The organism is Lyngbya sp. CCAP 1446/10 (genome assembly GCF_026130175.1).
Lineage (GTDB): Bacteria > Cyanobacteriota > Cyanobacteriia > Cyanobacteriales > Microcoleaceae > Microcoleus.
Window position 1 is genome coordinate 1 of the sequence record NZ_JAIGNI010000005.1, and the last position, 57671, is coordinate 57671.

The following is a 57671-nucleotide window of genomic DNA, read 5'->3' on the forward strand; positions in this document are numbered from 1 at the left end:
GCTTTGCAGTAAGGTTTCTACTAATTTGTCACCAGATGTTTTTTGCGTCATGTTTTGTATTTTACCATGCTGTGGCTAGATTGTGAACCTTCTTTTTTGCTGTTACCCCGATTTATTGAGCGGATACAATTTAATTGTATTCTTTGTCACTCTTATTGCCTCCAGACATTACATAGGATAGCAGGTTGTTAATCTCGGAATCTCCGAATCATGCTCAATGACTTCAAATCTACATTCAAGCAAACAGCAAGTTTTCTGTTAAAGTTTTAGGTGCTGGGAGAGATTTACCATCTACCTGATATTCTTCAACTAAAAGCTCTAATACCTCCACTGCATTCTGCAAAGCTTCTTCGTAGGTATCTCCGTGAGTGTGGAACTGCTGAGATGGAAAATCAGGTAAGTGAACTAGGTAGCAATTATCTTCATCCGACCATTGAATAACAATTATATAAGGTAATTTCATGATTCAGACTCCTCTTCTTCAATTGCTTTCAATATTCCAATTTTTCGATTAACTTCTCTCTCTAAATACAGTTTCGCATCATCGCCATCTTTTCCAGCAATGGTAATTGGTTCATTAGGTAGTAAAGGATGAACCCATCTTGTATGACTGCCTTTTGCCGAACGATAAGTAAACCCAGCTTTTAGCAACAGGCTTTTGAGTTCTCTAATCTTTTTGGGCATAAGCAGACATTAAAAATATGACAAGGTGATGGGTACACTTTCATCATATCCCAAAAAATTTTGATCGACATTTCAAAAAAAAACGCACAAAAAAAATGTACCCACTCCTCAAAGAAGTGGGTGCAAAATAACCAACTGTATTTTGAGCTAAAAACTCAAAATTTTCTTAATAAGCGTCTTGCAATTCGTAAAAATCAGGGGAAATGTAATCTTTCCGCAGCGGCCAGCCTACCCAATCTTCGTTCATCAAAATCCGTTTCAGATTCGGATGTCCTTCGTAGACAATGCCGTACATATCGTAGGATTCCCGCTCTTGGAAATCTGCCGCTTTCCAAATCCAGTACACTGATGGTACTCTCGGATCTTCGCGGGGGATGAATACTTTGACGCGGACTTCTTCGGGATGGGAAGCATTATCTGTCAGCTTAGCCAAGTGGTAGACGCTGACTAAATCTTCTCCAGGGCCTTGGTCGTAGGCGCACTGGTACTGCATATAATTGAAACCGTAGGCATACAGTGCTGTTGACATCGGAATTAGGAATTCTCGATCGACCTTTAATATCTCCACACCCAAATTATCGGCCGCCAAAGCTTCGTGCTCAAAGCCATTCTGAGTCAACCACTGAGAAACCTTCCCAGCTTCAACAATCGAAGTTTCTGTCTCAGCCACGTTGTACCTCCTGTTTTTGTCCTGCAAGCAGGGCGGGCGGTACGGGCATTCCCATTGCTTCCGTCAATTCCTTCGGTGGGGCTATCCGGCCGGGAATTGACAAATATTTGCCGTCCAAAATGTCATCTACTACTTTCATTTTGTGGGGTCTGGTGTAGTAGCGGTGAGTCGGTAGCAAGTTTGCGCGTTCTTGCATCGAGTCGTTGGCAATTTTTTTCCGCAGTTTGATAATTGCGTCAATAATCGCTTCTGGACGGGGAGGACAACCGGGGATGTACACGTCTACGGGAATCAGTTTGTCAACGCCTCTGACTGCTGTGGGCGAGTCTACGCTGAACATTCCGCCGGTGATGGTGCAAGCGCCCATCGCGATCACGTATTTGGGTTCAGGCATTTGTTCGTACAGCCGCACCAAGATGGGGGCGTACTTCATGGTAATTGTACCGGCGGTGATTAACAAGTCGGCTTGCCGGGGGCTCGATCGCGGTACTAGACCAAATCTGTCGAAGTCGAAGCGCGATCCAATTAAAGCTGCAAATTCGATGAAGCAGCAAGCCGTGCCGTAAAGCAGTGGCCACAGACTCGAAAGTCTCGCCCAGTTATAGATGTCATCAACCGTAGTTAGGATGACGTTCTCGGATAATTCGGATGTGACTTGCGGACGCTCTGCCGGATTGACAATTAGCGATTTTTGTGATGTGTCAGAACTTAAGACCATTCTAAGGCTCCTTTGCGCCATGCATATACAAGAGCAATAACGAGGATCGTGATGAAAAACAAGGCTTCGATGAAAGCCAAGAGTCCTAGCTGGTTGAAAGCTACCGCCCAAGGATAGAGGAAGACGGTCTCTACGTCGAAGATGACGAAGACCAGGGCGAACATATAATATCGGATGTTGAACTGAATCCAGGCTCCGCCGATCGGCTCGACGCCAGATTCGTAGGTAGTACGTCGGTCGTAGGGACGACTTTTGGGCCGTAGTACCTTAGACGCCGTGAGGGCGAGGATAGGCACTAGGCTCGAAATTAACAGGAAGCCTAAGAAATACTCGTAGCCGCTAAGTGCAAACACGGTGAATGATTACTGCCTCTGTGAAAGGGTTTGTAACTCGATCTTTACATTATATAGATTTTGCGTAGCTAGAATTACGAATTGGTTGAGATTAATCGTCCATCTTCTGCAATATTTTTTAATCTTGATAGCATAACCCGGCTGGTCACGCTATAACCTTTGTTCACGCTATGCGTATGTTGTAATATTCCACAAAACCAGTAAGCTGTGATAGTAGGTTGCTAGGAGGTGAAAAGCTTACTACACCGTACCTTGACAAATAAATACTATGTACGCAAAAAACAGCAACAGCACCGCTGACACCGTGAAAGTACAGGCTGATAGAGAATCTCTCAGACTACAGTTCAGCACTCGGTACAACCCCATTTTTGGTGGGAAGCGCAAGTATCAACCGTTAGGGATGAAGGATACACCTGAGAATCGTCAACGGGCAGAAGCGATCGCCTTTCGGATCGAAAACGATTTGCTACACCCCGACTGGGATCAGTTGTTTGACCCTACGTTTGCCAAGTACGGACTAAAAGCACAGTACGCAGCTTTACAGTTAGCAGCGCCTATCCCAGAGGCGGAAGCCGAGTTGACGGTGGGTGCAATGTGGGAGGACTACTTAGAGTGGAAGCGCCCGCAATTGCAAGCAACTACCTTTCTAAAGCAACACGCAGGAATTTTTACCAACACAATTAAAGGTTTGGTTTGGGATTCAATCGAAAGAAAGCTTTTAGATACGGGTAAAGGGATAGCTGACAAGGTTCTATTGGATGTAAATGCCGATATGGTGACATCGCTCAACATCACTGATAATTACTCAAAACGAACGCTAGCCGCCTTATCAGAAGCCTTTACCAGACTACAGTATCAAGGCAAAACTCAGCTAACAAAAAACCCGTTTATTCTCGAAAACAAAGTTGAAAATACAACGGATATCTACCAACCAATTATCAATGCGGACGGTACAGAGCGAGAATGGTGGGATATACCCGACAATGAATCAGACGCCGAAGAGCGCGATCGACGTGCCTTTACAAAAGAGGAACGTGACACGATCATTGATGCTTTTTACAAGCATAAAAACGCATCACCACGTCAAATGGCTCCCTTAGTCGAATTCCGTTTTCTAACAGGTTGTCGTAGTGGTGAGGCGTTTGCTTTGCGTTGGCGTGATTGCTTCCGAGGTGAAGAGAAAAACAATATCGTTTTTAGTCGCAGTTATGACGGGCAATCTAAGGTAACAAAGAAGACGAAAACAGGTGATATACGCATCTTTAAAATGTACCCTAAACTAAGGGAACTTTTGTTAAGAATCAAGCCCGAAAACGCACAGCCTAACGATTTAGTATTTACTAAGTTAAATGGCAAGGGCTGGGATACTGGTAATGCTTACACCCTATGGACAGAAAGTGTAAACACCAGAGGGGATATTAGGTATAAATACCCCGGCATTGTATCTCAGTTAGTTAGTGATGGCTTAATCAGCGGGTATCTGCCTTTTTATAGCTGCCGTCATACGTTCATAAGCCTACAGGCACACGCAGGTACTGACTTATTCTTGCTGGCTACAGCGTGCGGCAATAGTGTAGAGGTTATCCAGAAACACTATTTAGGGGTTAACCCTGATGTAAGTTTTGCAGGCATCTAACCCTACCCAGTACAACCTACTTACTACCCGCCCTAGCCCGGCGGGGTTTTTTGTGCCTATTTTCTGATTTACTCACTACCCACCCTACCCTATTCCCTCTATTTTCACTCTCTCGTTACATTCTCATTTATTGTTTTTATTGACAAATAAGAACACTATATTTAGCTATATTTACCTATACGCTTTCTGCAACCCTATATGGTTTAGTCCTAAGAACTGCTACACTCTTTAATGTATATTTTAAGATTAGCTGACCTACTCTTTTGAGCTATGAGCGATCGAGCCACTGAGACTAAGACCCTCGATCGGCACGAGTGCCGCGCCTGCGGCTACGTCTACAATCCGAAAAAGGGCGATCCTAAAAATGACATTGCCCCTGGCACGGCTTTTGAAGATTTGCCCCTAACTTGGGTTTGTCCCGTTTGTGCGGGGCGCAAGTCAGTGTTTCAAAATCTCGGCCTGCTGGAAGGGGTGTCGGGGTTTAAGGCAAATCAGCGTTACGGTGTCGGTGTCAACGGCATGACCGAAGGTCAGAAAAGTTTGCTGATTTTTGGCGGCTTGGTCGTTGGTTTCTTGTTTTTACTTAGTATGTATGGTTTGCAGTAAAACGATTGTGAGATTTTGGCAACGAATTGTAATGTTATTGGCGGCTGCACTCATCTGTACGAGTTGCAGCACGATCGGTTCTGTGAGTTACAACCCTTGGCAGGTGATTTCCTTGCCTACGTCCGCTAATTTGCAGGATATTGCCTTTACGGGCAACGATCAGCACGGCTGGGTTGTTGGTTCGGAGGCGACTCTGTTTGAAACGATCGACGGCGGGACTAACTGGAAGCCGATCGCACTGGATATAGACGAGCCGAGATCGCGTTTCTCGTCGGTGAGTTTTTCCGGTTCCGAAGGCTGGATAGTCGGGCAGCCTTCGGTTTTGCTCCACACTACCGATGAGGGCAAGTCTTGGACGCGGATTGCTTTGAGTGCTCAGTTACCGGGTTCTCCCAGTACGATCGCAGCTATTGGCCCAAATACGGCTGACATGACGACGGATGTAGGCGCCATTTACCGCACTTCTGACGGCGGCAAAAATTGGAAAGCGATTGTCCAGGATTCCTTTGGGGTAGTTCGCAATATCAACCGTTCAGAAGACGGGCAGTATGTTGCGGTATCCTCAAAGGGCAATTTCTACTCCGTGTGGAAACCAGGACAAAATGCTTGGGAACCTCACAACCGTAACAGTTCTCGTCGCCTACAAAATATGGGCTTTACGAAGGACGGGCGTTTGTGGATGCTCGCCCGCGGCGGTCAAATTCAGTTTAGCGATCCCGAAAGTGCTGAAGGTTGGGGAAAACCGTTTTTTCCCGATCGCAAGGCGAGTTGGGGTTTGCTAGATATGGCTTACCGGACTGATAATGAAGTTTGGGTAGCCGGCGGCGGCGGCAATTTGCTGTGCAGTTTGGACGGCGGGAAAACTTGGCAAAAAGACCGCGAAGTTGAGGATGTTCCCGCTAATTTTTACAAAATTGTCTTCATGGGCCCCGATCGCGGATTTGTGATTGGCGCGAGCGGCACTCTACTTAAATATCAAGGTGCAGCGCAAGCTGCTTGATAGTAGAATAGTAATAGAGATTGTCTGTTGATTTGTTGTTGAAAGGAGGAATCTAAATGTCTGGTACAACTGGAGAACGTCCGTTTGGGGACATTATTACAAGCATCCGTTATTGGGTAATTCACAGCCTCACCATTCCAGCTTTGTTTATTGCTGGATGGCTGTTTGTGCAAACGGGTTTGGCTTACGATGCTTTCGGAACTCCTCGCCCTAACCAGTATTTCACAGAGCAGCGGGAAGAAGTGCCGATTATCTCGGATCGCTTTGAAGCTAAGAAACAAGTAGATCAGTTCATTGGCAAGTAATTTTACAAGGATTTGGAAAAATGACGAGCAGAACGCCAAACAATGAGCCAATTTCGTATCCGATTTTTACGGTACGCTGGTTGGCAGTTCATACTTTAGGTGTCCCAACAATTTTCTTTTTGGGCGCGATCGCAGCAATGCAATTTATTCAACGATAGGAGTTTACAATGCCTGAGCGCGTTCCTAATCCCAACGAGCAGCCCGTAGAGTTAAATCGGACTTCCCTTTATTTGGGTCTGTTGCTGATTTTTACTCTGGGTATTTTGTTCTCCAGTTATTTCTTTAATTAACTGGTTTTTGAGTTTTATCTCTGTGGTTCAATCCAATTTGTTTAGCTGTGAATTAGTGAGGTAATCGCTATGTTTAGTGAAAGTGGCAGAATTCCTTTGTGGCTGGTAGCTACCGTCGCAGGCCTCGGTGTTCTGAGCATTGTCAGCCTTTTCTTCTACGGTGCTTATGCCGGTTTGGGTTCTTCGATGTAAGGAGAATCTCGCGTATTTTACGCCTAAAACCCCCCTTGAAAAAGGGGGGTTTTAATTATAAAAGAAGGAAGAAGGAAGAAGGAAGAAGTCAGTAGTCAGTAGTCAGTAGTCAGTAGTCATTAGTCAGTAGTCATTAGTCATCACGAAGAAGGAAGAAGTCAGTAGTCAGTAGTCAATAGTCATTAGTCATTAGTCATCAGGAAGAAGGAAGATTTTGGCAATTTTATGATAATTTATATACAAGAAACCGGGTTTCTTTCGAGATATTTAGCCACCCAACCGAGATTTTATGAGAAACCCGGTTTCTGAGCCACTGGTGCAATTTTAGAGAAACCGGGTTTCTTTCAAGATATAGCGGTTCTCAAAAAAGTGAGGAGAGCCTCATGCCCTATGCCCTATGCCATATCCCCTATGCCCTATGCCGTTCGCGTACCTGATCTTTCTGAGAAAGGCTATATCTCCATAAAAACTCGATTTTTTCTTGATCGGGCCTGCTTTTGGAATTGGCCAAAAGTTGCGAGTAGAATGGTGCAAGAGCCGATCGCTCGATCGTAGTCCACAGCGAAATATGACCCCACCGCAGCCACCCCGCAAACCTCAAACCGTCTTGGGTGCGATCACCCAAGCAGTCCAGACTATTGCCAAGGTTAATTTTAACCAGCTAGCCCTCAAACCGAATGCCAAAGTACCCGAACTGTGGGTACAAGATGCCGGCGCTGCAAAGGCCGAGGTTTATCCGCTATTGGGCGATCGATATTTGTTAGGTCGATCGTCCAAAGCTTCTGATATTGTAGTTCGCAATCCCGTTGTCAGTCACGTGCACCTATCCCTGGCGCGAGATACTCGACGGCGAACACCGTTTGTGATCAAAGATGAAGACTCTACCAACGGCATTTACAGAGGTAAAAGACGAGTTAAAAGTATGTCCCTGCGTCACGGAGACGTGTTCACCTTAGGCCCACCGGAACTTGCCGCCGCCGTCAGAGTTCAGTACATAGATCCGCCACCTTGGTATTTTGAATTTTTGCGTTACAGCTTTTACGGTGTCAGCGGAATTACCACTTTGATCGCTATTTTGGTCGGCTTTGAATCGAGCAAGTTTCAAGTACGACCTCTGCCGAGAAGTATCAACGGGCCCGTGATAGTTTACGCCCGCGACGGACAAACTCCCCTGCGCCCTCCGCAGAATAACGCTCACGTAGAATTAAAGGGATTGCAGGATTTTTCGCCTTATTTATCCAAGGCGGTACTTGCTTCGGAAGACAGCCGCTACAATTGGCATTTGGGTGTAGATCCGATCGGGGTTTTGCGCGCGCTGTTGACCAACGTGCGCGGCGGAGGAATTCGCGAAGGCGGCAGCACAGTGACGCAGCAGTTAGCGAGGAGTTTGTTTCGAGATTATGTGGGAACTCAAGATTCCGCCGGACGCAAATTGCGGGAAGCCGTAGTTGCTTTGAAACTGGAGAGTTATTACAGCAAAGACGAGCTATTGCTGACTTATTTGAATCGCGTGTTTTTGGGAATTGACCTGTACGGTTTTGAGGATGCGTCTCTGTTTTATTTTGGCAAGTCGGCGAAGGATTTGAGTTTGTCGGAAGCAGCGACTTTGGCGGGCATTTTGCCAGCGCCAAACAGTTTTAATCCGATTCAAAATTATCAGTTGGCGGTGCAATATCGCGATCGGGTAATCGAACGAATGCGCGCAATGGGGACTGTTACTCAGGAAGAAGCCGATCGCGCGAGGCGATCGCGAATCGACATCAATCCCAAAGCCCGCCAATACCTGCAAAGTACGATCGCGCCTTATTTCTACAGTTATGTATTTGACGAATTAGAATTTTTGCTGGGGGCGCAATTAGCCAGAGAAGGCAATTTTATTGTAGAAACAGGCTTAAATCCCGGTCTGCAAAAAGTGGCTGAATCTTCCCTGAGAAATGCTGTAGAAAATGCCGGAGCGAGTGCAGGTTTTTCTCAAGGAGCTGTGGTAACTCTTAATACTAAAACTGGAGAAGTTTTAGCTTTAGTTGGCGGCGTAGATTATTTGCAAAGTCAATTTAATCGAGCCACCCAAGCATTGAGACAGCCCGGTTCTACATTTAAGATTTTCACCTATACAGCCGCCTTAGAAAGCGGAATATCACCAAATAAGACCTATTCTTGCGAGCCGCTTTCCTGGGGCGGACAAAGTTACAGCGGCTGTGCCAGAACTAGCGGTAGCGCTGATATGTATCGGGGTTTAGCACAGTCAGAAAATCCCATTGCTTTGAGAGTCGCACAAGATGTCGGCTTAGACAATGTAGTGGCGATGGCTAAACGTTTGGGGATTACATCTCCACTGCGTTCTACCCCTGGTTTGGTGTTAGGTGAAAGTGAAGTTAACGTATTACAATTAACGGGTGCATTCGGGGTTTTGGCGAACCGGGGTTTGGGCAATCGCCCCCATGTGATCAAGCGAATTATTGACAGCAGCGATTGCAAAGATCGAAATGATTTTAAAAGTTGTCGGGTGATTTATGACTATCAAAAAGATGGCGTTGCTAATCGGCAGTTAGTTTCTGAAGCCGTAGCGGATACGATGACTGATATGCTGCAAGGTGTTGTCCGGGGAGGTACGGGTAGTAGTGCTGCTTTGGGGTTGGGAGAAGCTGGAAAAACAGGCACGACTAATGATAATAAGGATTTGTGGTTTGTCGGTTATATTCCCAGTCAGGAACTGGTGACGGGAGTTTGGTTGGGAAATGATGATAATTCTCCGACTGCCGGAGGTAGTGCAAATGCTGCTCAGTTGTGGGGCGAATATATGCGGCAGGTGGCGCGTTAACAGTTGACAGTTGACAGTTGACAGCGAAGTTTTTAGGCTGGGGATTTAAGAAGAGACGACGGTTGAAACCGCGTCTACCCAGACAAAACCCGCCTCCGCGGGTTGAAGACAAAGACGGTTAAAATTACGTTATCTTCTTCAGTCCGCGGAGGCGGACATCGTTTGTGTAGATGTGGTTTCAACCGTACGTCTTCAGTCTGCGGAGGCGGACATGGTTTGTGTAGACGCGGTTTCAACCGCCGCCTGATATGGCCGACAGCCTGACAATATTGAGTGTAAATTGACGACATTTCCGATTACCGCGATCGCAGGTGCGGAAAATCCAGCCACCTCAACTTGCTCTACAATTGTACTCAAAGTGCCGATCAATTCTTCTTGTTCCGGCCGCGTTCCCCAGCGCACTAATGCTATGGGCGTTTCTGCACTCAATTCGGCTGTTGTTAACTGGCCGATGATATAAGGCAAATTGTGGATTCCCATGTATACTACAATGGTTTCGGAGCCACGGGCGATCGCCTGCCAATTTACCTCTGGCCGATATTTTCCCGCTGATTCGTGGCCGGTGACAAAGGTAACTGACGAACTGTACGATCGATGTGTGAGAGGAATTCCCGCATAAGCAGCGGCCGCAATCCCAGAAGTTACACCCGGAACGACTTCCACCGCAACTCTAGCTTTTACCAACTCTTCCATTTCTTCGCCACCGCGCCCGAAAATAAATGGATCACCGCCTTTGAGACGAACTACGATCGCATTATTTTGAGCTTTTTCGATCATTAACTGAGTTGTTTCGTCCTGCATTAACGAGTGACGGCCTTTGCGTTTGCCGGCATCAATTCGTTCTGCTTGCGGATTGATTACTGCCAAAATTTGAGGGCTGACTAAAGCATCGTAAATCACGACATCCGCACACTCTAACAGAGCTTTTCCCTTTAACGTCATCAAACCCGGGTCTCCGGGCCCTGCACCTACCAAATACACTTTACCTAAAGACATTTTGCTTGCTTCCTTGACCTCTTCTGTGTCTTTGCGATTCATTTTTGAATTAAATCCCGAATTAAGTCTGCTAATTCTACACTTGCGCCTAGAGGATTTGCGAGATGAAGCTCCGCCGCAGGGAATTGCTGCTTTAGCTGTGCGACATTTTTGGCGATCGCATCTGTAATTCCTCCATTAAATAAGAAGTATGGCACAATTCCTATTTGCTGCTGTCCACCACGAACTAAACTGTCAATTCGCTCTTCCAAACTCGGCTTTACCGACCAATAAGCTGTCTGTGCACCGAGTTCGCTGGCGATTTCCTCGACTGTCGAGTTACCTCCGGGGCGGCGGCTGCCGTGAGATAATACAATCCATTTTGGGGATAGCAAATTGGGGAGAAAAGCTACGTCTTGCATCTGAGTTTTCAGCAAGTTTGTTAAGCCCGCTTCCTGGGAACCTAAATGCGGGCGCACTTCTATTTTTAACCGGGAACCAAAAATTTTTTGGGCAATTTCCACCTCTGCGGGTATGTCTTCGGCGACGTGAACTCCCGGTAATAAAAATACGGGCAGGATTTGCAATTCTGTCAGTCCCAGCGACAGGGTATGTTCGCCAAAACTGCAAATTTGTTCGTGGAGTGGCGCGGGGCCGAGTTCTAGGGTGGCGGTGGCGACTGCGGGGAACGAGTCAGGCAATTTTTGAGACAGCAGTTGACTTAGGTTTTCCAAACCGATTTGGGGTCTGGGGTCGCGGCTGCCGTGGGAAACTAATAAATAGGTCGATCGCAATTTCAATAGGGATTTGATGTTAAGGGTCGATGATGTTGAATAATTCTAACATCTGGGAGCCTAAATTCCTAAAAAAACATAACAACGATATCCCCTACTTCTATAAGAAGTAGGGGATATAAGTTGCCGAATATTTTGATTAACCTTTGGGTTCAGGATCGGCGACGTACTTGAAAGTAGGTTCAGAATTCAAAGCATTGGGTTTGTCCTTCCCATCACTAGACAAGTTAAAGAACAAATCTACTGTTGAATCTGGCGCGATATTTCCGAACAGCGGATCGGTAAGTTTGCCCATTGATTGCAGAGCATTCATGAACATTTGAGTGTGGGAAATTTCCCGAGTTAGCAAGAAGTGCAGTGTCTTTTTGGTTCCGGCATCCGGCGCTAGTTTAATCAATTCTTCGTAGGTTTGGCGAGCTCCTGCTTCCGCAGCGATATCAGCGCGCAAATCGCGCACCACATCCCCGCCTTCGTTGATATAAGCTGCTGTCCAAGCTTGACCTTGGCTGTCCAACAAGTGCGGGCCTACACCACGTATCGCAAACAAAGTGCTTTTGTAAGCATCTGTTTGATCAACGTTTTTGGTGTGCATTTCGATGAGTTGGCCCACCATTTCTAAGTGGCTGAATTCTTCGATCGCAATATCTTGGAGCATATCCTTAATCTCTGCATTTTCACAGTGAAAAGACTGCACCCAGTATTGCAGAGCTGCTGTCAGTTCTCCGGTGGCTCCGCCAAACTGTTCTAGCAGCAATTGAGCAAAACGGGGGTTGGCTTCGTCTACAGTCACCGCAGCCATTAATTGTTTTTTGTGAAAAAACATCGATCGATACCTCTCTTTAGTTCGGTTGTTACAGTCGCCAGATTGCCGACTTGTATCTGTGTTTACCTTCAGCATCCATTGTGCGACAAGCGAGAACCTCGAACCTCGCTCGCTGGATACATCTAGCGGGAGCCATTTCTCTGCTTTCAGGTAGATTTAAAATATAAAATTTTACTTAGTTATTTGGTACACAAGGATTACGATTTAGCAGGCTCATTATTGTTGCACTCGGTTAATTTTGCTGACAGGGCATCGAGGTGTCGCACCCACTGAATGCCGCCCACCCAACTGCGAGACGGGAGGTGTCCGATTGGTGCTTTTTGAGTAAATTTAATTTGTCCTGAAGCGATAGTAGAGTTGTAAGTTGGCCAGTTTACCCGATCGCAAAATCGGATATAATCTCCCTTAACGCTTTCGTAGATTTGCTTTTGGACACTGAAACCAAACCGACCTTGACTATAATGTAGCCACAGGCGATCGACTGTTTGCAAATCTGGGCACGGTAACTTGTAAATTTGGCTGATTTCTAACGGAGTTCCCGGTTCTAGCGAGAGAGATTGACACATGACTGTCCAAGTTTCGCGATCGGCTTCTTTCCACTTTTTGCTTGACAAACAATCCCGTAGTTTGGTATAATCAACTGCCCGTGCAGAAGTCATAGTCGGAACGAAATTAGAAGTAACAGATAAATAAAAACTTTCTGGCGAATTAGCCGCAGTTTTGGTCGGTGAAATCGGAAAATTAGGAGTTGGTGGCGCGGTGAGATTATCTGAGTTAGGGCTATCAATGATCGTAGGGGCGATCCTCTGCGAGGGCTTTGCTAACGGCTGTTTCGGCAAAAGTAAATCTTGAGGGCGAACATCTAAAACTGCATTGATATCTTGCAAAACTTCCGACGCAAAACTGTAGCGTTGACAAAGATGAGTTTGCAGCAATTTATTTAAAATTTCACCTAACTCGTTGCTAATACTCGTGCCTTTCGGGAGAAAGTCGCGCCACCACCAGCGTTCAGTGTTGCAGTCATACATATCCAACGGCGGAACTTGCGTCATTAGGCGAACGCAAGTAACACCTAAACTGTAAAGATCACTAGCAGGAAATACTTTACCACGCATTTGTTCAGGAGCTATATAATCTTGACTGCCGATGAGCGTTGCTGGACGGAGTAGGGCTGAATCAGTCAGCAGTTTAGCAATGCCGAAATCAATTAATACAAGTTTATTGTTAGATTGGCGGCGGATAATATTTTCTGGTTTAATGTCGCGGTGAACGACGTGGCTATTGTGGATAAATTGCAGCACGGGTAATAGGTCTTGCAGCAGTTGCCAAATTTTATTTTCATCGTATACACTCTCCTCTAATTCTTGTTTGAGAGTCGGCCCGTCTATAAATTCTTGAACTAAATAAATCTGGCGTTCTTGTTCAAAGCAGGCTAATAATTTGGGAATTTGTGGGTGTTTGAGGTCGTCTAAACGGATGGCTTCTTGGTGGAATAATTCAAGGGCTTTGTTGAATATTTTTGGATCGCGATCGTGAAAATAAAATTGCTTTACTGCACAGCGGGGGTGCGATGGGATGTCTTCATCAATTGCTAGGAAAGTTTTGCCAAATCCACCTCTACCTATGAGTTGAATCGGGCGATATCGCTGTCTTAGCAATAGGTTAAAGCCGCAGTTTAAGCAATGTTCTGCGGTGTTGGGGTTTTCGGGTTTTTGACATTCTGGATTTAGGCAGTAACTCATATTGATTTTGGATTTTTTTTAAACGAACCGCGAAGGCGCAAAGGGCGCCAAGGAAGAAAGAAGGGAAGGATGAGGGAATTGATGTAGTCTGGGCTATGAGGCTATTTTAGTGTGCTGGGCTGAATCGGGACGCTGGGAAACCTGCTGATCCCAAGCTGCGTGATTACTCAGGAAGCGGGATTATTGCAGCTTTCCCAAAGGGAAAATTGTGCTAAACTCTTGCTGTGCCTGGAATGGGAGGCGCAATTGATCTGTCGGGTTCAGGGACGCTGAAAAATATTTTGAAATATTTTTGCTTTACCCCTAGACTTGTGCTGAGATATGATGCTATAGTTATAAACGTTATGGCGAGTGTAGCCAAGTGGTTAAGGCAGTGGTTTGTGGTACCACCATTCGTGGGTTCAATTCCCATCATTCGCCCTTTTGATTTTATTGTGCAGATTCAGACGCGCCTTGTGTGCGGTGATGCAGATCGGACGTACGGTTGAAACCGCGTCTACACAAACAATGTCCGCCTCCGCGGACTGAAGAAGGTAACGTGATTTTTATCGCCCGGTCTTCGTCTTTAACCCGCGGAGGCGGGTTTCGTCTGTGTAGACGCGGTTTCTAACCGCCGGATCTTCTTAACCGTTCTTCTTAACCGGTGCGGTGCACACACTACAAATTCAATTGGTGCGCGGTGCACACCCTACAAACTACGAACCTATGTGCTAATCTTAAATCCAATCTAAAATCTAACATCTAAAATCTAAAATCAAAATATGCCATCTTTAGTAGCAGAAGATTGGGGATATAAATTTAGTGGCGATCGCACGATTAATAAGTTTATTGGCCAAGTTGAAGGGGACGCGGCTTTAGCGAAATATTGCGATTGGGAATGCAGGGATCGTGCGGAACTTCTGATGTCGGAGATAGCCGGCAAATCCCACAGTCTTTTTTATGTGCGCCGCCAAAAGGTGAATGAGAGATTTTCTGAGGAAGAAATCTGGGAATTGATTCTTGCTACGGATGGAGATTATTTTGAATTGCCGGAATTGTTGCAAAAAGCCGATCGCACTTTGCGATTACTAGCAACTGTACGCATAGAAGACGGAATCGGTGGCTTAAAACTGCTGGATGCTGGTTTGGTGGCGGTTCCCAGAGGGAGAAAAGATGGCTATGTTTTGCCGGTACAGTTGCGACTTTTGCCGAAAAGTCGATCGCCAATTCCCGCAAAGTCGATCGCCCGCGTCCAACAAATGCCATTCTGGGACGATAGACATATACCGAGTACCGAACAATTAAAAGTTTGGCACACTTTCTTAAATGTCGAAAAACGCATCGCCGAGGCGCGTCAATTTTGTGTACCTTTCCGCGCGCACAACTACGGTTCCGGCTTCAAAATCGTTACTTTTGAAATCGATCGCAATTCTGCAACTCTTGACGGCTACGATGAGAATCCCTTACAAATCGGCGACTTTCGCGAAAGGCTAAAAAAAGCCAGAAATGAAGACATTATTTTATTTGATTCGCCACCGGGAAGCAGAAGTGGCCGCGATGGCGAGACTTTGGGTAGCATTGCGGAAATTGAGTTTGATCATGGTAAATTACGGATTAAGTTAGATGTTGATTTGGGCGATCGCCTGGCGGGCGGCAGATATCAACTACCAAAACAAGGATTCTTGTATTTCGAGGCGGCGGGCGATATCAGTCAGATCGATCGCAAGAAAAAAGCTTTAAAAATGCTCACGGATGGCCGCGCTCAAAATCCCTATTTAAGCGAGTTTTTATTCGACTCTTCCCAGGCGAGAATTCCCGATAAATTGGTTAAGTTGGATCGGGAAGACTTATTAAATCGCAATGCTAATGATGATCAACTCGCCGCCGTAGAAATGGTGCTTTCGGCGCGGGATTTAATTCTAATTCAAGGGCCGCCGGGAACCGGAAAAACGACGGTGATTGCGGAAATTTGCTATCAAATTGCCCGTAAAGGTGGGAAAACTCTCATTGCTTCGCAAGCTAATTTAGCGGTTGATAATGCTTTGAGTCGGTTGGTTCATAATCCGGCGATTCGGGCTTTGCGGAAGGGAAAAGCTCATAAGGTGCAGGAAGAAGGGCAGCCGTTTTTAGAAGAAAATGCGATCGGCACTTGGCTACAAAATACGGCGACTGATTGCGAACAAAAACTGTCGCAGCGTCAGATTAATGTCACATCTTTGCGGCAGTTGCTGGCAGATTTCGACAGATTTAATCCCTATTCTGCCGCCGAGAGAGCTTTTTTCAAGGGATTAAAACACCTACATGATAGTCAGGCAGATATTGAGGAAAGGTTGAGCGTGCAATCAGCAGCTTATCAACTAAGTTTAACTGCCAAAAGCGAGATTGCATCTTTAGTTGATGGGCTGGCCAATCTTCTATCTGCGCCGGATGTTAACTGGGAATCTTCAGAAATTGCCGAGTTTATGCCGAAACTAAAACCTTATTCTGAAGGCAATGTTTTAGTCGAAAACTTTATGGCAAATGTGCGGATTTGCGTCAATCATGCTATTCAAATAGGATTCGATCGCCCGATGTGCGGCGCGTTTGGAATTGCGGTTTGGTTGCGCGAAACTGTAGCACCGCAATTATCCGAATTTAAGACGGCGTGCGATCGCGCTGAGGATGTTTGTCACGCGATGTCAGGGGTTGCGGAGTCGTTGCGGGTGTCGCGCCAGTTGTCGGATGCGGTGAATCAGCTACAGTTGGGCGACAAGCAAAATCAGACACATCGCCACAATCTCGAACAAAAAATCCAGAATTTGGAACTCCGAAAAACCGAAATTGCGGCGGTTGTCGTCGCCGTTGCGGGATGGATTGAGACGGCGGATACGGGATTGTATGAAGTCGTGAAAGCTTGCTGGGAAACGGGCGCGATGCTGACGGATGATATGGTAGAATTGCCCGCAGGATTGCTGAAAATTGCTCGACAGCTCAAAATGCCGATCGTCCCGCCGAAGTGTAAAGTCAGTTTGCCCGATTTGGAGCGGTTGCGGCAGGCGCTATCCCACGAAGCCACCGCAGGTTTTAAGGACATTCAAGGGCAGCAGTTCCGATTTAGCGAGTTTTTACACCTAAATTTGAGTCAAACGCCGATCGTGCTCACTGCGGGCGATCGCACGCAATGGCAACAACTAGCCAAAGACTTCGCCAGCTATACCCAAGTCAGTCCCAGTCAACGCAAATTTATCATCGAAAAAGCTAGCACTTTCTTAGCTAACATCCAACAATTTTATAGTGAATCATTGCAGCCAAATCAAATCCAGGCAACCTTCGATCGCCTAGTCAAAGAATTGCTGCACAGCATTCTCGGAAACGCCCGTCAGTGCATAGTTCCCCTAAAAACCGAAACCGAACAACAACTGATCAAACAGCAACAGTTATTAGATAAAATCGGTCAAACCGTCAGTCAGCAGCAAATATCCGCCGCCCAAGTTCAGGTAGAAACAGCGCAGCAAGAAGCTAACTTAAAAATTAGCGAAGTTACGAATTTATTGCAAGCAATTGTAGAACTACCAAACGTACCGGAAAAATTGCGGATCTTAGCCTCTCAATATCTCGCGCAAAAGTCAAATATTTGGGAACAGCCGCAGCATTTTGTTAAGCAAATTGATGTTTGGAAAACCAGTCTGATTCAGCTTGAAAAATCCATTGCTGACTTAGATCCGTTCGCAATTTTGGAAGTCATCAAAACTACTCTTGACGAGCAATTATCACCGCTGGAAATTGCATCCACAGCTTTGCATGAGCAACTCGCGCAACTTCAAGCAGAATTGAGCGATATTACCGCTCAACTCCAACAACAGCAGCCAACAGCAGAGTTAATTGTAGAGAGAAATTGGTGGAAATCAGCATGGCAAACTATCCCGGATCAATATCAGCCGGAAGTCCCCAGTACCGGATTATTCAGCGTAGATTTTTTAAGCAAAATCAAGCGTTTATTCAAACATTGGCAGCGGGAATTAGAACAAGAAGAAATAGCCCTCAAGCGTTCTCAAAACTTTGTCACAGATTGGATTGAAAAACTCCGCAATCCATCGGAAAAAGACCGCAATGATTTAAAGCAAATTTATATTGACAACGCCAACGTGATCGGCATTACCTGCGTGCAAGCTGCGAGTTTCGATTTTAGCAAAAACTTTCCCAGCTTTGATGCAGTGATTATTGACGAAGTTAGTAAATGCACTCCACCAGAGTTATTAATTCCCGCTTTGAAGGGCAGAAAATTAGTATTGGTGGGCGATCACAGGCAATTGCCGCCGATGTTTAATCAAAGTACGATCGACGATATCGCCGAAGACATTGGTTGTACGGGAGATGAACTTAGTTTTATCAAAGAATCGCTGTTCAAAATATTGTTTGAAAGTGCTGGCGACGGTATCAAAAAAATGCTGACAACTCAATACCGAATGCACCCGCAAATTATGGGCGCAATCAATCAGTTTTACCAGCAAAAGCTCAATTGTGGGATTCTGGAAGCAGACACGAGACGCGCGCACCATCTCGCAGGTGACATCATTAAAGAACACAATCATATCCTATGGGTAAAAACGCCGGTGGGACAAGGGTTTGAAGAGGGAAAACAGGGCACTTCGCGGTTGAATGTGAAGGAGATTGATGCGATCGAGCTTTTATGCGAACAGATGGAAACCGCTTGGCGGCCTAAAATGGTAGAGGGTGAACCGCCGAAGGAAATCGGGATTATCACTTTTTACGGTGCTCAATTGAACGCAATTAAAGATAGAATCGCCGCCGAAAGATTCCCTTCTTTGAGTATCCGCACTGGTACGGTTGACATATTTCAAGGCATGGAAAGACCTGTGATTATTGTCAGCACAGTGTGCAATAATATTAGGGGCGATATTGGATTTGCTAAGGAACCGGAACGGGTGAATGTGGCTTTTTCCCGTGCTCAAGAATTGCTGATAGTTGTCGGCTGTCACGATTTATTTACCCAACAAACAGGTACTGTCGGAAAAATGTATCAGGAAGTTTCAAAAATGGTGCGTCACTGCGGAGGTTTTGTAGATGTTGCTAGCGTCATCGGCTAAACAAATTGACGCGAATTTAAGTTCGCTAGCCCAACAAATTGAGCAGGAAAACTCTGGTTTGTCAGTGTTGGCGGCGCGTCAATTCCGCTTTGCAATTCGCCAAACTCCGCTGGAAGTGGCGATTAGTGAACCGCGCGAGTTTAATGTGTTGGAAGAGTTTATTTTGCGGGCTGGTGTTGAGTTTGATCCTGCGCCGACTTTGCAGGAGTTGGCGGATTTGCTGGGGTTGGATCAGGTTTTTGTGAAAACTACGGCGACGAATTTGGTTAATTTGGAGATTTTGGAGGTGGCGGATAATGGTAAAATTGCGTTAGCGAAGCCCGCCCCTACGGGAGGCTCATCAACGAAGATGATCGCACCTTTAGGCAAAGATTTTTTCGATCAAGGTGCGGTTAGTCGATCGCACATTCAATCAATTTACGCGATTTCCGATCCGTTAAATCAAACTCTTACCTTCAAATTCGATGCTTTAGCCGCAGAATCGGTCAACTTACCAGATTTAGCAGATTTCGTATCGCTCGAACATAAAATTACCGACCTTGCCAATTTAAGTCTAGCAGAAATCCAGCCGCTGATCCAAGCTTCCGGCCTAGGGATTCACGTCCCAGAAAACGGCAAAATCGTGTCTCAGTGCGATGTCGTGGGCGATGATTTGGATATTTGGCAAATTGTATCAGTTTTTGTGTTGCTGGATGCGATCGAAAATCAAACTACCATCCAAGCCAGACAGGGAAAGCAAATATTAGAAACAGCATCAAATCGGCTGAATGAGCTCGAATCTCAGCAGAAATTGTTGAATGAATTGTGCAAATCAATCGCAGACATCGCACAGCCAGAATCAGAGACAATCCCGGTTCCGAAAACTCGCAAAAAGTCATCAACGAAGAAACGCAAGGAAATGGAGTCGGGAAACAAGTAATATTCGGACTAAAGTCCTCACTACGAAACTGTTTGTAGTGCGGACTGAAGTCCACATTGGCTAAAAAATATTGAGAAACTTAGTCTTTTACTGATTGACAATATACTGTGATTTTGCTATAATTTGTAGTTGTATGCGATCGTGCTGAGATTAAATTTGTGTCCGCCAAAGATACCTTCCACGAATCCGTAAAGAGATCTCTTGAAAAAGAACAGTGGGTGATTACTGCAGATCCACTAAGGTTTAAGTTTGGTAATATTAAATTTCAGGTCGATTTGGGAGCAGAAAGGTTAGTCGCAGCGGAGCGAGGAGGGGAGAAAATTGCAGTCGAAATCAAAAGCTTCCTCAATCCCTCTGTGATTACAGACTTTTATGCTGCATTGGGACAATTTCTAAGTTATCGGCTAGGTCTGGCATCTGTTGAACCTAATCGGAAATTATACTTAGCAGTACCAATTGACGTGTATAAAACATTTTTTCAGTCTGAATTTACTCAAGCTGCGGTACAACAGTATCAGGTATTTCTAATCGTATACGATTCAAAAAATGAGGTAATTGTGCAATGGACAAACTAGCTCAATATCGTCAATACGTTCAGACATTAATCACCCGTTATGCCGAAGATGATGTTTCTGATGATGAAGTCGAAGTGCAACTTATCTGCGACACAGAACGAGATCATTATCAGTGGATGAATGTCGGCTGGGAACACTTAACCCGGATTTATCAAACCATCATTCACATTGATATAAAAGATGGAAAAATCTGGCTTCAACAAAATTTGACAGAGGAAAATCCAGCGGAGGAATTAGTTGAAATGGGAGTGCCAAGAGAGGATATCGTTTTGGGATTGCAACCGCCATACAAACGACCATATACTGATTACGGTGTAGCCTAAACAGTTGACAGTTGACAGTTGACAGATCTCCACTTAATATAGGGCGCGTCTCTTGGGAAAATCCCAATTATTTTGCATTCGCTTCTGTGACGCACCCTACAATAATCCTACTGAGCTTTAACGCATTTCAGCATCCGCAAAGTAGCCGCCGCCGCGTAATTCCGCTTTGCCGAATCATCGGGAGCAAAACGAGTTCCAACTTCATTGAGAGACGAAGCCACACCACAATAAGCAGACATTTGAGTAATAATAGCAGCAGCCCAATGATTCTGAGTATCCGCAAAAGTTTTTGGAGGCTGCTTACCAATTAAATTAGGCTGCAATCCCCGCGCCGACAAACCAAATTCTGAGGCTCTTCGTAGCACAGCCATCAATTCAGCGCGAGTCACCGGCTGCGTAGGTTTAAAAGTTCCATCTTTATAGCCGCTAACTATCTTATTATCCCGTGCAAATAGAATTTTTGCCGCGCTCCAGCGCGTGCTATCAACATCGCTGTAGGGACGGGTGGAAACATTGCTAGAAAATGTGATGTTAGCACCTTGTATTCCTTTCAATGATTCTAATACTAAAGATACCAATTGCTCTCTGGTAACAGCAAGTTGTGGCCGAAAGGTATTATCTTGAGCAAATCCAGCTACAAATCCTAGCGCCACAGCTTCTTTAATTTCGGAAGCGTAGATATCGCTAGCAATATCTCCGAATGTATTCCCGCCAGTATTCCCGCCAGTATTTCCTCCGGTATTTCCTCCGGTATTTCCTCCGGTATTTCCTCCGGTATTTCCTCCGGTATTTCCTCCGGTATTTCCTCCGGTATTTCCAGTTTCTCCCGGTGCGGGTTGACTGCTAGTAAAATAAAAGTGACCTAATATTTTGCCTTGGTAAGCTCTTTTACTGAAGCGCCAAGCGGGATCGAGGGTGATTTTCATGAAGCCGTTATTGTCGCCGTTTGTGCGGCCGATAATTATCGGTTGAGTGTCGTTAGGATCGATGGGAGTTCCCATTAGTAAAACGTTGCCGTCAACGACTTGCAAACTTAGGCTATATTTTAATGCTAAATCGGTGCCGGCCATGCGGATAGAAAAGCCGTTGCTGTCTGTGGCGCGGCCGCAAATGCCGGTGAAATCAAAAGTAGCTAATAACGGATTGACTACGACGGGATTAGAGCCGCTTTCGCTCCAGCACTTGCGTCTGTCTGTGACCTGTTCTACAATTAGTAATTGGTAGCCGGTCAGACCGCCCGGTTGGGCGATCGCAATTACTCGATCTTGGTTAATTTCGGTTTCGTCAAAAGTATATGCTTTCGCCGGAGCGATCGCGCCAAGTGTTAAAATTGCTGAACCGACAAGTGCGGCCGCTGTTCGTACCAGTGAATGTTTCATAGTTTTTCCCTATTTACCCCTTGTTTTGATGAGACCTATCTAGAATATGAAAAGGTCGCGCTGCTCAGACAACAAGATAGAATTTTACCATCTCTTGTTCCGGTGATGCTAAGTGCGATCGCGCAAATATCATAAAATTGAATACGGTGCAGTTAAGTCTGATCTCCCTGGCCTCCCCTTCTCAAGGGGGCGACAAGAGTATTTTCTTGCATCCCTATTTTCAAGGGGGATTTAGGGGAATATTCTTTAAAAAAATGGTGCGTTACACTTAGTTAACGCACCCTAAAATAAATATTGAAAAAATGCCTTTTATGCCTACCGGAACATACTGCTCACAGAACTATCTTCGTGAATCCGCCAAATAGTTTCCCCTAGCAAATTCGCTACCGAAAGCACAGTTAATTGCTCAAAACGGTGCTCTTCAGGTACAGGAATTGTATTCGTAACAATTACCTCTTCCAATAATCCGCTAGACAAACGCTCGATCGCCGGAGGTGAAAAAACCGCATGAGTAGCACAAGCATATACCTGTCTCGCACCCTCGCGGCGTAACAATCTTGCGCCTTCGGAAATCGTGCCCGCAGTATCGATCATATCGTCCACTAACACGGCTGTTTTGCCTCTGACATCCCCGATGACGTTCATCACTTCGGCGACGTTGTGAGCTTGACGGCGCTTGTCAATAATTGCCAAGGGAGCATCGCCAAGCTTTTTAGCAAACGCTCTCGCCCTAGCGACTCCGCCAACATCCGGCGAAACCACAACAATATCCGTCAATTTCTTGCTCGCCAGATAATCCAAAAGCACTGGCGAACCGTAAACGTGATCGAAGGGAATGTCAAAATAACCTTGAATCTGAGCCGAGTGCAAATCCATCCCTAAAATGCGATTGGCCCCAGCTTCAGTAATCAAATTCGCGACCAACTTCGCAGTAATTGACTCTCTGCCGGCTGTTTTGCGGTCTGCTCTAGCATAGCCGTAGTAGGGAATCACCGCAGTAACTTGTCTTGCCGAAGCGCGACGACAAGCGTCGATCATAATTAACAATTCCATGAGGCGATCGTTTACCGGACAGCAAGTAGGCTGAATTAAGTAAACATCGCAACCCCGAATCGATTCTTGAATTTGAACGTAGAGTTCCCCATCAGCAAACCGCTTGCGAACCATCGGCCCCAAATCGATCCCCAGATAGCGAGCCACCTCTTGGGCGAGGGGAACATTAGCAGAACCGGAGAACAGTCGCAGACGGTCGTGAGCAGAAACTGGCGACTGGGGAAGCGGAAGCGGTAAAGTAGCAGAACGGATCACAGCAGGCCTCTTGCAAGACGTTTATTTTACCGTCATCTTACCATCGGAAACTAAAAATGTTCAGCCAACATTAGGATAGATTTTATGTTTAGGGTAGCGTTCGATCGCTAAAAATTCTGCCGATAGTCTATTTGGGGCCCAGACTCGAAGTGCAGCCGCCCCAAATTAGGTCAAAACCCGAAGACATTTGGGATCAAGGTGATCAAAATGCCACCAACAGGCAATAAACTTGCCAAAAACTGCAAAAACAGTTAAGAATCGGAAGTATACTCCAGATTTTGGATATTAGGGAAAGCAAGGTAGAAATCGATGAGCTTAAGAGAACGGATTGACGCAGAAATCAAAGCAGCCATGAAGTCCAAGGACAAAGTTCGCTTGGAAACAGTTCGCGGCATCAAGAAAGTTATTCTCGAAAAAGAGGTCAGTCTGCGTCCTTCGGGGCAAGATACGCTGACAGAAGCTCAAGAATTGGAAATTTTGATGCAGATAGCGAAACAGCGCCGGGATTCGATCGATCAATACCGCAAAGGTGGCCGCGAAGATTTAGTTGCACAAGAAGTGGCGGAGTTGGCAATTCTGGAAGAGTATTTGCCGGCGCAGATGTCAGATGAAGAGGTGAGTCAAGTCGTTGACGAGGTGATTGCCTCGGTGGGCGCTACTTCTGCAAAAGATATGGGCAAGGTGATGGGTAAGGCAATGCAGCAGCTTAAGGGCAAGGCAGATGGTAACAGAATTCAAGACATGGTGAAAGCAAAGCTTAACAGTTGACAGTTGACAGTTGACAGTTGGCAGTTGGGAGTTGGGAGTTGGGAGTTGGGAGTTGGGAAGAATGTAGCAGCAAATCTCCTAATTTTTCGCTTTTGCGATCGCCCAAATAAACGAAATATCGGGGCAAACCCCCTGTGGTTGCCCATTCTTCTCGATCGCCCACAAAAACCCGATTTCTCAAAGTCGCTCAAAAAAATGTAAAATGCTAACTTTGGTCGGGACTGGGAACTACAAGCAGTGAAGTAGGATCTTGAGCATTAAAGATTTAGGGCGGTTGAAACCGCCGTCCGTCTAGCGATCGCCTATTTTTTAACTTAATTGGCGTAAGTCCCACGCTGTAATTGTACTCAATTCAGCGCTGGGATATAAGCCAAACAAAGTCAGTGAATTTCTCACAAAAAGATGGTATGATATAAGTGGTTGCGACCCACCCACTCGACTGCGAACAAGAGGCTACAGCAGCAGTAATATGCTTGGCCTCGGACAACTGCGAGAGAAAGGGGGAAAAGACAGACCGCTGGTTATTGCGATACGTCCCAATGTGAAATACAATCCAAGTTTGTCATACGAAATAGTTTTTTGCCTTGGGAAACAGGGCTTCTGCGTGGGTTCCCTACGAAGGGATAAAGGCTGTAAAGCCAGAGATGCTGTGTAAGACTTGGATCGTCTTTGGTGACGAATATTCAGCAATGGATATCCCCAACAGAGCAACGGCAAACGAGACACGAAGCCTACACGCTCACCGTAAGGTTAGTGTTAGGTATTTCACCAATTTCTACTTAAACTTATGCAGCCACCTATTGCTATTGGAACTCTCCTACAAAACCGCTACCGCTTGGTGAATATTTTAGGTCAAGGGGGATTTGGTCGGACTTATTTAGTAGAAGACGAGGGGCGGTTTAAAGAACGCTGCGCCCTAAAGGAATTGATTCCGATGCAAAGCGGGCCTTACGTTTTGGAAAAATCGAAGGAATTGTTTCAAAGAGAAGCGGCAATACTTTACCAAATTGCGCACCCGCAAATTCCCCAGTTTCGGGCAATATTTGAAGAGAATCAACGTTTGTTTTTAGTGCAGGATTACGTGGAAGGCATGACTTACCGCGAACTGTTACTCGATCCTGCTAGAGGCCGTACCTTTAGTGAAGCAGAAGTTTTGATATTTATCCGACAAATGCTGCCGGTACTGGCTCACATTCACGCCCGCGGCATCATCCACCGCGACATCTCGCCGGAAAATATCATCCGCCGGGAAAATGACCAGTTGCCGATACTGATTGACTTTGGAGTGGTGAAAGAACTCGCTACCAAGGTTCAGTCTCCCGAAGGAACAGCCCACGCGACAACAGTCGGTAAAATCGGCTACGCGCCGATGGAACAGTTGCAAAGCGGGCGCGCCACGGCCAGCAGTGACTTGTATGCTTTAGCTGTAACGGCGATCGTCCTGCTGACAGGCAAAGAACCGCAGGAATTGCTGGATCAAACAACGCTGCACTGGAATTGGCAGCAGCGAGTGCAGGTGAGCGCGGGTTTAGCTTTGGTACTGAATCGGATGTTAAATCGCTCTCCGGGCGATCGATATCAATCTGTCAGCGAAGTCGCCCAAGCACTCGACGGCCAAACGAATCCTTACTCTCAATCTAACGCGCCAACTGCACCACCAGCATCAGCAGTCGCGCCGTCAAATGCTTCGCTAATCGCAACGGTAGCCGTGGGTAGGCCGCCAGAATCCGAGCCGATGGTGCCCCTAAGTGCCGGCCCGCAAAACCAGCCAGATCCTCTAATTGAGCCTGCTGGTGGCTCTTTGTGGGACAATCCCGTGGCTGCGATCGGACTATTAACGGGCTTAGTCATCTTGACAGGCTTCGGTTCCTGGGCCTTGGTAGGCTCATTTCTCAACAAACCGACGCCCAAAGCAACTCCGACAGCGCCAGCATTCACAACTCCGACGCCGATACTAAATCCGATACCAAGCCCAGAACCATTGCCAACACCGACTCCGACACTCAAACCAACACCAACCCCAGAACCTTCGCCGGAACTAACTCCAGAACCTTCGCCGGAACTAACTCCAGAACCTTCGCCGGAAATAACTCCAGAACCTTTGCCGGAAATAACTCCAACGCTACCGCCAGAACCAACACCAGAACCAACTCCCGCGCCAACACCGGAACCAACTCCCGCGCCAACTCCCGCACCAACTCCCGCACCAACTCCCGCACCGAAACCGACGCCCAAACCAACTCCCGCGCCAACTCCGGCACCGAAACCGACGCCCGCACCAACTCCGGCACCGAAACCGACGCCCGCACCAACTCCCGCACCGTCACCGACTCCCGCACCGACTCCCGCACCAACTCCCGCGCCGTCACCGGAACCTGCGCCAACTCCCGCACCGTCACCAGAACCTGCGCCAACTCCCGCGCCGTCACCGGAACCTGCGCCAACTCCCGCACCCTCGCCTTCACCCTAGTTCTGGCAAAATTCCCCTAGACTAAAGTTGAAGCCAATTACTTATTAGCTATTTGCCGATGAACTCGCTGCTAATTACTGGAACTGATACTGACGCGGGCAAAACTGTTTTGACCAGCGCTCTGGCTGCTTATTGGCAAATGTATTTTCGCGATCGCAGTTTGGGAATTATGAAACTGCTGCAAACCGGAACGGGCGATCGCGAACTCTACACCCGTTTATTTACACTCGACCAATCCCCCGAAGAACTCAATCCGCTGCACTTTAGCGCGCCTCTAGCACCGCCGATTTCTGCCGAACGGGAGGGAAAAAATATTGAGTTAGAAAAGGTCTGGACGACGCTGCAAAGTCTCTGTGAGCGCAAGAATTTTGTGTTGGTGGAAGCTTTGGGAGGGCTGGGTTCGCCTGTAACGCGGGAATTGACGGTGGCTGATATTGCCAGGGATTGGCGGTTGAGGGGAGTTTTGGTGGTACCTGTGAGGTTAGGTGCGATCGGGCAAGCTGTAGCGAATGTTGCCCTCGCCAGACACACTGGTTTTAAGCTGAGAGGAATTGTGCTTAATTGCGTTCAAGCTTGTTCTGAACAAGAAATTGCCGACTGGACACCGATCGATTTAATCCAGTCGCTGACTCAAATTCCTGTGTTGGGTACTTTGCCATATTTAGATGATCCAAATGACCTGACTAAGTTAGCGGCATCAGCTTCAGAATTAGATTTAGAACGTTTATTGCCAGGAGTTAATTTAGTTTCTAAAATTGCTAAATAACCCTATTCTCAACACCTCTCTTGCTCATTATTCTCTTGCTCTGCGTACTCTGCGCCCTCTGCGGTTCATCCAAAAAAAATCTCCGGCACAACTCAAATAGGATTGACATAGCATTTATATTTGATTTTTGAATAAGATTTTTTTAACCGCAGAGAACACAGAGAGCGCAGAGGAAGAAAAGAGAGAGTTTTACAAGTTGTTCATAATTTAAAAAGGAGAAAAAACATGGTTTCTACTTTACCGAATTTAACTGATGTCGATTTATCTCAGTTGCGGCTGGAGATTAGAAATTTGCAGCCTCAGTTAGTCGAATGGCGGCGCCGCTTACACCAAAAACCGGAGTTGAGTTTTGACGAGAATTTAACGGCGCAGTTTGTCTCCCAAAAGTTGCAGGAATGGGGAATAGAACATCAAACTAATATTGCTAAAACTGGTGTTGTGGCAACGATAGACAGCGGCAAACCGGGGCGGGTTTTGGCAATTCGGGCTGATATGGATGCTTTGCCGATTCAAGAGGAAAATGAGGTGGATTATCGATCGCAGCATGATGGTATTATGCACGCTTGCGGCCATGACGGTCATATTGCGATCGCCCTTGGGACAGCCTATTATCTAGCAAAGCATAAACACAGTTTTTCGGGTCAAGTAAAATTCATCTTTCAGCCCGCCGAAGAAGGCCCAGGTGGCGCAAAACCGATGATTGAAGCGGGAGTTTTGCAGAATCCTGATGTTGATGCGATCGTCGGCTTGCATTTGTGGAACAATCTACCTTTAGGCACTGTAGGTGTCCGTAGTGGCGCGCTGATGGCGGCTGTAGAAGTTTTTGACTGCACGATTTTTGGTAAAGGTGGGCATGGTGGAATGCCACATCAGACTGTAGATGCGATCGTAGTTACAGCCCAAATTGTCAGCGCCCTACAGTCAATTGTCGCACGGAACATTAACCCGATCGACTCAGCGGTAGTCACAGTCGGCAAATTCCACGCAGGCCACACCCACAACGTCATCGCCGACACCGCCCAAATCGGCGGCACAGTGCGCTATTTCAATCCCACATATCGAGGTTATTTCTCTCAGCGCATCGAGCAAGTAATTGCCGGAATTTGTCAGAGTCACGGCGCAACTTACAAACTCGATTATTGCGCCCTTTACCCGCCAGTCATCAACGATTCGAGCATGGCTGACTTAGTACGCAGCGTAGCCGAATCGGTTGTAGAAACTCCTGCGGGAATCGTGCCGGAATGTCAAACAATGGGCGGCGAGGATATGTCGTTCTTTTTGCAAGAAGTCCCCGGTTGCTATTTCTTTTTGGGTTCTGCAAATCCAGAGAAAAACTTGGCTTACCCGCACCACCACCCGCGTTTTGATTTTGATGAAACTGCCTTGGGGATGGGTGTAGAAATGTTTGTACGATGCGTGGAAACTTTTTGCGGTTAGCCTTGATTTGTAGGTGCACAATGCGCACCAGTTCAGCTTGTAGGGTGCGCAATGCGCACCGGTTGACTCAGTTTCAGCGTTTTGATTTTGAGATCAAACTATGTATGGTTTGTTAGTTACAAACTCAACCGGTGCGCAGTGCACACCCTACAAACTATGGTTTGTTAGTTACAAACTCAACCGGTGCGCAGTGCACACCCTACTTCTTTGATGTGGTTGGTGAGGGCGAAGGTGGGCTATTTTTGATAGGTTGTTGTTGCTTATTTTTAGGATCTGGTTTGGGTGCTGGTGGCGGAGGGAAAGTAGCCGCACGTCTGGGCAATTGTAGCGCTGTACGGAATGCAGAATATGGGAAGAAAGCACTAAAATGAGAAAGTCTATCGCCAATTGATTCGGGCGCATCTTCCCACAAGCTTTCGTAGTAGAAGAAAGCCGCACCTAAGCCGTATTCTTGAACTGCCATCACCTGAGATTTGATTTGCTCAATCGCTACTGGGCGATTTCTTAATCCTGTCATAATCCCAACTCCGGTGGGAATTTTTAGCTGTGCTTCTTGCATTTCTGGACGGTTAATTTTGTCCACAAATGATTCTAAATTGGGACGATAAACTTGCACAATTAGTTCATCGGCAATATCCAAACGCACCCAAGCCAGCCAATCTTGGAGGTGATGTTTGTAAGCAAATTCGTAGTAATTGGGAGAAATCGAGAAAATTGCATTGGGTTTGACTGCTTTGACTGCTTGATTTAGTTGCGACATGAAAGCCGTAATTTTATTGGCTCGCCACTTCACCCAGGCTGCGTCTTGAAAATCTGTTGGAGGTGTTTTTTTGGTTTCTTTGGTATACAAAGCAACTGTGTATTCGTCATAGCCAAATTCTGACGGCAAACTCATGTGATCGTCGAATTGGATGCCATCAGCGTTGTATTGTGTGGTGATTTCTAGTACGAGTTCGGTAATAAATTTCTGCACTTCTGGATGAAACGGATTGAGCCAAACTACTTCGCCACCCGCACCGTTTGATGTTTGGCTACCGTCCTGTTTTTGGGTGAGCCAATCGGGATTGTTTAATGCTAATTCTGAGGTGGGAGGAGTCATGAAACCAAACTCAAACCAAGGAATTACTAGCAAGCCTTGGCGGTGAGCTTGACTGATTAAATCTGCAATCATATCTTGTCCGTCTAACCCTCTGTAAACAAAGGGTTGAATGTCTCTTTGCTGGGCGACTGGGCTGGGATACATTGCATAGCCAGAGTTCCAAACTACGGGATAAATTGTGTTGAAATTTAACCGCTTTAATTGAGTGATGGCATCTCCTAGTTTGCGCCTATCTCTGAGGATGTCTTTGTCGTTTGTCGTCATCCAAACTCCGCGAATTTCCTGGCGGGGTTGTTGGCCGATCGCCGGAATCACATTATTCACCAGCAATACTACAATGAATGAGAGGGCAAACAGTAGTGGTAACAGGCTTTTAATCGATCGCAGCCAACTGCGAGGAATAATCCGTAATGTCATAGTTGTGAATGGTGAGTTAGCTATCAAACGCACCCCGGCATAATTTGGTGATAAAATTTGCTCGCTCTACAGTCTACAGCTATTTGTGCTGAATGTGCGATCGCAACTCGACCAAGTATCATCCGTAATCCAGAGGGTAAGTGAGAGTATGATGTCAACGTGCTGGGGCAATTGTTAATTACGCGCTGCCAGCTCTCCTGACCGGACAGTCCTGCCCAATCCATGCGAGTGTTGTACAATATCGGGGGAAAGAACATCTCGATCGAACATCTGTAATTGTGAAAGATTTAGTCTTAATTGGCGGCGGTCACAGTCATGCTATTGTATTAAAAATGTTCGGCATGAAACCGCTGCCGGGAGTGCGTTTGACTCTGATCAGCGATGTCCTGTACGCGCCTTATTCGGGGATGCTGCCGGGGCACGTTGCTGGCTTTTACGATTATGATGAATGTCACATCGATTTGCGATCGCTCGCGGAGTTTGCTGGATGTCACATATTGGTCGATCGGGCGATCGCGATCGACTTTAGCAAAAATCAAGTTATTTGTCAAACTCGTCCTCCGGTTGATTTTGACTTGCTGTCTGTGGATATCGGCAGCACTCCCGCGACTTTATCTGTGCCAGGTGCCGCAGAATACGCAATTGCAGCTAAACCAGTACCGGAGTTTTTAGCTAGCTGGAATCAGTTAATTTCCGAAAGACAAAATCATCCCGAAAAACCTCTGCGGATTGCCATTGTCGGCGGCGGTGCGGGCGGCGTAGAATTAGCATTAAATATGCAATCTCGTATGGCGAAGGAAGAAGGAAGAAGGAAGTTCGGCAACGGATTTCGTAACGGATGTAACGGATGGATTTTAAAGGAGAGAGGAAAGTTTAAGCAGGAAGAGGGATTAGAAATTCACTTATTTCATAGCGGTGCTGAATTGATGCCGGGACATAACTATAGAGTACGTCATCGCCTCAAAGAAATTCTGATTAGTCGTGGCGTTAAAGTACATTTAATGGAAAAAGTCTGTGCCATAGAAAACCAAGAAATGATTGAAATAGCATCCAATGCCCAATGCCCAATGCCCAATGCCCAATGCCCAATGCCCAATGCCCAAATATATTGTGCATCTGGTTTGAGCGTTGAGTGCGATCGCATTTTTTGGGTGACACAAGCATCCGCCGCCTATTGGATCGGAGAATCGGGATTAGCGATCGACTCCAAGGGGTTTATGCAAGTCAACGATTACCTGCAATCCGTCTCTCACCCCAACGTATTTGGGGCAGGAGACATCGCTACGATGGTTAATTATCCCCGTCCCAAGGCAGGCGTGTTTGCGGTGCGTCAGGGCAAACCGCTGTTTGAAAATTTGCAGAATTTTTTATTGCAAAAACCGCTGAAACCGTTTGTACCGCAGGAAAAATATTTAGCTTTAATTGGTACTGGGAATAAAAGGGCGATCGCATCTCGCGGCAATTTCATGTGGGAATCCGCGCTGCTGTGGTACTGGAAAGATTGGATCGATCGCCAATTCATGCAAAAATTTAGCAATCTGCCCAAAACCAGCAACACTAAATAGCAATACATTCAAATATAATCTTCTCTCCTCTGCTCTTCCTCTGCGTACTCTGCGCCCTCTGCGGTTAATAAAAAAATTCAAAAGTTATTGAAAATTGCTATACTAATATCAAAAGTAAAAAAACTAACTATGTCGAGAAAAATTGGATTTGGGTTGCTTTGGATTGCCTTCAGCACCTACGCATTTATATTTGCACCACCCGACAGCCCAGAAACGATCGCACTAATTACCAATCTTTCTACAGGCAAAGTAGCAGACATCAACCCTTTAATTGTAGCCTTATTCAACATCATGGGAGTCTGGCCACTCATATACAGTTGCGTCTTATTTGCCGACGGCAGAGGGCAGAAAATACCTGCATGGTTATTTGCAACTTTATCCTTTGGCGTGGGCGCTTTTGCCTTGCTGCCTTATCTAGCCCTGCGCGAACCTAATCCAGAATTTTCCGGCACTAAAAATGTCTTCTTAAAAATATTAGATTCCCGTTTTACTGGGATTCTCCTCACATTAGGCGCTGCTGCGTTAGTTGCCTTTGGCTTGACAAAAGGCGATTGGTCTGATTTTGTTCAGCAGTGGCAAACTAGCCGCTTTATCCATGTCATGAGTTTAGATTTTTGTATGCTTTGCCTGGTATTTCCTGCTTTATTAGCCGACGATATGGCGCGCCGAGGAATGCATAACTCTACAGCATTTTGGGCAGTAACATTAGTACCACTATTCGGGCCATTGGCTTATCTGTGCACGCGCCAACCGCTGCCGGAAACTAATCCTAAAACTGTTACAAATTAGACAGAAATTCAGGAAATGCTTAGTTTAATCTAGGAATCAATCACAAGTAATTATACAAAAGACAGGCAAGATGCCTGTTCCACAATCAGTAAATTTTCTGGTAGCATGGGCTTCTAGCCCGTGCAATAAAAACTTATTGATAATACTAGAATATCCGAGAACCAATGTAAATAATTATCTCCCACTTTCAACGAAATGAAAAAACATCCCATCGTTGGCATTACAACTTACAACCGCAGCCCAGCAGGCGAATATTGCTTAAATGGAACTTATATTGATGCAGTGCAGGCGGCAGGTGGCATTCCGATTTTACTGCCGCCCAATCAATTAAATCCAGCTAGTATTTTTGATGCCGTAGATGGTTTGATTTTTTCAGGTGGTGGAGATATCAACCCAGAACATTATGGCGGTTTGCTCGATCGCACAGTTTACTCAATTAACGCAGAACGCGACAATTTTGAGTTAAACTTAGCTAAGCTAGCTTTGAAGGCGGACATACCTGTGTTGGGGATTTGCCGGGGAATGCAAATCCTGAATGTAGCCAGCGGTGGTAATTTGGTCGTTCACGTACCAGATGCTTACGGAGAGGATGTTAGTCACGGAACCGGAATTCCCCCACGTGCGATCGAGCATATCATTAAAATCGATCCAGACAGTCGGTTAGCAAAAATCATGGGAACAACAGCAACAACAGTTGTTTCTTGGCATCATCAAGCTGTGCAGAATGTGACACCTGATTGGCAAATTGTAGCGCGAGCACCCGACGGTTTAGTGGAAGCAATGGAGTATAAATATCATCCTTGGATCGTAGCACTTCAGTGGCATCCAGAACTATCGACAAAAAGTCTCGCCCACTGCGGAATCTTTCGGGCTTTCGTCGAAGCAGCCACTTCAAAGTTTATGAATTATACTAAATCAGCCTGAAAATTGTCAGCCATTGTTGGGATATTTTTCGCACTCTCTTTTTGTAACTTCATGGCGGTAGCGAAACATATCTGTTAACCGCATTTCCACCCACCAACCTAACAACAAATCGACAATTGGGCCGCCCGGTATCGAAAATGCGATCGCATCTGTCAATCGGGTCTGGCCATTTTCTGTGGTAAACTCGTGTCGGTGAGTCCAACGCGCCATAGGCCCCTCAGTTTGTTCATCAACAAATAAGCGATATTGTTCGCACTCAGTATGAGTCGCCACCCATTTTACCGGAATCGGCCCCAATAACAGCCGAAATTCTGATACAGCACCCACATCGAGTCCCCCCTCGCGGCGAATGATTTTCACAGGTTGCCAAGGTGCACTCAACATTTGCAGAATATCTGGCCTTTCGTGAAAGTTCCAGACTGTTTCAACGGTGGCATTAATCAGCGACGAATATTTAAAATTGGGCATTGTAGGAAGAAGGAAGAAGGAAGAAGGAAGAAGGAAGAAGGAAGAAGATATATACAGCAAGCTTTTTAGCTATCCGTATTTGACGTTTAATTAGCAGGTGGATTTACGGATCATTAGGCTAGACGGTTAATTGCGATCGCGCTTCAGCATTTGCAGTATTATCCTCTGTATCAGTACAAACAGCATCAGTACAAACAGCAACAGTTAGTTTCAATCCCAAAGCATTCAGCCAATTTCCCAGATTATAAATCGTATCGCTTCCTTGCTGCGAAAGCAATTCATCCAGTTTTTTTAAGTGCAATTCATATTCTTCTGGAGTCATTTTTGGTTGGCTTATAGCTTCTGCTACATCGGTAAGTGCCCGCTTCAGCAGTTCAGGTTCCGGATCTATTTCCTCTATAGTCGCGGTTATATAGGCTGCTGACAATGCCAGATTTTTTCTCAGAGATTCAATTAAAAACGGATGATCCGGGATACTTTTAACCATTGTTTTAACTCCTATTGTAATTAGTCCAGTATTCTATTGCTTGGCGGATATCTCGGTCTTGAGTGCTTTTATCTCCTCCGCACAGAAGAAGTACAATTGTTGTTCCTACTTGCCCAAAATAGATTCTGAAACCAGGGCCATAGTCTATTCTGAGTTCACAAACTCCTTCTCCAACTGAACGATAGTCTCCGAAATTGCCAGAAATAACTCGGTTTAGCCTAGATCTAATCTTGGCTTTAGTATTCGTATCTTTGAACGAATCAAACCACTCAGCGAAAGGTACTCTGCCCTCTGATGTGACATAACGCTGAATTTCCCTGGGGTGAACTTCGGGCATAATTATATTATAGTTGGGTTAGACAGTTAATTGCGATCGCGCTTCAACATTTATAGTATTATCCTCTGTCTAAGTACAAACAGCAACAGTTAATTTCAACCCCAAAGCATTCAGCCAATTTCCCAGATTATAGATTGTATCACTTCCTTGCTGCGAAAGCAATTCATCCAGTTTTTTTAAGTGCAGTTCATATTCTTCAGGAGTCATTTTGGGTTTACCCAAAGCTTCGGCTACATCGCCCAAAGCAAGTCTGATTAATGCTTGATCAGGTTCTTCGCCTTCATCTAATTCAAAATGAGTTTCGAGATATACTGCCGCAAAACTGTGGTCTTTTAGTCGCGCCATCAAAAAGTCATGATACGGTAAACTTTTAGGCATTTTTTAAATCCTATTGTAAGTCCAGAAGACCGGGCGGTTAAAAACCGCGTCTCTACAAACAAAACCCGGATGGTGCGCGGGTTGAATACCGCGCGGTTAATTAAAATTACGTTATTTTCTTCAGTCCGCGCACCATCCGGACATCGTTTGTGTAGACGCGGTTTAAACCGCCGTCTGTTCTTCGTTTGTGTAGACTTTCGCATCCTCTTTCCTAACTCGTCAACTGCAAATCCTCCGTCTTAAAATGAGTCATCGCCTCAGCCAAATGCTTCTTCAAAGTCGCCTCCGGTAGCGGCCCTTTCAAATGACTCCAAGGCAAAACCTGATTTAATTCCCACTCTTGAAAAACATAAAAATCCATCTCCGGTAACTGTCCCCGCAACTCCTTAAAAGCCCGCCGATAACTACCCAAAGTATCGCCGTAATGCCGCACCAATTCCAACAGCCGAGACAATCTGCGATCGCCCTTCGATAGCAAACCCTGAATCACCGACCAATTATAGCTTTCAGGTCTAAATTCTAACCCTAACTTCCGCATTTCTTTATCTAAAAACTTCAGCCTCTTCTCCGCATCTTTATCCACACCAAACCACTGAAAAGGAGTGTGAGATTTCGGCACAAAAGTGCTGCATCCCAGAGTCAATCGCAAACCAGGAACAGCTTTTCTAATCGCCTTCATCATCGCCACCGTCTCCTCCAAATCCTCCATCTCTTCACCAGGAATTCCCGCCATCCCGTAAAGTTTAATCCCCTTTAATCCCCCCGCCTTAGCATTGATAGCAGCTTGGATAATTTCATCATTAGTGAGTTTTTTATTGACAATCTTACGGAGGCGCTCGCTACCGCTTTCCACCGCAATAGTCACAGATTTACTATCTCTGTTTGTCAAAATTTGCGCCAATTTAACTGTCACCGTATTCGTCCGCACCGAAGAAAGACTAAGCCGCACACCGTCGTATTTCGGATGATTCAAATGCTCCAACAACTGTTCAAATTCCGGGTGTTGAGTCACAGAAGCACCCAACAAACCCAAACGATTAGTCACAGCTAAACCGCGATCGATCGCCGGAATTAGCGAATCCTCCAAACTCGCAGTTCTAAATGGTAAAGTTAGATAACTTGCTAAACAGAAACGGCACATTTCTGGACAACTGCGAACCACTTCCACCATGTAAATATTTTCCCAAGCCGCCTTTTCTGTCACCACAGTCGAAGCAGATAAAGTATTGCCGCGATAAGTCTGTTTTTCAACCATACTGGGAATTTCCGAATCCACAGGCTGAATCGATTTAATCCCCTGAGTCGCATCCAGATAAGTTACTTCGTACAAACTGGGAACGTACACTCCCGGAACTTGGGCTAAATGACGCAATTTAGTTTGTCTGTCGGCGCTACGAACTTCTTTACAAGCATCAATAAAATTGTCAATCAGATTTTCGCCATCTCCCAGCAAAATCACATCAAAGAAATCTGCAAAAGGTTCAGGATTAGCAGTAAATACCGGACCACCACCGAATACAATTGGATGATTATCAGTTCTTTTTGATGACCAAATCGGAATGTCTAAAGATTCCAATAAATTGAGAATATTTACATAGTCTAGTTCCCAAGAAAGCGAAAATCCCAATAATTCTGGATGTCGGGGAAGTTGTTCGCGGATATCAGTAAATAAACGGCTGACTTCAATATCCGATCGCACAGCCAAAGTAGCCCACACAATCTGATAGCCGAGACTGGTGATACCAACCGTGTACTCGTTGGGAAATGCAAAAATAGTCGGGATAGCATCAGCATCGGGGGTTGCTGGGGCAAATAGCAGGCGTTCTTGGGCAAATGGATTAGGAGTCACAGGCAAGCAAGTTTAGTGTTAACAATAAGTCTGTTCATGTATCATTTTAAGCCATTACCGAAGTTATTGTAGCGTGCTGCTTCGAGCAGAATGTTTGAATCGCAAACTAAAAATCTCCCTCTGATGAACCCTACGGCTAGTTAGCTAACACTTATTAAATCCGTTACATCCGCTACACAATCCGTTGCGGAACTTCCTGCTTCCAAGTTACTCTGAAATAGAATCGCGATCATCTCGGTTTTTCGATGGTGGCGGTGCACCGTGAAAAGTTGCAATCAGTAAACAGATAATCCCAGCATTAATAAACACATCGGCCAGATTAAATACCGGGAACCGAATTATCCTAAAATCGATAAAATCCACAACATGGCCCAACACAAATCGATCGATCCCGTTCCCCAGTGCGCCACCCAAAATCAAACCGTAGCCAGCTTGTTCCCAGCGATTAATTCGCGGGCCGAACCAAGCTAGAATCATCAATCCCACACTCACGCCCAAAGACAGCCACCGCAACCAAATCGCCCCATTGCTAAACAAACTAAAAGCTGCACCGGTATTAACAACATAGGTGAAGTGAAATATCCCAGGTAACAGTGGCTGAGTCTGCGGGGGAACTGTCAAGTCAAAATTTTGCACCACCCAAAACTTAGTCAAGTGGTCTAAAACTAAACTGATAATAGCAGCAACCCAGAATAAGGGATTTCTTTTAAAACGCATGGATTAGGTAGTAAAATATAGGACATCGGGCAGGAAAAAAGTTACGCAAATTTCTGAGTCGCAGTGAGATTGCTCACCAATCCGCAAACACAGTATAACCTAATATCATAACTGATGACTAATGACTAATGACTAATGACAACTGACCAATGACAACTGACAAATTAATAAAACATCAAGCGTCGCAAAGTAAATGACAGAAGTGCGATCGCACAAACCACCGCCAATTGCCCCGGCAGGGGATAAACCGAATATTTCAGAATCTCATCGAATAAAGGTGTTTTTTTACCCGGAATCAGCAAGTAACTAAAAATTAGATAAATTAAGCCGATCGCGTGAACGGTAAATAAACCGCACAAACAACTAAAAGCCATCGATTCCAGCCGCGAAGCCACCTTAAAAGCCACCCAGCCACACACCCAAGCACCAGGCACAAAACCCAGCAAATACCCAAAACTCGCTTCTTTGAGATAGCCGATGCCGCCGCCTTGAGCAAAAACTGGCCACAAAGTTAATCCTAATACCAAATAGGCAATTTGTGAGAGCGCCGCAGCATTTTTGCCACCCATGCAGCCTACTAGCAATACTGCTCCAATTTGATAAGTAACACCTAAAGAGTATGCCTGAAGTCCGCGATCGTCCCAAAACCCGATCGGCATTGTGACAGATGCAGGTAAAAAAGTGCCTCCTATCGTCAGGAGTAAACCAATAAAAGCCCAGATTAATTCAATAGGAGCAGGCATTATAGCAGATGTTGAAGTCATTGGTCATTAGTCATTAGTCATCAGTCATTAGTCATTGGTCATTGGTCATTGGTCATTGGTCATTGGTCATTGGTCATTGGTCATTGGTCATTGGTCATTGGTCATCAGGAAGAAGGCAGGAGGCAGAAGGCAAAGAGGAAGAACTCAAGAGGAAGTTGTAACCGACAGTTTATGTTTGTGCAATGCCAGAACGTCCTAACCGTCAGGGCGGTTGCTATATCATCAGCATTTGTCAGATGCAGCCTGGAATGCCCGCAACTTTTAAGTTCTCAATACTAGCACTACTGTCAAAACAACCATCATTGTAGGGTTTTCTGGTTCTCAAACCAGGATGTTGTGATACTTTGATCGTGGGAATTTTTCGCAGCCGGGCGATCGCACCCTTGTTTCCCCACAAATTGATCTTTCACCCATCTGATAAAATCACACTTGTCAAGCTCATCAATGAATTAAATTAATCTTGGTTAACATTAGATTAAGATAAAATGTAAATATTTTTAACCTAAGCTTTACTTTCGCGCGATATGCTATGGCGGGACACCCGTATAACGATCGCAGATTTTGTATACCTATGCTTTTTCGTCTGAACCTGATTAATCCGAATCGCGTAACAACAGCAATGTCCGCTGTGGCGATCGCCCTCAGCTTAGCAGCTTGCGGCAGCAGCACCACAACCACAGACAGCAGCCCCACCCCAGGCGCAACCCCCGTTGCAGCCACCGGTACAGCAGCAAACACCAAACTCGTCCTAGCCTCAGACGTAGCCATAACGGCAGCAGGCGCCTCATTCCCCGCGCCTCTATATCAGCGTTGGTTTCAAGACTTCAACAAAATCAACCCCAAAGTACAAATTAACTATCAATCAGTAGGCAGCGGCGCCGGAGTCGAACAATTTACCAAAGGCACAGTAGACTTTGGGGCCAGCGACACCGCCATGAAAGACGACGAAATCGCCAAAGTTCCAGCAGACAAAGGCGTGATTTTGCTACCCATGACAGCCGGCAGCATCGTCATCGGCTACAACCTGCCAGACGTACCCGAGCTCAAACTGCCCAGAGAGGTTTATTCAGAAATCTTCCAAGGTAAAATTACCAAGTGGAACGACGCCAAAATAGCAGCAGCCAATCCAGGCGCTAAATTGCCAGACGAAAACATCACCGTCGTCCACCGTTCCGACGGTAGCGGTACCACAGCCGTGTTCACCAAACACCTGAGTGCCATCAGCCCCGACTGGAAAACAGCAGTAGGCGAAGGCAAAACAGTACAGTGGCCCGTAGGCGTAGGCGCAAAAGGCAACGAAGGCGTCACCAGCCAACTCCTGCAAACAGCAGGCAGCATCGGCTACATCGAATACGGCTATGCCAAAAACAACAACGTCAAATTTGCATCTCTGCAAAACAAAGCAGGCACATTTGTCGCACCTACAGACGATTCAGCTTCTCAAGCTCTAGCGACTGTGCCCCTACCGGAAAATCTGCGAGCATTTATCGAAGACCCCGAAGGCGCTCAATCCTATCCAATTGTCACCTACACTTGGATGCTCGTTCCCAAAAAAGTTGCCGACCCCAACAAAGCCAAAGCTATTGAGGCAATGGTGGAATACGGCTTAACCGAAGGTCAAAAAGTTAGTGCCGAATTGGGCTACGTTCCTCTGCCCCAAAGCGTCAAAGAAAAAGTAGCTTTGGCAGCCGATGGCATCAGCCCCGACTACAAGATTGAGATTGGCAAATAGTAATTGAAGGAAGAAGGAAGAAGGAAGAAGGAAGAAGGAAAAGAGATATTTCTCTAGAGGTGGGTTTGAGCGGAAATATTTGTGGAAAAGTCAGGGAATTAATCAACCCGCCCTTGTTTTAGATAATAATCAGTGCATCACTTATCAACATCCTCTCTTCTCTTCTCTTCTTCCTTGTGGAACAGGCATCCCGCCTGTGTATTTTGATTCCTTCTAGCGCCTGTGCATTTCTCCAGTTGCTTCTAGCTTTTTGGCAAAAATGCAATTTTTCCTTAATATTTTTTTGGATTTTTGTATATGGTTTCAGATAGTAACATCGCTCAATCAGAGAAACGTTCCCGCTCTCGGATAGAAAAATCCTTAGACCAAGGCTTTATCTGGCTGACTCGGGTTTTGGGAATCGGAGTTGGCGTAATTTTGCTGGTAATCGCGCTCACCGTTGCTTTCAGAGCTTTACCAGCGATTCAACAGTACGGTTTGGGCTTTCTGTTTAGCAGTGATTGGAATCCCGTTAAAGAAGAGTACGGTGCGCTGCCGATGATTTATGGGACGATCGTCAGTTCTGCGATCGCGCTCCTAATTGCAGTACCATTAGGAGTAGGGACTGCCATCTTTTTGAGCGAAGACTTTTTGCCGCTGCCAGTGCGTACAGCTTTAGTTTTTTTAGTAGAACTTTTAGCCGCCATTCCCAGCGTAGTGTATGGTTTGTGGGGAATTGCTGTATTGATCCCCATTATTACCAACATCGGAAAGTTTCTCAACGGTAACTTCGGATGGCTGCCGATTTTTAGCACACCGCCAGTGGGGCCGGGAATGTTACCCGCCGGAGTAATTTTGGGGATTATGACTTTGCCCATTATTACTGCTATCTCCCGCGACTCTTTAGCAAGCCTCCCGCCCGAATTGCGACAAGCATCTCTGGGTTTGGGAGCAACTCGCTGGACAACAATCTTTAGAGTTCTCGTACCAGCCGCTTTTTCCGGCATTGTCGGCGGAATTATGCTAGGCCTCGGCCGCGCGATGGGAGAAACAATGGCCGCAACGCTGTTAATTGGCAATTCCAATCAGTTAAGTGCTTCTGTGCTAGCTCCTGCAAATACTATTGCTTCTCTGATGGCAAATCAATTTGCCGAAGCTTCAGGATTGCAAGTTGCGGCTCTGATGTACACCGGACTAATTCTGTTTATTATGACGCTGATTGTCAATATTTTGGCAGAGTGGATTGTTTCTCAAGTAAGAGCGAAGTACAACTAGAAGTTTGCCACAATTTCCTACAGAGTTTTAGTTTATGTCAAATAGCGTCTCCGATGAGAATCCTTTGGGATCGAAAACAGGCAGTTTGAAGAAGGTTAAAAACAGCCAGCAAGCGCTGTTTGGTCTGGCGATGACTGTACTGGCAGGAGCTGGTCTTGCCGTCACTCTTATGCCTTTGTTTGCAGTGCTTTCCTACGTAACTGTACAAGGCTTTAATCGCCTAAATTTAGATTTGTTTACCAAGCTGCCCCCCGCGCCCGGACTGTCGGGAGGCGGTATCGCCAATGCCATTCTCGGTACATTAATGACCGTAGGAATTGCTTCTCTAATTGCTGTTCCTTTTGGTGTACTGGCAGCCGTTTATTTGTCGGAGTTCAGCAGAGGCAACATTGCTCGCGGGGTGCGGTTTGCGACTAATGTGCTCAGCGGCGTTCCTTCGATTATTGCAGGTGTATTTGCCTACGGTTTGTTCGTGGTAAATATGGGAGGTTTTTCGGCAATTGCAGGGGGCGCGGCGCTTGCTGTGTTGATGTTGCCGACGATTGTACGGACTACTGACGAAGCACTACAAATTGTCCCGCAAGATATCAGATGGGCGTCCGTGGGCGTCGGTGCTTCTAATTATCAAACGGTGTTGCAGGTGGTTTTGCCTGCGGCAATTCCGGCTATTTTAACTGGTGTGACGCTGGCAATTGCTCGCGCTGCTGGAGAAACTGCTCCTTTGATTTTCACGGCGCTGAATTCGCCTTTTTGGCCGGCGGGATTTGATAAGCCAACTCCGAGTCTTTCGGTTTTGGTGTACAACTTTGCAACGGTTCCTTTTCAGGCACAGAAAGAGTTGGCTTGGGCTGCATCTTTGATTTTGGTGTTTATGGTTTTGCTGACGAGTATTCTTTCTCGCTGGGCTACTCGCCAAAAAGTTTATTAATCAGTTGACAATTGACAGTTGAGAGTTGACAGTTGTTATTGGTCAGTTGTCATTGGTCAGTTGTAATTGGTCATTTGTAAAACTCGATTGGAGTATTAACTGTATGATGGATTTGGATAAGCAAACGGAAACTGTTTTACGGACTGAAAATATCAATATCTTTTACGGCGGTTTTCACGCTGTTAAAAATGTTTGTATCGAGATTCCTAAAAATCGCATTACTGCTTTGATTGGGCCTTCTGGCTGCGGCAAAAGTACAATTTTGCGATGTTTTAACCGCCTCAATGATTTGGTTAATGGGTTTCGTTTAGAGGGCCGGATTGATTATCATGGTCAAAATCTTTATGATCCTGATATTGATGCTGTGGAGGTGCGCCGCAAGATTGGGATGGTGTTTCAAAAGCCGAATCCTTTCCCGAAGTCGATTTATGACAATATTGCTTACGGTGCGAGGGTGAATAATTACAAGGGGGATATGGATGAGTTGGTGGAAACATCCCTCCGCCAAGCTTATTTGTGGGATGAGGTGAAGGATAAGTTGAAGCAAAGCGGTTTTTCGCTTTCGGGCGGCCAGCAGCAGCGTTTGTGTATTGCTAGGGCGATCGCCATTAATCCTGATGTAGTATTAATGGATGAACCTTGCGCTTCCCTTGACCCGATTTCCACGATTAAGATTGAGGAGTTGATGCGGGAACTCAAGGAGAAGTATACCATCGTGATTGTGACTCACAATATGCAGCAGGCTTCTCGGGTTTCTGACTTGACTGCTTTTTTCAATGCGAAACTTTCTGATGATGGGAAGCGGTTTGGCTATCTTGTGGAGTGTGACAGGACTGAGGTGATTTTCCAAAATCCGAAGGAAGAGTCTACTATGGATTATGTCAGCGGCCGTTTTGGTTGATTTGCGGAATGTTGAAACAATCGCGCTACACAAACGAGGACAATCAAATTGGTTCGTAGTGAGGACTTTAGTCCGCATAAATCAGAGGACTAAAGTCCTCACTATCAATTATCTTTATCGCGAGTAATTGACTGGACTTAATATAACTCAAGAATCCCGATTTCTCAAAGAAACCGGGATTCTAGGTTTTATGTTTAATAGCTCGCTCGCACTTTTTGCACATACAAGCCGCTGATTTTGTGGAAGAAGTTCTCGAAGAGTTCACATTTTCTTCATCCAATACTTTAACAAGTTTTCTTTGACCATATTTTGCCGCATAACTTCTAGCAAGTATTCCTGAGCTTGGTCTTGGCTTAAGCTCTTAACTTGTTCGCGCAGCACTTGTAATTTAAACTGCTGTTCCATGCTGAGGCTGGTTGTAGGCATATCCATAATTCGCTCCTCCAGTTTGCTGAGATCGATGCGAGATAGATCGAAATGACGTTTCGCAGGATTTGTTGTGTCTCCTACATTGTAAACTATCATAACATTGTCTTGACAATATGTCCAAAGTAGACATTTTGAGACTAATTTGTGTCGCAAAAGTACATCTAAGTGGGGGGAGCTTTATCATAAAACAGGGTAAAAACCGGGAAGCCTAAGCCAAAGGAGTTATTTTGTATGGATGCAATGGAGTTTTTTCAGAGTAGTGCTGGAGAATGGCGATCGCAGCGCAGCACTCACCACCTCGCTTTCCGTCAAGCGGAGATTGGGGATTCAAATATTCAGGTAACGGCGCTAGGTGCGGATGACGCGAGAGTGGCCGAGATTTGCCAGATGCACGAGGTCGATCCGAGTCGGGCTGCTGGGGGAGCTTTTGTGACTTGGCACGGCACTATGGCGTGGGATAAGGATGATGAGAATCATAAGGGCTCTACTGTATTCGTGATCGTCCCAGATCCTGAGAATCCGCGGCAGGGTTTGATGTTGCGGGAAAGGGGCTATGCGGAAATTGTGCCGGTGGCCGGCCGTTTTGAGATGGATGATGAGGATGCGCTGCTGTTGATTACGGAATACGAGACGATGAGTTCGATCGAGCGTTTTTGGTTTGCCAATCCGAACGTGCGGATGCGGACGAGTGCGGTAAAGCGCTTTGGCGGTTTCAGCACTTCGACTTTTTGCACCGAAGTTCGCGTGGAACCAGACTCGGATGCAGCGGCCCCGGCTGCGGAGAAGGAGCCGGTTGCTAGCGAGTTTTACTCGGCCCTAGGCTGGTAATTTTTCAGCTTTCAGGCTAGCAAGCTCGTTCCCAGGCAGAGCCTGGGAATGCTCTTGTGGAGGCTCTGCCTCCCGTTTAACGAGGCATAGCATCGGTTATCGGCCCGTTCCCAGGCTCTGCCTGGGAACTAGCGTTATTGCTGCATCAGTGGCTTCTTCCTTCTTCGTTCTTCCCTCTTCCTGATGACGTTGGATGTTCGATCGGGGGGACAGCACTAATGACTGATGACTAATGACTAATGACTAATGACTTCTTGCCTCTTCCCTCTTCCTGATGACGTTGGACGTTCGATCGGGGGGACAGCACTAATGACTGATGACTAATGACTAATGACTAATGACTTCTTCCTTCTTCCCTCTTCCTTCAAAGTCAACAAATATTACAGATTGTTGCAAAAATTCAGGAAAATCAGATTTAGACTGCGAGAATCCCCTAATCTGTATGTTGGCTAGTTGTAGCATTACGCTGGCCGATAGCGGTGTCAGCTATTTCTGAAATTTGAGATAACGGAGATTATAACGTGGCGCTTCCTTTGTTAAACTACGCTCCTAAGAGCCAAAACCAGCGCGTCGCTGGTTATGAAGTAGGGGGCGATGAGCAGCCCAGAGTTTTCACAACCGAAAATGTGCTCTCGTCTGGAGACATGGAAAATTTGATTTGGGCTGCATATCGCCAGATTTACAGCGAACACCAAATCCTCAAGAGCAACCGCCAAAAGTCTTTGGAGTCGCAACTCAAGTTCGGCCAAATTACGGTGCGGGATTTTATTCGCGGTTTGGCGACTTCGGCTCCTTTCCTAGAGCGGAATTACCAAACTAACAGCAACTACCGATTTGTGGAAATGTGCGTGCAGCGCGTTTTGGGTCGGGATGTGTATAGCGATCGCGAAAAGATTGCTTGGTCGATCGTGGTAGCAAATAAGGGGCCTCAAGGCTTTATTGACGAGTTGGTCAATAGCGATGAGTACCTGGGCAAGTTCGGATACGATACAGTACCTTACCAACAGCGCCGGGTGTTGCCTCAGCGAGTTGGAGGAGAAACTCCTTTCAACTTGAAAACGCCTCGCTACGGTGAGTACCACCGCTCGCAGCTTGGCTTCCCGCAAATCATCTGGCAGACAAGCGTTCGCCGTTTTGTTCCTCAAGAGCAGCAAGCGAAGGCTGGCGATCCGTCGAACTATTTGGGTATGGCGCGCAATATGCCTCTGCCTGCTACTCCCCCGCAGCGCGTGCCTCTGGCTAATATCAATATTGCCACGATGGTTCCTCGCCGTTAATTGATACTGCTTGGTGCGATTATTTGTGTCGCGCTATGGATTTAATCGATCGGCTTTTAGGCTGAGAGAGTTTTGAGTCTTGAGTTTTGAGGTTTGAGTTTTTTTACTAAACTTGGAATCCAAAACTCAGGACTCTTGATTTTTTGTCAGTAGTCAGTAGTTAGTAGTTAGTAGTCAGTAGTCAGTAGTCAGTAGTTAGTAGTCAGTAGTCAGTAGTTAGTAGTTAGTAGTCAGTAGTCAGTAGTTATCAATTCCCAATTTTAATTCTTCATACCCAGTTACCAGAAAGAATTGGTTTAAAGCCTCTCCCTGATCGGGAGAAATTAAAAGCAGACGATTCATTAATCCAATCCTCTTACTTCCAGGTAGAGGTCGCTGTCAACAGTCAACTGTCAACAGTCAACTGTGAGCTCGCAGGCGCAATATTTTTAACAGAGTGTTGAATTGATCGGGCAAAGGTGCGATCGCCTCAATCAACTCTCCGGTTAAGGGATGCTGCAATTGTAGCCGCCATGCGTGGAGGGCTTGTCCGGTTAAATTTACGCCGATGGAACGGTTGCAACTGTACATCGGGTCGCCGATAATGGGATGTTTGATTTCGGCTGTGTGGACGCGAATTTGATGGGTGCGGCCTGTTTCTAATTGATAGTGGATTAGGCAATAGTTGCCGATTCTTTCTTTGATTGTCCAGTGAGTAACTGAGGGGCGGCCACCTTTCTCTTCTGATACTACTGCCATTTTTTTGCGGTCTGTGGGATGTCGGCCGATGGGTAGGTCTATGGTGCCTTTTTCGGCGTTAGGAACTCCGTAAACTACGCCTAAATATTCGCGGCGGGCGGTTTTAGTTTTGAGTTGGGCTTGCAGGTTTTGGTGGGCAATGTCGGTTTTGGCGATCGCGATCGCACCTGTTGTATCTTTGTCTAATCTGTGGACGATTCCGGGCCGTTGAACTCCGCCGATTTCTGCGAGGGGACAGTGGGCTAAGAGGGCGTTGACTAAAGTGCCGTCTTGATGTCCGGCGGCTGGGTGGACGACTAATCCGGCTGGTTTGTTGATGATAATTAGGCTGTCGTCTTCGTAGAGAATGTCGAGGGGAATTGCTTGGGCTTGTAATTTTGTGGGCTGGGCTTCGGGTAATGTGAGGTGAATGCGATCGCCCGTTTTGACTGATATTTTTTTCGAGGTGCAGGTTTGGTCGTTGACTTTGACGTTGCCTTGTGATATGAGGGTTTGCACGCGCGATCGGGATAAGTCTGGTATCTGGTTTGACAGCCAAATATCTAATCGTTGAGTGACATTACTCTGGTTAAATTCCTCTGTATTTTCTACTATGTACATTTGTTTGGTATCTATTTCTAGCATTTTTTTAGTTATGATGGTAAATTATTATATAATAATAACTTAATATATTATAGCCTTTCTCAGAAAGATGAGGTACTATCCGGCATAGGGCATGGGCCAAACAGGGCATAGGGCATACCTCACTTTTTTGATAACCGCTATAGTACGTTTAAATCATTTTTTTTTTCGATTTTTTGATGGCGACTTTAGCTGCGACGAGTGCCAAGAAACCGGGTTTTTGCCAAAACACTTCGTGACAGCGCAGAAACCCCGAAAAACCCGGTTTCTTTGAATATAATTATAACTTAAATCCAGTCGCACAAAACATGACAGAAAACTTCCTACGCATTAATCACGACGGCGATTCCATCCAACTATCCTGGCAGCGCGGCCGCGCAGCACCCCGAAACGCGCCTCCCGTCACCTTTGCACATCCCTTTGACAGCAAAGTATTAGCCGATTTTCGCTGGTATCTCGAAGAATATCTGCGCTTTCCCTACGGACTAGAACCGGAAAATGCTAAAAAAATTGAACAGCAGTTGCAAACTTGGGGGCAGCAGCTATTTGACTTAGTATTTCGCAGCAGCGACAAAGCGCGGGAGTTTTTTCAGGAAGCGACGCGAGACGGATTGGATAGGTGCGAAATTAGCATTGTTGCTGACGAACCCGCCGTACTCAATTTGCCCTGGGAATTGCTGTTTTCCCCAGATTATCAATTTCTCGCGCCCTTGCTGGCGGGGATGTATCGCAGTCTTAGCAACTATGCTGTTCGGGCAGAATTGGGTACAATGTCTGACGAACAATTAAATATTTTACTGGTAATTGCTCGACCCTACGGAGAGCGCGATATTAATTTTCAAACCATCGCCCGCCCGATGTTAGAGGCGCTTAAACCTATTCAAAGACAGGTGAATCTTACCGTATTGCGTCCGCCCAGTTTAAAGCAGTTTGAAGCAGAACTTAACGCCCGCAAAGGTTTTTATCATATCGTTCATTTTGACGGACACGGGGACTTTCAAGCTGATAGCAAAACCGTTCAAACTCAATATGGAAAATTGGGAGAAGGCGTTTTAGTTTTTGAAGATATTGATGGCAACCCGGAAATAGTTACTGCTAGGGAAATTGCCCAATATTTGACAGATTGCCGCGTGCCGATTTTTATTCTCAATGCTTGCAAGTCGGGACAAGCTGGGGAAGAAGCCTTTTCTTCGGTGGCGGGACAGTTGGTGAAATTGGGTGCAAAAGGCGTTGTCGCTATGGCTTATTCCGTCTACGCGGCAGGCGCGAAACACTTCATGGGACGGCTTTATGGGCAATTGGCGCGGGGAGAAGACATTGCCTCTGCGGTGGCTGCGGGGCGCAAATCTATGTCGATAGACAAACAGCGCCCCAGTCCCAAAGGGCTGTTACCGCTGCAAGATTGGCTGGTGCCGGTGCTGTATCAGCAGGAACCATACACGCCTTTTCGGCCCAAAACTACAACTCCTAGTTTTGACGATTTGATGGGGGAAGCTGATAATTCATCTGCGATTGATTCGGCGTTACTGGTAGATTTGCCAGATGTTAGTGCCTATGGTTTTATTGGGCGAGATTACGATATTTTGTGCTTGGAAAGAGCTTTTCGCCAAAATCATGTCGTGCTGTTGCAGGGAATGGGCGGCGTAGGTAAAACTGAGTTGGTAGGAGGGTTTGCGCGGTGGTTGGCTGATACTCAGGGGCGCACTGGAGGGGTTTTCTTCACTTCCTTTGAACGCGGTGCGGGGTTGAGTCAGGTAGTCAATCAAATTGGCAGGAAACTGGGCGGTGAAAAGTTCGCGTCACTGTCGCCGGAAAAACAGCAAGCGGTGGTGCGACAACATTTGCAAACTAATTCTTGTTTGTTGATTTGGGATAATTTTGAACCGGTGAATGGGTTTCCCCAGGGAAATCAGCCACTTTTATCGGCTGGGGAAAGAGCAAGCTTGCAGCAATTTCTCAAGGATTTGCGCGGGGGGAATTCTTGGGTGTTGATTACCAGTCGGCGCGAAGAAAATTGGTTGGATTGCGGTTACGCGCTACGGGAGTTAAAGGGATTGGTAAAGCCGGATGCGGAAGAGTTGGCGGCGGAGATTCTGCGGGAAGCGGGGGTTGACAGGGCGAAATTGCCTGCTGAATATCTGGAGTTGCTGAAACTGTTGGGCGGACATCCGCTGTCGCTGAGGGTGGTGTTGCGGCATTTGAAGACGCAAACTCCGGTGCAGTTGATTGAGGCGCTGCGGCGGGGATTGGATACTTTCAAGGGTGCTGAGGAGGAAGGGAGAGAGAAATCTCTAACGGTGTCGCTGGATTATTCGTTTGCCAATTTGTCGGAACGGGCGCGGCAGCATTTGCCGTTTTTAGGGCTATTTTCCGATCGAGTGGGTGCAGATTTGCTCCATGCTTTTTCTCGAAACCCTGATAGTGATTGGGGACAAGCATATCGGACGGTGTTTGGAGAAAACTTGCAGAAACCTGATTGGATGGTATTGCTCAACGAAGCCGCCGCCGCAGGAATTCTGGAAGATTTGGGGTCAAGTATCTACAAAATTCATCCGGCACTGCCTTGGTATTTGCGACAAAAATTAGACAAAATGGGTTCCTCAGAGGTAATCAGTAACCTGGAAAAAAAGCTGCGGGTTTTCTACGCAATGTTGGCGCATAAATACCGTAAGGAACTAATCAGCAATGCGGAATTGGCAACCTTTGTACTGCGAGTTGAAGAACCGAACCTATTGCAGCATTTACGACTGGCAGAAAAGCAGGAAGAATGGGCTCACGCTCAAGCAATTCTGCAAGCATTGGGCGAGGTATATAAGCGGTGGGGGCGCAAATCGGAATTTAAGTCGCTGCGAGAACGGGCGCTGAACCAAATTGGCTTCCACTTGGCACAAGCCAAGGCAAAGGGGCAAGATGTCTTTAATTTCTGGATGTATCTGCGGGGAGAAGATGCAAATGAAGCTCTTCAAAGTGCTGACTTGGAAGCAGCAAGAGCCATTAATCAAGAAATTATGGATGAATTGACAGCCTTAAATGACCCCTCCGTGAATGGCAGTATTGGTGTTGCTTATCACCAACTAGGAATCGTAGCCCAAGAGCAACGACGGTTTGAGGAGGCGATCGCTTTTTTCAACAAAGCTCTCCAAATTTTTGAAGACGCGGAGGATTTTTACAACGCTGCTAGAGGCTATCACAATCTAGGAAGGGTAGCCGAAGAGCAACGTCGGTTTGACGATGCGATCGCATTTTACAATAAAGCTCTCCAAATTTTTGAAGATGATGGGGATTGTTATAATGCTGCTAATCAATATCACCAACTGGGTAATATAGCTGATTTGCAACGGCGCTTTGAAGATGCGATCTTTTTTTACCGCAAAGCTCTCCAAATTAGAGAAGAGGCGGGGGATTTTTACTCCGCTGCTGGCGACTATCATAATCTAGGAATTATAGCCCAAAAGCAACGGCGCTTTGAAGATGCGATCTCTTTTTACCACCAAGCTCTCCAAATTAGAGAAGACGCGGGGGATTTCTACAAAGCTGCTGAGGACTATCACCAACTGGGAATGGTAGCCGAAGAGCAACGGCGTTTTGAGGAGGCAATCGCTTTTTATAACAAAGCTCTCCAAATTAGAGAAGATGTGGGAGATTTTTACATAGCGGCTACGGACTATCACCAACTGGGAATGGTAGCCGAAGAGCAACGGCGTTTTGAGGAGGCAATCGCTTTTTATAACAAAGCTCTCCAAATTTATAAAGATGTGGGGAATTTCTACAAAGCTGCTAATGAGTATCACCATCTAGGAAGAGTAGCCCAAGAGCAACGGCGATTTGACGATGCGATCGCCTTTTACAATAAAGCTCTCCAAATTAAAGAAGATGCGGGGAATTTCTACAGTGCTGCTAGCGACTATCACCATCTAGGAATTGTAGCCCAAGAGCAACGGCGGTTTGACGATGCGATCGCATTTTACAACAAAGCTCTCCAAATTTATGAAGATGTGGGGGATTTCTACAATGCTGCTAGTGAGTATCACCAACTAGGAATCGTAGCGGAACTGCAACGGCGGTTTGAGGAGGCGATCACTTTTTACAATAAAGCTCTCCAAATTAAAGAAGATGCGGGGGATTTCTACAATGCTGCTAGCGACTATCACCAACTAGGAATGGTCGCCGAAGAGCAACGGCGGTTTGATGAGGCCATTACTTTTTACCACAAAGCTCTCCAAATTAAAGAAGGCGCAGGGGATTTTCACATGGCTGCCAGCGACTATCACCATCTGGGAATAGTAGCCCAAAAGCAACGGCAATTTGACGATGCGATCTCTTATTACCGTAAAGCTCTGCAAATTTATCAAGATGCGGGGGATTTTTACAGGGCTGCTGACGACTATTACCAATTAGGAACAGTAGCCCAAGAGCAAGGAGAGTTTGAGACTGCTGTTGCCTATTTCCAAAAAGCATTTGAAGGGTTCAGTGCCACAAATGATGGGCGCAAAACATCCTCAACCATAACTGCATGGGGCAGAACCCTGGAAGCCCAATTAAATTGGAATGAAGCCGCGAAAATTTACATTCACGCCTTAGCCATTGATATCGAGCATAATAAAGAGTGGATTGGCTCGGATATCGCAGATTTAGGGCGGATGCTCAAGCAGTTGGGAGAAAGTCAGTTTAAGATAATTTGGCGAGAGTTTACGGGTGATGAGTGTTCGGAAGAGTGGTTTTCAGATATTCAGGAAGCCAGTTCGATCGACCCTAATTAAATACACATAATTCCTGTAGGGGCGGGTTCACCAACAATATTAGCCTAAGATCGATAATCTCATAAACCCGCCCCCACCCAACGGAAAATCCCCATCTACCTCTTTCAAAATACAAGGGGGGAGGATAACCAAGATCGATAATACAAATCCGAGATTCATTCAATCATTAATCGATCGAGATCGGAGGTACATTGAAATTGCAGGTTGGGAGGGGGCGGGTTTTTGAGATTCTCATTTATTGTCCGATATTGTTGGCAAACCCGCCCATACGGTCATTGCGAGCGATCGGATCGGAGCTAATATCAGGTGCGATCGAGTATTACAACTATGGTATCATTACCATCAAAATTGTTTAACTAACTTACCCGCGCAATCATATGGAACCAATACTAACTCACGCCGAAATGAATGAAAAGCGCATGATGTTGCAAGATTACGCTCCCGCCCAAGCAGCTTTGGCGATACTAGAAAAACATAATGGCAGACTTGACATGAGTTTTGATGAATTGTGGGCTGAAAACAACAATGATGAATCCTTTACACAGCCAAAAAATGGCAAATCTCTATGGCAAGTCACCCTAAAAACTCTCCGCGCCGAACTCTGCGGCAATGATGGTTTGCGGGCCCAATTCAAAGACTACACGAAAAACCCTGGGAGTACGCCTTTACTTACGGGATTAATTGTTGCTGTTGTCGGCTTGGGGGCTTCTTCTGGAATCCCGATCGATCCTAGTATTGCTACTATTGTGGTTCTGTATCTTCTCAAAATTGGTCTGAATATTTTTTGCGAGTACACTGAGCCGGTGAGTTAGAATTTAGGCGCGATTATCTCGTGGATGATTCGGCGATTGAAATCGCTTCTTGTCATTCTTAGTCCGCCGACGCGGACTAAGAATGACATACTTATGTATTTTTATACTCATCTACTTACAATTATCGCAGTGGCCGCACCGCATAGATTTAGATTCCTTGGTAAAACCAAAAGCTTGTAGCAAAAATTGCCACCTACACTGGCGATGTTTGAGATATTGTGCCATTTCTGCGGCGGCGGTAAAGTTTTGTTTGCCAACTTTTTGCTGTGCGGATTTGTCGATCGCATAATTGAAAGGATCTTGCCATGTCAACTGTCCGCTGCTGTGTAAGATGGAAAGGGCGATCGCGCTTTCGGGAAATTCCCGCGACACAGCATCTACATCGCCTTTAACTGGCAGTTGTTTGGCCAACTGCTGCGCTTCTCGGTATTGCGATCGTAATTTATCTTCAAAAAATTGTGCTCTTTGTTTGTCATCGGGATAAAGCAAACCCGTCGGTTCACTAATCAACGTCAGGGCGATCGCCGATTTGCCGTCGCGTCCGCCTCTCCCAATTTCCTGAATGTATTCCGATAATAGCAAAGGTGATTGAAAGTGAACAACCCACCGCACATCCGGCTTATTAATTCCCATCCCGAAAGCACAGGTACAAATCACAAATTTAAGCTCATTATTCAGCCAAGCTGTTTCTATTTTTCGGCGCGATTCTGGACTCAAACCTGCATGATAGGCTGCGGTTTTATAACCTGCATCTTCCAGCAAATTAGCCAAATTTTCGCTATCTTTTCTCGTGCGGACGTAGACTAAACCTGCTTGTTTTGGTCGAGATTTAATAAAATTTAATAACTGTTGTCTGCGTCCTCTCGGTGTCCAGACAGTCTGCACTTGCAGGTGCAGGTTAGAACGGTAGGGACTTAGCAGAAATGCTTCGGGCTTGTGCAGTTGCAAGACATTTTTGATTGTCTGCTGTGCTTCCGGGTTGGCGGTAGCGGTAAAAGCTGCGATCGCAATTTTAGTTCCTTCCGGCTTAGATTTCAACAAAGCCGATCGCACTGCACCCAAACGGCGGTAAGCTGGTCGAAAGGTATCGCCCCACTGGACTAAACAATGAGCTTCATCTAATATTAAACCATTGATTTGGATGTGTGGCTGACTGATAATTTCCCAAACAGGTTTGCTGAGTAATGTTTCGGGAGAAAGGTACAGCAATCTCAACTTATTTTGTTGCAGCAATTGCAAAGTTTGGCGGCGCTGCTGTGCGGGCATTTGACTGTGGAGGAGGGAAGCGGGCAAATTGCGATCGCGCAATTCTTGCACTTGATTTTCCATTAGTGCGACTAACGGCGAAACCACCAAAGTTAAGCCTGTTTGTAACAATGCTGGCAGTTGAAAGCAGATTGATTTGCCGCCACCAGTTGGCATAATTATGATTGTATCTTTTCCGGCCAACAAACTGCTAACGATTTCTCCTTGGGGGGCTCGGAAGTCGTCGTATCCCCAGATTTGTTTAAAGGTGGCGCGGGCTTGACTTAATGATGTTGGTTCTGGTTGATATTTCATTTGGTTTATTCCCAAATTAGACTCGAACTTTTGTAGTTTGTAGGGTGTGCACTGCGCACCAGTTGACTTAGACACCCAACGCGCCAACATTGGTTGACTAGCCCGTGCTTTTCGGCGCATCCTACAAGATCAGCCGGTGCGCAATGCGCACCCTACAAACTGATGTACTGATCTGTGTTTAGCAAAGATTTTATAACTGACGCACCCTACAATAACTTCAGAGTATGCAAATATCGAGCAGAATTAGTGTTAATTTAATAACAGTTAATAATTTTACTCGAATTTGAATTATGAACGCAAGCACGTTAAGCGAAGTTTTCAGCTATCAGCAAAAAACTTGCGATCTTTCCGATACAGCGGGCGCGGTAGCAGCGTTACATGAAGATGGTTTTGCGCTGATTCCCGGTGTGCTCGGCGAGTCGGAAATGGTGGCGGCGCGGGAAGCACTCGATCGCCTGCAACCCTTCGGACTCGATGGTAGCAGTTGGAGTGAATTGAACAAACATTTTAAATGCGTGTTTAATCGCGATCGCCTGTGGCTTTCATATATCGATCGACCTGGTATCATTGAATTGGCAGAAGCATTGATGGGCAGCGATTGCCACATTATCGGCATGACTGCATGGAAAAGTGGGCCCGGTTACGATGGTTGGCGCGTGCACGTCGATCAGGTGTTTGTACCCTTGCCCGAAAGCGTGTTTGCAGATCACACTTTTCAACTGCCAGTATGGATTTGTACAGCCCATTTCTATCTCAGCGACATCACAGAAGACCTCTGTCCTACCTATATTATTCCTGGTAGTCACAAATCGGGTAGAAAACCCGATCGCGGCGAAGAAACTTGGAATGGAAACTCGTTAGAACCAGTTGTCTGCAAAGCAGGAGATGTGCTGTTTTTCCGCAGTGAAATTTGGCACTCTGGCGGCAGAAATACCACCGTCGATGGTAGTCGCTATATGCTGCAAGTGCATTATTCCCACCGCAATATCGCGCAGAAATTTTCGCCTTGGCCGTGGCAATTCAACCCCGAAATTCTCGCTACCGCTACAGAACGGCAACTGCGGCTTTTAGGCAAGCATCCTGAGTCAAATTACGGTTGAAATATCTTATGAATTTTAGACTCCAAGTGTATTATTCATGCCCTCGCTATTCTTGAAACTACCTACGTTCTGAATCGTTAATCTGCCTAGGATCTGTGGTTGACCTATCAATCAAAGATTGAGGGAATGCAAGTCTATTTGAGATTTTGACTTTTGGATGTGAGACGATCGTCCATTCTAGAACTCTGCGAATCCCCGAATATCTCGATCCAAAATCCAAAATCCAAAATCTCAAATCGCCTAAGACTGAGCGTCTCGGCGGCCGAGCTCGTAGACGCCGCCGCCAATACAGGCGATCGTCCCCATAGATACCGCCCAACCAGTACCGAGAGAAAATTCTACGCCCCAATTGCACAATCCGCCCGCAATCAAAAAGGGCACAATGCTCAACAGCGAAGCATAAAAGGCATTTTGAGCTTCTCTGGCTTGGCGGGTTCTCTCAAACTCGGCTTCGGATGTGTAGAGGGATCTTTCGGCAAAATTCATCCAGCGGTTGAGTTGCAGGATTACCCATTCTGTGATGGGCGACAGGCCCCAGTACAGGGCTAAAGACCACAATGACGCACCGGCGATCGCAGTTGCGTCTATGGCAAAACTAAAAGGGAAAATTTCAGTAAGCATTGCTTATGTGTTTTATAAATTTGAGATTTCAGATTGCATCCAAAATCCCGTACTAAAGTATAGTGTCAAACAAAAGCTCGATCGAATTCAACCGCAGCAGGCATTCCGCTGGCAAATAATTTTCCGTTACCCGCAGCATTTAACCCGAAGCCTTGACACGAGTTGTGCATAGAGTAAAATACACGTTGGTTAACTGATTCGCTAGTGGGTAGAGCACGCGAGGCAATCTTGCAGCGAATTGGCACAACAGACAACGCAGATTCGCAAATACATTAAACTTTCAGGAGTTAAATAAATCGTGCAAGACTCTACGAGCCCTAGATCCGTAAAACGCTTTTTTCGCGCTAGACACATACTACTGTTAGTTCTTTCGATCGGTATCGTGGTGATCAGCCCTTATTTGCAGCAGCAGTTAGTCATGGCTCAGTCAGCTTTACCAAGCAGAGTCGCTACGGGTAATTTGTGGCAAGAAGCTTCTTTTCCCGTCGAAAGTTTTGAAGCCTACACTTCCCCCTTCGGCTCCCGCGGCGGGGATTTTCATTACGGTTTGGACATGGCAGCCCCGGAAGGTAGCTACATCCGCAATTGGTGGGGCGGGCAAATTGTGGAAGTTTGGGAAGATGGCCGCTGCGGTACTGGTATGGTAGTGCGATCGGGAGATTGGGAGCACATCTACTGTCACCTCAAAGGTAGGGTGCAAACAGCTAACGGCGGGCGTTATTATACCGATCGCGAAGGTGGTATGCAAATTTGGCAGGGTCAAACTGTGCCGGCTGGTGCGAGAATTGCCAGAGTGGGAATGACCGGCCGCACGACCGGCCCTCACCTGCATTGGGGATTGAAGTACGGCGGACGTTGGGTAGACCCGGCTTTGGTACTTCGCGAAATGTATTCCAATCAGTCTTAATTAGTCATTGGGCATTGGGCATTGGGCATTGGGCATTAGTAATTGGGCATTAGTCATTAGTTAGTAATCAGAGGGAAGAAGTATTACGCAATCCCCACCCTTACCAATGACTACTGACCAATGACTACTGACCAATGACTACTGACTACTGATGACTAATGACTACTGATGACTACTGACCAATGACTACTGACTACTGATGACTAATGACTACTGACTAATGACCAATGAATCTTTTTTTGTCAACTCGGCGTATCGATCGACAATTTTGCGGAATTCATCACCGTCGATCGTTTCTTCATCCAACAGCACTTCAACCAGCTTGTCTACCAAATGGCGGTTTTCGCGGATAATCCGGCGGGCTTCTTCGTAGCAGTGAATGGCGATTTCTCGGACTTGCCGATCGATCTTAATTGCCATTGCTTCAGAATAATCCGATCGCGAATTCCAGTCTCGGCCCAAAAACACCTCATTGTTCGGACTTTCCAAAGCCACAGGCCCCAAATCCGACATTCCGTAAAGCGTTACCATCTGCCTCGCTAGCTTGCTAACTTCTGTGATATCGCTGCTGGCACCGAGAGTTACTTCGGCATCGCCGTAAATTTCTGCCTCTGCCGCCCGTCCCCCCAAAGCTACTGTAATCCGGCTTAACAACCACGCCCGACTCCTCAAACCTTCGCTGTCGATCATTTCGTCATCGAGCACGTAGTTGGCAAAGCCTGCGATACCGCCGGAACGCGGAATGATCGTTACTTTTTCTAGCGTGTCGGTATTTTTGAGCATGATTGA

Annotated in this window: 56 protein-coding genes and 1 tRNA gene (1 of these 57 running past the window's edge); 31 read left to right on the plus strand and 26 right to left on the minus strand. The window is 46.2% G+C overall.

Translation table 11 applies throughout. The annotated features are described in order from the left end of the window. Positions 1-235: 235 nt before the first annotated feature. The 5 genes from K4039_RS03535 to ndhC all read right to left on the minus strand — a co-directional run bounded on the left by K4039_RS03535 (position 236) and on the right by ndhC (position 2425). Positions 236-463 (minus strand): type II toxin-antitoxin system HicB family antitoxin, encoded by a 228-nt coding sequence (locus tag K4039_RS03535; protein ID WP_265233754.1) that lies wholly within the window; start codon positions 461-463, stop codon positions 236-238. Beyond that, complete coding sequence (locus tag K4039_RS03540) at positions 460-684, minus strand: type II toxin-antitoxin system HicA family toxin (RefSeq protein WP_265233755.1); 225 nt, start codon at positions 682-684, stop codon at positions 460-462. Before K4039_RS03540 ends, K4039_RS03535 begins: the two co-directional genes overlap by 4 nt. Positions 685-850: 166 nt before the next feature. Then, the gene (locus tag K4039_RS03545) at positions 851-1354 is read right to left on the minus strand and encodes an NAD(P)H-quinone oxidoreductase subunit J (protein ID WP_265233756.1); all 504 of its coding nucleotides are present in this window, start codon (positions 1352-1354) and stop codon (positions 851-853) included. Continuing rightward, on the minus strand, positions 1347-2072 hold the full coding sequence (ndhK, locus tag K4039_RS03550; RefSeq protein WP_265233759.1) for a photosynthetic/respiratory NAD(P)H-quinone oxidoreductase subunit K: 726 nt from the start codon (positions 2070-2072) through the stop codon (positions 1347-1349). Before ndhK ends, K4039_RS03545 begins: the two co-directional genes overlap by 8 nt. Further along, positions 2063-2425: a photosynthetic/respiratory NAD(P)H-quinone oxidoreductase subunit C gene (gene ndhC / locus K4039_RS03555; RefSeq protein WP_006635500.1), complete on the minus strand. Its 363-nt coding sequence runs from the start codon at positions 2423-2425 to the stop codon at positions 2063-2065. Before ndhC ends, ndhK begins: the two co-directional genes overlap by 10 nt. Positions 2426-2693: 268 nt before the next feature. On the opposite strand from ndhC, the gene K4039_RS03560 reads away from it, so the two are divergent. The 8 genes from K4039_RS03560 (at position 2694) to K4039_RS03595 (ending at position 9275) form a co-directional block, all read left to right on the plus strand. After that, complete coding sequence (locus K4039_RS03560) at positions 2694-4061, plus strand: hypothetical protein (RefSeq protein WP_265233761.1); 1368 nt, start codon at positions 2694-2696, stop codon at positions 4059-4061. 270 nt (positions 4062-4331) lie between these two features. Beyond that, on the plus strand, positions 4332-4667 hold the full coding sequence (locus tag K4039_RS03565) for a rubredoxin (protein WP_265233762.1): 336 nt from the start codon (positions 4332-4334) through the stop codon (positions 4665-4667). Continuing rightward, the gene (locus K4039_RS03570; protein ID WP_265233763.1) at positions 4654-5667 is read left to right on the plus strand and encodes a photosynthesis system II assembly factor Ycf48; all 1014 of its coding nucleotides are present in this window, start codon (positions 4654-4656) and stop codon (positions 5665-5667) included. The genes K4039_RS03565 and K4039_RS03570 overlap by 14 nt, the downstream gene beginning before the upstream one ends. A 56-nt stretch (positions 5668-5723) precedes the next feature. Continuing rightward, positions 5724-5972 carry a cytochrome b559 subunit alpha gene (gene psbE, locus K4039_RS03575; RefSeq protein WP_265233764.1) on the plus strand — a complete coding sequence of 83 codons (249 nt, stop codon included), beginning with the start codon at positions 5724-5726 and terminating at the stop codon, positions 5970-5972. Between the two features lie 20 nt (positions 5973-5992). Then, positions 5993-6130, plus strand: coding sequence for a cytochrome b559 subunit beta (psbF, locus tag K4039_RS03580; RefSeq protein WP_006635504.1), 138 nt, complete (start codon positions 5993-5995; stop codon positions 6128-6130). Between the two features lie 9 nt (positions 6131-6139). Beyond that, positions 6140-6262: a photosystem II reaction center protein L gene (locus tag K4039_RS03585; protein WP_172190234.1), complete on the plus strand. Its 123-nt coding sequence runs from the start codon at positions 6140-6142 to the stop codon at positions 6260-6262. A 69-nt stretch (positions 6263-6331) separates the two neighbouring features. Beyond that, a complete protein-coding gene (locus K4039_RS03590) occupies positions 6332-6454 on the plus strand; it encodes a photosystem II reaction center protein J (RefSeq protein WP_006635506.1) in 123 nt (40 codons plus the stop codon). Positions 6455-7022: 568 nt separating this feature from the next. Continuing rightward, positions 7023-9275, plus strand: a complete 2253-nt coding sequence (locus tag K4039_RS03595; RefSeq protein ID WP_265233765.1) for a transglycosylase domain-containing protein — start codon at positions 7023-7025, stop codon at positions 9273-9275. 192 nt (positions 9276-9467) lie between these two features. Here K4039_RS03595 and cobA read toward each other — a convergent pair whose 3' ends face one another. From cobA to K4039_RS03615, 4 genes are all read right to left on the minus strand, one after another. Beyond that, the gene (gene cobA / locus K4039_RS03600; RefSeq protein WP_265233766.1) at positions 9468-10313 is read right to left on the minus strand and encodes a uroporphyrinogen-III C-methyltransferase; all 846 of its coding nucleotides are present in this window, start codon (positions 10311-10313) and stop codon (positions 9468-9470) included. Beyond that, positions 10310-11050 carry a sirohydrochlorin chelatase gene (locus K4039_RS03605; RefSeq protein ID WP_375339780.1) on the minus strand — a complete coding sequence of 247 codons (741 nt, stop codon included), beginning with the start codon at positions 11048-11050 and terminating at the stop codon, positions 10310-10312. Before K4039_RS03605 ends, cobA begins: the two co-directional genes overlap by 4 nt. A 133-nt stretch (positions 11051-11183) precedes the next feature. Continuing rightward, the gene (locus K4039_RS03610; protein WP_265233888.1) at positions 11184-11867 is read right to left on the minus strand and encodes a manganese catalase family protein; all 684 of its coding nucleotides are present in this window, start codon (positions 11865-11867) and stop codon (positions 11184-11186) included. A 197-nt stretch (positions 11868-12064) separates the two neighbouring features. Beyond that, on the minus strand, positions 12065-13609 hold the full coding sequence (locus K4039_RS03615; RefSeq protein ID WP_265233767.1) for a serine/threonine-protein kinase: 1545 nt from the start codon (positions 13607-13609) through the stop codon (positions 12065-12067). A 347-nt stretch (positions 13610-13956) separates the two neighbouring features. Between K4039_RS03615 and K4039_RS03620 the strand changes: the two genes are divergently transcribed. The 5 genes from K4039_RS03620 to K4039_RS03640 all read left to right on the plus strand — a co-directional run bounded on the left by K4039_RS03620 (position 13957) and on the right by K4039_RS03640 (position 20492). Beyond that, a tRNA-His gene (locus K4039_RS03620) sits at positions 13957-14029 on the plus strand. A 341-nt stretch (positions 14030-14370) separates the two neighbouring features. After that, positions 14371-18675 (plus strand): AAA domain-containing protein, encoded by a 4305-nt coding sequence (locus K4039_RS03625; protein WP_265233768.1) that lies wholly within the window; start codon positions 14371-14373, stop codon positions 18673-18675. Then, entirely contained in the window at positions 18653-19594 is a 942-nt protein-coding gene (locus K4039_RS03630) for a hypothetical protein (protein WP_265233769.1), read from the plus strand. Before K4039_RS03625 ends, K4039_RS03630 begins: the two co-directional genes overlap by 23 nt. A gap of 158 nt (positions 19595-19752) precedes the next feature. Continuing rightward, a complete protein-coding gene (locus K4039_RS03635) occupies positions 19753-20169 on the plus strand; it encodes a XisH family protein (RefSeq protein ID WP_265233770.1) in 417 nt (138 codons plus the stop codon). Next, complete coding sequence (locus tag K4039_RS03640; protein ID WP_265233771.1) at positions 20157-20492, plus strand: XisI protein; 336 nt, start codon at positions 20157-20159, stop codon at positions 20490-20492. Before K4039_RS03635 ends, K4039_RS03640 begins: the two co-directional genes overlap by 13 nt. 107 nt (positions 20493-20599) lie before the next feature. Here the strand turns inward: K4039_RS03640 and K4039_RS03645 are convergent, their stop codons facing one another. Both K4039_RS03645 and K4039_RS03650 read right to left on the minus strand, forming a co-directional pair. Continuing rightward, positions 20600-21871, minus strand: coding sequence for a DUF3747 domain-containing protein (locus K4039_RS03645; protein ID WP_265233772.1), 1272 nt, complete (start codon positions 21869-21871; stop codon positions 20600-20602). A gap of 315 nt (positions 21872-22186) precedes the next feature. After that, a complete protein-coding gene (locus K4039_RS03650) occupies positions 22187-23179 on the minus strand; it encodes a ribose-phosphate pyrophosphokinase (RefSeq protein WP_265233773.1) in 993 nt (330 codons plus the stop codon). 309 nt (positions 23180-23488) lie between these two features. Here K4039_RS03650 and K4039_RS03655 point away from each other — a divergent pair, with 309 nt between their 5' ends. Further along, positions 23489-23947, plus strand: a complete 459-nt coding sequence (locus K4039_RS03655) for a GatB/YqeY domain-containing protein (RefSeq protein WP_265233775.1) — start codon at positions 23489-23491, stop codon at positions 23945-23947. On the opposite strand, the gene K4039_RS03660 is transcribed toward K4039_RS03655, so the two are convergent. After that, complete coding sequence (locus tag K4039_RS03660) at positions 23937-24128, minus strand: hypothetical protein (protein WP_265233776.1); 192 nt, start codon at positions 24126-24128, stop codon at positions 23937-23939. The two genes, K4039_RS03655 and K4039_RS03660, sit on opposite strands and share 11 nt — an antisense overlap. 606 nt (positions 24129-24734) lie before the next feature. On the opposite strand from K4039_RS03660, the gene K4039_RS03665 reads away from it, so the two are divergent. The 3 genes from K4039_RS03665 (at position 24735) to K4039_RS03675 (ending at position 28620) form a co-directional block, all read left to right on the plus strand. Further along, the gene (locus K4039_RS03665; RefSeq protein WP_265233777.1) at positions 24735-26417 is read left to right on the plus strand and encodes a serine/threonine-protein kinase; all 1683 of its coding nucleotides are present in this window, start codon (positions 24735-24737) and stop codon (positions 26415-26417) included. Between the two features lie 58 nt (positions 26418-26475). Continuing rightward, positions 26476-27183 (plus strand): dethiobiotin synthase, encoded by a 708-nt coding sequence (bioD, locus tag K4039_RS03670; RefSeq protein ID WP_265233778.1) that lies wholly within the window; start codon positions 26476-26478, stop codon positions 27181-27183. A 225-nt stretch (positions 27184-27408) separates the two neighbouring features. Continuing rightward, a complete protein-coding gene (locus K4039_RS03675; protein WP_265233779.1) occupies positions 27409-28620 on the plus strand; it encodes a M20 family metallopeptidase in 1212 nt (403 codons plus the stop codon). A 199-nt stretch (positions 28621-28819) separates the two neighbouring features. On the opposite strand, the gene K4039_RS03680 is transcribed toward K4039_RS03675, so the two are convergent. Continuing rightward, a complete protein-coding gene (locus K4039_RS03680) occupies positions 28820-30136 on the minus strand; it encodes a glycoside hydrolase family 10 protein (protein ID WP_265233780.1) in 1317 nt (438 codons plus the stop codon). A 278-nt stretch (positions 30137-30414) separates the two neighbouring features. Here K4039_RS03680 and K4039_RS03685 point away from each other — a divergent pair, with 278 nt between their 5' ends. From K4039_RS03685 to K4039_RS03695, 3 genes are all read left to right on the plus strand, one after another. Continuing rightward, positions 30415-31701: an FAD-dependent oxidoreductase gene (locus tag K4039_RS03685; protein WP_265233781.1), complete on the plus strand. Its 1287-nt coding sequence runs from the start codon at positions 30415-30417 to the stop codon at positions 31699-31701. 129 nt (positions 31702-31830) lie between these two features. Further along, positions 31831-32490, plus strand: coding sequence for a DUF2834 domain-containing protein (locus tag K4039_RS03690; RefSeq protein WP_265233782.1), 660 nt, complete (start codon positions 31831-31833; stop codon positions 32488-32490). A gap of 195 nt (positions 32491-32685) precedes the next feature. Next, entirely contained in the window at positions 32686-33414 is a 729-nt protein-coding gene (locus K4039_RS03695; RefSeq protein WP_265233783.1) for a gamma-glutamyl-gamma-aminobutyrate hydrolase family protein, read from the plus strand. Positions 33415-33420: 6 nt separating this feature from the next. Here K4039_RS03695 and K4039_RS03700 read toward each other — a convergent pair whose 3' ends face one another. Next, positions 33421-33882: an SRPBCC family protein gene (locus K4039_RS03700; protein ID WP_265233784.1), complete on the minus strand. Its 462-nt coding sequence runs from the start codon at positions 33880-33882 to the stop codon at positions 33421-33423. On the opposite strand from K4039_RS03700, the gene K4039_RS03705 reads away from it, so the two are divergent. Further along, the gene (locus K4039_RS03705; RefSeq protein ID WP_265233892.1) at positions 33845-33976 is read left to right on the plus strand and encodes a hypothetical protein; all 132 of its coding nucleotides are present in this window, start codon (positions 33845-33847) and stop codon (positions 33974-33976) included. The two genes, K4039_RS03700 and K4039_RS03705, sit on opposite strands and share 38 nt — an antisense overlap. Positions 33977-34000: 24 nt before the next feature. Here K4039_RS03705 and K4039_RS03710 read toward each other — a convergent pair whose 3' ends face one another. From K4039_RS03710 to K4039_RS03740, 7 genes are all read right to left on the minus strand, one after another. Next, positions 34001-34369, minus strand: a complete 369-nt coding sequence (locus K4039_RS03710; RefSeq protein ID WP_265233785.1) for a DNA-binding protein — start codon at positions 34367-34369, stop codon at positions 34001-34003. A gap of 4 nt (positions 34370-34373) precedes the next feature. Then, positions 34374-34706 carry a type II toxin-antitoxin system RelE/ParE family toxin gene (locus tag K4039_RS03715; RefSeq protein WP_265233786.1) on the minus strand — a complete coding sequence of 111 codons (333 nt, stop codon included), beginning with the start codon at positions 34704-34706 and terminating at the stop codon, positions 34374-34376. Between the two features lie 69 nt (positions 34707-34775). Beyond that, positions 34776-35084 carry a DNA-binding protein gene (locus K4039_RS03720; RefSeq protein WP_265233787.1) on the minus strand — a complete coding sequence of 103 codons (309 nt, stop codon included), beginning with the start codon at positions 35082-35084 and terminating at the stop codon, positions 34776-34778. Between the two features lie 211 nt (positions 35085-35295). Further along, entirely contained in the window at positions 35296-36933 is a 1638-nt protein-coding gene (locus K4039_RS03725) for a radical SAM protein (protein ID WP_265233788.1), read from the minus strand. 207 nt (positions 36934-37140) lie between these two features. After that, positions 37141-37650 carry a signal peptidase II gene (lspA, locus tag K4039_RS03730; protein WP_265233789.1) on the minus strand — a complete coding sequence of 170 codons (510 nt, stop codon included), beginning with the start codon at positions 37648-37650 and terminating at the stop codon, positions 37141-37143. A 164-nt stretch (positions 37651-37814) separates the two neighbouring features. Beyond that, positions 37815-38393 (minus strand): biotin transporter BioY, encoded by a 579-nt coding sequence (locus K4039_RS03735; protein ID WP_265233889.1) that lies wholly within the window; start codon positions 38391-38393, stop codon positions 37815-37817. Positions 38394-38646: 253 nt separating this feature from the next. Beyond that, complete coding sequence (locus K4039_RS03740) at positions 38647-38811, minus strand: hypothetical protein (RefSeq protein WP_265233790.1); 165 nt, start codon at positions 38809-38811, stop codon at positions 38647-38649. A 174-nt stretch (positions 38812-38985) separates the two neighbouring features. Here K4039_RS03740 and pstS point away from each other — a divergent pair, with 174 nt between their 5' ends. The 4 genes from pstS (at position 38986) to pstB (ending at position 43229) form a co-directional block, all read left to right on the plus strand. Further along, positions 38986-40146 carry a phosphate ABC transporter substrate-binding protein PstS gene (pstS, locus tag K4039_RS03745; protein ID WP_265233791.1) on the plus strand — a complete coding sequence of 387 codons (1161 nt, stop codon included), beginning with the start codon at positions 38986-38988 and terminating at the stop codon, positions 40144-40146. 297 nt (positions 40147-40443) lie between these two features. Further along, positions 40444-41400: a phosphate ABC transporter permease subunit PstC gene (gene pstC / locus K4039_RS03750; protein WP_265233792.1), complete on the plus strand. Its 957-nt coding sequence runs from the start codon at positions 40444-40446 to the stop codon at positions 41398-41400. 34 nt (positions 41401-41434) lie between these two features. Continuing rightward, positions 41435-42328: a phosphate ABC transporter permease PstA gene (pstA, locus tag K4039_RS03755; RefSeq protein WP_265233793.1), complete on the plus strand. Its 894-nt coding sequence runs from the start codon at positions 41435-41437 to the stop codon at positions 42326-42328. A gap of 106 nt (positions 42329-42434) precedes the next feature. After that, positions 42435-43229 (plus strand): phosphate ABC transporter ATP-binding protein PstB, encoded by a 795-nt coding sequence (gene pstB / locus K4039_RS03760; protein WP_265233890.1) that lies wholly within the window; start codon positions 42435-42437, stop codon positions 43227-43229. A 261-nt stretch (positions 43230-43490) separates the two neighbouring features. On the opposite strand, the gene K4039_RS03765 is transcribed toward pstB, so the two are convergent. After that, entirely contained in the window at positions 43491-43661 is a 171-nt protein-coding gene (locus K4039_RS03765; protein WP_193972447.1) for an NblA/ycf18 family protein, read from the minus strand. A gap of 228 nt (positions 43662-43889) precedes the next feature. Between K4039_RS03765 and K4039_RS03770 the strand changes: the two genes are divergently transcribed. Continuing rightward, positions 43890-44486 carry a phycobiliprotein lyase gene (locus K4039_RS03770; protein WP_265233794.1) on the plus strand — a complete coding sequence of 199 codons (597 nt, stop codon included), beginning with the start codon at positions 43890-43892 and terminating at the stop codon, positions 44484-44486. Positions 44487-45007: 521 nt separating this feature from the next. Next, positions 45008-45763, plus strand: a complete 756-nt coding sequence (locus K4039_RS03775; RefSeq protein WP_265233795.1) for a phycobilisome rod-core linker polypeptide — start codon at positions 45008-45010, stop codon at positions 45761-45763. A gap of 399 nt (positions 45764-46162) precedes the next feature. On the opposite strand, the gene K4039_RS03780 is transcribed toward K4039_RS03775, so the two are convergent. Continuing rightward, entirely contained in the window at positions 46163-47101 is a 939-nt protein-coding gene (locus K4039_RS03780) for an RluA family pseudouridine synthase (RefSeq protein ID WP_321161524.1), read from the minus strand. Positions 47102-47430: 329 nt separating this feature from the next. Here K4039_RS03780 and K4039_RS03785 point away from each other — a divergent pair, with 329 nt between their 5' ends. Continuing rightward, the gene (locus K4039_RS03785) at positions 47431-51882 is read left to right on the plus strand and encodes a tetratricopeptide repeat protein (RefSeq protein WP_265233797.1); all 4452 of its coding nucleotides are present in this window, start codon (positions 47431-47433) and stop codon (positions 51880-51882) included. A 377-nt stretch (positions 51883-52259) separates the two neighbouring features. Then, positions 52260-52694, plus strand: coding sequence for a hypothetical protein (locus K4039_RS03790; RefSeq protein WP_265233798.1), 435 nt, complete (start codon positions 52260-52262; stop codon positions 52692-52694). Between the two features lie 111 nt (positions 52695-52805). Here the strand turns inward: K4039_RS03790 and K4039_RS03795 are convergent, their stop codons facing one another. Beyond that, entirely contained in the window at positions 52806-54254 is a 1449-nt protein-coding gene (locus tag K4039_RS03795; protein WP_265233799.1) for an ATP-dependent DNA helicase RecQ, read from the minus strand. Between the two features lie 290 nt (positions 54255-54544). Here K4039_RS03795 and K4039_RS03800 point away from each other — a divergent pair, with 290 nt between their 5' ends. Then, entirely contained in the window at positions 54545-55354 is an 810-nt protein-coding gene (locus K4039_RS03800) for a phytanoyl-CoA dioxygenase family protein (protein ID WP_265233800.1), read from the plus strand. Positions 55355-55594: 240 nt separating this feature from the next. Here K4039_RS03800 and K4039_RS03805 read toward each other — a convergent pair whose 3' ends face one another. Further along, positions 55595-55975 (minus strand): hypothetical protein, encoded by a 381-nt coding sequence (locus K4039_RS03805; protein WP_265233801.1) that lies wholly within the window; start codon positions 55973-55975, stop codon positions 55595-55597. Between the two features lie 298 nt (positions 55976-56273). On the opposite strand from K4039_RS03805, the gene K4039_RS03810 reads away from it, so the two are divergent. After that, positions 56274-56882, plus strand: a complete 609-nt coding sequence (locus K4039_RS03810) for a M23 family metallopeptidase (RefSeq protein ID WP_265233802.1) — start codon at positions 56274-56276, stop codon at positions 56880-56882. 210 nt (positions 56883-57092) lie between these two features. Here the strand turns inward: K4039_RS03810 and ftsH are convergent, their stop codons facing one another. After that, on the minus strand, positions 57093-57671 hold the 3' end of the coding sequence (ftsH, locus tag K4039_RS03815) for an ATP-dependent zinc metalloprotease FtsH (RefSeq protein ID WP_265233803.1). The gene runs 1368 nt beyond the window's last position; only the last 579 of its 1947 coding nucleotides appear in the window; its start codon lies beyond the right edge, outside the window — the gene reads right to left on this strand; the stop codon is at positions 57093-57095.

Coding starts and splice junctions, on each gene's coding strand:
- pstC (WP_265233792.1), top strand. CDS start 40,444: ATGGTTTCAGATAGTAACATCGCTCAATCAGAGAAACGTTCCCGCTCT.
- psbE (WP_265233764.1), top strand. CDS start 5,724: ATGTCTGGTACAACTGGAGAACGTCCGTTTGGGGACATTATTACAAGC.
- K4039_RS03675 (WP_265233779.1), top strand. CDS start 27,409: ATGGTTTCTACTTTACCGAATTTAACTGATGTCGATTTATCTCAGTTG.
- pstB (WP_265233890.1), top strand. CDS start 42,435: ATGGATTTGGATAAGCAAACGGAAACTGTTTTACGGACTGAAAATATC.
- K4039_RS03690 (WP_265233782.1), top strand. CDS start 31,831: ATGTCGAGAAAAATTGGATTTGGGTTGCTTTGGATTGCCTTCAGCACC.
- psbF (WP_006635504.1), top strand. CDS start 5,993: ATGACGAGCAGAACGCCAAACAATGAGCCAATTTCGTATCCGATTTTT.
- K4039_RS03780 (WP_321161524.1), bottom strand. CDS start 47,101: ATGTACATAGTAGAAAATACAGAGGAATTTAACCAGAGTAATGTCACT.
- K4039_RS03595 (WP_265233765.1), top strand. CDS start 7,023: ATGACCCCACCGCAGCCACCCCGCAAACCTCAAACCGTCTTGGGTGCG.
- pstS (WP_265233791.1), top strand. CDS start 38,986: ATGCTTTTTCGTCTGAACCTGATTAATCCGAATCGCGTAACAACAGCA.
- K4039_RS03535 (WP_265233754.1), bottom strand. CDS start 463: ATGAAATTACCTTATATAATTGTTATTCAATGGTCGGATGAAGATAAT.
- ndhK (WP_265233759.1), bottom strand. CDS start 2,072: ATGGTCTTAAGTTCTGACACATCACAAAAATCGCTAATTGTCAATCCG.
- K4039_RS03540 (WP_265233755.1), bottom strand. CDS start 684: ATGCCCAAAAAGATTAGAGAACTCAAAAGCCTGTTGCTAAAAGCTGGG.
- K4039_RS03610 (WP_265233888.1), bottom strand. CDS start 11,867: ATGTTTTTTCACAAAAAACAATTAATGGCTGCGGTGACTGTAGACGAA.
- K4039_RS03630 (WP_265233769.1), top strand. CDS start 18,653: ATGTTGCTAGCGTCATCGGCTAAACAAATTGACGCGAATTTAAGTTCG.
- K4039_RS03665 (WP_265233777.1), top strand. CDS start 24,735: ATGCAGCCACCTATTGCTATTGGAACTCTCCTACAAAACCGCTACCGC.
- K4039_RS03570 (WP_265233763.1), top strand. CDS start 4,654: ATGGTTTGCAGTAAAACGATTGTGAGATTTTGGCAACGAATTGTAATG.
- K4039_RS03800 (WP_265233800.1), top strand. CDS start 54,545: ATGAACGCAAGCACGTTAAGCGAAGTTTTCAGCTATCAGCAAAAAACT.
- K4039_RS03585 (WP_172190234.1), top strand. CDS start 6,140: ATGCCTGAGCGCGTTCCTAATCCCAACGAGCAGCCCGTAGAGTTAAAT.
- K4039_RS03695 (WP_265233783.1), top strand. CDS start 32,686: ATGAAAAAACATCCCATCGTTGGCATTACAACTTACAACCGCAGCCCA.
- K4039_RS03770 (WP_265233794.1), top strand. CDS start 43,890: ATGGATGCAATGGAGTTTTTTCAGAGTAGTGCTGGAGAATGGCGATCG.
- K4039_RS03645 (WP_265233772.1), bottom strand. CDS start 21,871: ATGAAACATTCACTGGTACGAACAGCGGCCGCACTTGTCGGTTCAGCA.
- K4039_RS03640 (WP_265233771.1), top strand. CDS start 20,157: ATGGACAAACTAGCTCAATATCGTCAATACGTTCAGACATTAATCACC.
- K4039_RS03715 (WP_265233786.1), bottom strand. CDS start 34,706: ATGCCCGAAGTTCACCCCAGGGAAATTCAGCGTTATGTCACATCAGAG.
- K4039_RS03655 (WP_265233775.1), top strand. CDS start 23,489: ATGAGCTTAAGAGAACGGATTGACGCAGAAATCAAAGCAGCCATGAAG.
- K4039_RS03790 (WP_265233798.1), top strand. CDS start 52,260: ATGGAACCAATACTAACTCACGCCGAAATGAATGAAAAGCGCATGATG.
- K4039_RS03590 (WP_006635506.1), top strand. CDS start 6,332: ATGTTTAGTGAAAGTGGCAGAATTCCTTTGTGGCTGGTAGCTACCGTC.
- K4039_RS03700 (WP_265233784.1), bottom strand. CDS start 33,882: ATGCCCAATTTTAAATATTCGTCGCTGATTAATGCCACCGTTGAAACA.
- K4039_RS03720 (WP_265233787.1), bottom strand. CDS start 35,084: ATGCCTAAAAGTTTACCGTATCATGACTTTTTGATGGCGCGACTAAAA.
- K4039_RS03615 (WP_265233767.1), bottom strand. CDS start 13,609: ATGAGTTACTGCCTAAATCCAGAATGTCAAAAACCCGAAAACCCCAAC.
- K4039_RS03560 (WP_265233761.1), top strand. CDS start 2,694: ATGTACGCAAAAAACAGCAACAGCACCGCTGACACCGTGAAAGTACAG.
- K4039_RS03680 (WP_265233780.1), bottom strand. CDS start 30,136: ATGACATTACGGATTATTCCTCGCAGTTGGCTGCGATCGATTAAAAGC.
- lspA (WP_265233789.1), bottom strand. CDS start 37,650: ATGCGTTTTAAAAGAAATCCCTTATTCTGGGTTGCTGCTATTATCAGT.
- K4039_RS03710 (WP_265233785.1), bottom strand. CDS start 34,369: ATGGTTAAAAGTATCCCGGATCATCCGTTTTTAATTGAATCTCTGAGA.
- K4039_RS03625 (WP_265233768.1), top strand. CDS start 14,371: ATGCCATCTTTAGTAGCAGAAGATTGGGGATATAAATTTAGTGGCGAT.
- cobA (WP_265233766.1), bottom strand. CDS start 10,313: ATGAATCGCAAAGACACAGAAGAGGTCAAGGAAGCAAGCAAAATGTCT.
- K4039_RS03785 (WP_265233797.1), top strand. CDS start 47,431: ATGACAGAAAACTTCCTACGCATTAATCACGACGGCGATTCCATCCAA.
- K4039_RS03805 (WP_265233801.1), bottom strand. CDS start 55,975: ATGCTTACTGAAATTTTCCCTTTTAGTTTTGCCATAGACGCAACTGCG.
- K4039_RS03795 (WP_265233799.1), bottom strand. CDS start 54,254: ATGAAATATCAACCAGAACCAACATCATTAAGTCAAGCCCGCGCCACC.
- bioD (WP_265233778.1), top strand. CDS start 26,476: ATGAACTCGCTGCTAATTACTGGAACTGATACTGACGCGGGCAAAACT.
- K4039_RS03735 (WP_265233889.1), bottom strand. CDS start 38,393: ATGCCTGCTCCTATTGAATTAATCTGGGCTTTTATTGGTTTACTCCTG.
- K4039_RS03565 (WP_265233762.1), top strand. CDS start 4,332: ATGAGCGATCGAGCCACTGAGACTAAGACCCTCGATCGGCACGAGTGC.
- K4039_RS03765 (WP_193972447.1), bottom strand. CDS start 43,661: ATGGATATGCCTACAACCAGCCTCAGCATGGAACAGCAGTTTAAATTA.
- pstA (WP_265233793.1), top strand. CDS start 41,435: ATGTCAAATAGCGTCTCCGATGAGAATCCTTTGGGATCGAAAACAGGC.